The sequence below is a fragment of the Lentibacillus populi genome, assembly GCA_014642895.1.
GTDB classification, from domain to species: domain Bacteria; phylum Bacillota; class Bacilli; order Bacillales; family Amphibacillaceae; genus Lentibacillus_C; species Lentibacillus_C populi.
This window is the reverse complement of the sequence record BMJD01000009.1, coordinates 1-57,671: the sequence shown is the minus strand read 5'-3', so window position 1 is coordinate 57,671 and position 57,671 is coordinate 1. Positions and strand designations below refer to the sequence as shown.

The following is a 57,671-nucleotide window of genomic DNA, read 5'->3' as shown; positions in this document are numbered from 1 at the left end:
ATTATTCTTCATTTCCGCATATACAGGTGAATTTTGTTCAATCCGTACCTTCGTACCTGTTGACAGCGCTGCACCTTCCGCACAAGCCTCAACTTTTTTTACCATTTCTTTTACTTTCTCTTGTGTTAAAGCTCTAACCAAAAATTCAGCCTCAGCGTATTCCGGTATTATGTTTGGAGCGTCGCCACCCTTTGTTATTATTCCATTTAATCTGGAGGTTTCGGGAATATGTTGCCTTAACATGTCAGTTGCTACAAAAAATTGTATCAACGCTGACAAAGCATTTTTTCCTTCTTCCCCATGAGAAGCAGTATGAGCAGATTTACCAAAATATTTTATAGACAAATGTGCATTTGCAGTTAAATGTCTCCACGGAATGGTTATCTGATCATTTGGATGAAACATCAGACACGCATCAACTCCATCAAAGACACCAGCTTCCAGTTCAATAATTTTCCCCCCTGCTCCTTCTTCACCAGGTGTACCTATAGCCAGGACTGTTCCCTCAAATTCTCCATTATCTAAGGCCCTTCCAAGTGCGGTTGAAGCAGCAAGGCCCCCAGTGGCAATTAAGTTATGACCGCATGCATGTCCAATCTGTGGTAATGCATCATATTCAAGTAAAAATGCAATCACAGGTTTTCCAGAACCCTTTTTAGCAACGAATGCGGTATTCAAATCAGCTACTGGTGTCGTAATACTAAATCCTTCATTTTTAAGCCATTTGGTTAAAATACTATGTGCATAATGTTCTTCCATAGCTGTTTCAGGTTTATTATGCAAGTCTAAACTTGTATCAATAATATCCTGTTTTATTTTTGATAGTTCCATTTCAATTTTCTTATGTACTTTTTGGATCTTTTCATTCATAATATTGCCTCCTTAGTGGCGTCATTATTAATAAAGTTAGACACTATCACAATGATTAGTAGATCTGCAAACCTCAAAATTAATAATTCAAATAAAATAAACTAGTTTATTAGCTATTATTTTAATTGGATAGTGATAACGCTTCCCTATATAACGTTATATAACAATATAGCATCTTATGTTAATTGAGTCAATATACTTTTTATATTTTTTTTATCATTTTTTCCATTCCTTGAATTCGGAATATTTTACTTTGGAAGCAATTGAAAGTATACAGGGAATATTAAGGATAATTTAAATCACTTTTTTGGTATTAAGTCTAAATTTTCAAAGTCTTCAAGTGCAATAATGGGTTAAGTGTGTTTTTTAACCTCCGAAGCTTGTATAACATTATAAAAATAATCACCAGAGAAAATTAACTTTTCCCCGGTGATTCCGACACATTAATGTAAACTTTGATAACATAGTAGTTCATATTAATTTTCCATTCCAACCTGACAAATTACCCTGTGGCCTTTTTAAATAAAATTGTTTTAATATTTAATTGCCCTATCAGAATAAGCCTCCATTATCAAACTCTCCATTTCAGACAGAAACCTATCCAGCATTTTCTCACCTTTTTCTTTAGTCGCAAGCGTTGAATCCCCAAATACCCCACTTTGGCTAAGATTCCCCAAAGAAATTGTAGATTTGCCATATAAACCAGGCCTATCTGGATATTCACAAACAGCTTTATTCATTTCAACCATTTCCGGCTTTAAAGCCAACATTAAAGAAGTTTCAAATTCACAAGCATGAATCATATCGTGCCACGTTGAAGAATCACAATATTCATTTCTGATCTCTTCCAAATTAGGATAAAACAAATATATAATCTGCATATCAAGTTCATCCATCAATTCTCTAGTAGCATATTTCATACTTGCATTATTAGAATCATGACCATTTACCAGCACTAATAGCTTCACGCCATAGCGAGATACACTATGTGCCACATCTTTTATAACATTTTCAACATGATGTTGCTGCAATGATATGGTTCCGGGGATATCACGCCAAACCCACGAGTAACCAAAAGGCATCGTTGGAAGCATAAGTGCACCGGTTCGTTCCGATAGTTTTTTAGAAATACCTTCTGATAAAAATATGTCAACTCCCAAAGGTAAATGATGCCCGTGTTGTTCCGTTGCCCCTAATGGTAAAATAGCTACAGGAAAATCTTTGACTGCAGCAGCAACTTCATCACGGTTCATCTTTAATATTTCTCTTGGTGATTTCATTATTAAAACTCCTCTGAAAGTAATTGATTAAAGACCAATGCATTTTCTTTAATTTTTTCCAAATCCGTTTTCGTTGCACCTCTTGGAACTAAATCACTTCCAATCGCAAAATACGAACATCCAACCTGTTTTAATTCCTTTATATTCTTTTTATTAACTCCTCCAACCGCCATTAACTTCATATCCGGGAATGGTCCCCGTATATTTTTTATATAATCTATACCTAGATTTACCACCGGGAATAGCTTCACAGTTCCAATACCGAGCCTAGACGCTTGGCCAATTTCACCGGGTGAGAAAACCCCGGGAAAAATAGGAATTTCCTTTGATAATACATATTTTACTATTTCCTGATCCCAACCAGGCGTTATAATATAATTAGCTCCCGCTACAATGGAGGCATCTACCTGCCGAGTTGTCGTAATAGTACCTACACCTAGATGGATCTGATTGCCAAAAGATTCACTAACCTTTTTAATACATTCCAATCCCTTTTCTTCATCACTTAGAGATACTTCCATCCAGGAAATTCCACTATCCAGTAAACATTTAGTTATATCAACAATATCACCTGAATTTACCCCGCGAATTATAGCGATTAAGGTATCCTTTTTCATCGTTTTGGCCTCCATTAGAACTTCGCCAACCAGTTTGCTGGATTTTCAACAAAAATAGTATCTATATCTTTTTGGCTAATTCCTTCATCTAATAAGCGAGGGATAAACTTTTTAATAATATATTCGAATCCTGGACCGCCGCCATAAGCGTGTAAATAACATTTACGTCCCATATCGGCAGAGATTAACAGTTGTTTTGCATGTCCATTGTCAATCATATTTTTAATCAGTGATACACGGGTGCTATCCGGATAATATTTGATTTTACTTGTACCATCAAATTGTACATAGGCACCCCTCTCAGCCAATTGTAAATGGTAATACGGATCAGCATTTCTATCACTATGGCCGACGCCTACTTTTGTTAAATCAACGCCTTCCTCCTCAAGGATATCTAACATTTCCATCCCCATTGTTCCTGCTTCAGTATGCAGCCAAATTGGGGCTCCGGTTTGAAGTTGCGCCCTTGCAACTGCCCGGGTTACCTTCTCCTCTAATGGATGAATAAGCTGATTCCAGGAACCCGATTTCAAGAATCCTGCTTTTGCATCAGTACCATCCATTCCCATGGTCACATCTCTAACTAATTTTTGCGTTATTTCTTCAATTGTTAGTGCTTCAACCCATTTTGGGAAATAGATGTGCTTATTAAAGCCGGATGTTGCTACTACATTTACTCCGGTTTCTTTTGACATACGTACCAGTTTAGAAGCATCTCGCCCATAATCAAGTGTAGTAGCATCTAAAAGTGCATTTCCACCAGCCCTTTTAAATCTCCATAACTCACTTACACTAGCTTCATAATCAGTTAATTCCAGGTCACGATCTTTTTGTGAACTAGGAGGATTTGTCCATAAATGCTCATGGCTATACGTGAATCCCAATTGTTCCTTTTCAATATCTCCTAACACTGTTCTTACTTTACTCATTTGAAAAACTCCTATCTCTAAGTTGTAGTTTATAAGGGCTTTTAGGCAACTCGCCAAAATAGATTCACGCGATAGAAAGCCCAGGTTTTCACATCAATTACTCAATATGCTTAAATCCCTACTCCAAAAAGTAACCCAATTAATTTGATAAGGATAACAACAATAATTGCATCTGGTGACGCAAACCATAATCCACTAACTCCGTATTGAGATAAATCTACTAACGGGTACGCAATAGCAACTAATAAGGAAAAGGTAAGTCCTAAGAAAAAGCCACTTACTATTGCGCCGCGTAATCCACCCCTGGCATTACCAAATACACCAGCAGCCCCACCCATGAAAAATAATCCAATTACCGAAGGAAGAACTGCAACCGGCAAGAAGCTAGACATAAAGGTCACAATTAACCCGCCAACTAATGCTGCTAAAAAGCCAATTGTGACAGCAACAGGCGCAAAAGAATAAAAAATTGGAACGTCCAGTGCTGGCTTTGCACCTGGTACAATCTTTTCGCCAATTCCTTTAAATGCAGGAACTATTTCTGCTAAAAACATTCGAACACCCATTAATAGAATCAAAATTCCTACCACAAATCCTAATGCCTGGAATATAGCAAATTGATAACGATTTACTCCACCCGATATTTCATTCATTGTTTCTGCATCGACGAAAGTGGCGGTTACTACATAAACTATTACCATTATTATTCCCATTAAGATACTCATATCTTTTAGAAAGTCTAGTGATTTAGGAACCTTGACATCTTCAGCAGATTGTTCCTTATTCCCAAATTTTCCTCCAACCCATCCAGATAGGGAAATCCAGGAACTTCCCCAAAAGCCAAACGCAACATTGTCATTGCCGGTAACTTTTCTAACAGACGATTGTGAAATAGCAGGGAAAATAACCATTGAAATACCTTGTATAATCGATCCTAAAACTATAGTCATTTCACTTGATAAACCCATTTGGCTGAGTACAATTGCCATCGTAGCTGCAAAGGAAAACATCATATGTCCTGTTAAGAAGATATATTTAAATTTGGTAAAACGTGCAATCAGAACATTAATGAGAAAAGAAAAAATTAAAATAAATGCAGTTTCCTTCCCCAATACAGTTTGTACTGCTGCTGCTATTGCATTGTCTTCTGCCACGATACCTGTTAATCCAAAAGCCTCCGTGAACATTGTACTGAATGGTACTAATGAATTTACAATGATGTTGGACCCCTGTTGCAGAATTAAAAATCCAAATAATGTTTTCATCGTACCTTTAATGACATCCGAAGTAGATTTACGAAGCAATATTAAACCTAATCCAGCTATGATGGCTATTATTATCGATGGGTTACTAAGGATGGAAACCAATAAATCGATCACATTTATCCCTCCTTAGATAACTTTTCTATCATTGGAAGTACTTTTTCCTTAATTTCGTTTTTATCTAGTAAATTATCAATTGATATAATTGGGACATCCTCACTAGATAGCTCATTCGCAATTTCACTTGAAGCAACCATAAAGTCGCATGATTTTCCTTTAGCGCTTCCAAGATCAGTAGCCTCTCCATCTACTTTATAACCATTTTCCTTTGCCATTGATTGAATATCCATTAATAACATTAAACTCGTACCAAAACCCATTCCGCAAACACTTAATATATACATGTTTTCCACTCCCCACTCCTATATCGTTATTATTTTTGTTATTTCTTCATAATTTTCTGCTTTTAAAATTTGATCAAGCTTTTCATCATCACCCAGAATGGTAGCAATTTTTTGTAACATTTCAATGTGCCCAGTATTTCCAACTCCAGTAATCGCACAAACTAATTGGACAGGGTCATTTTTTTCATGCTGAAATTCAATTGGCTCCTTTAGTCTTACTAATGAAAACCCTGCGGATAAAGCTCCGTTTTCTGGTCGAGAGTGTGGAATAGCTATCCCGGGTGCTATAACAATATATGGCCCTACATCCCGATACCCCTTTACCATTGCCTCCACGTATTGTTCAGTAGCATAACCAGCTTCAACTAGTAACCTGCCACTTAACCTTATAGCCTCAATTGCATTATCTGCCTCAGCGTCCAAAAGAACTGCCTTTTCTTTTAGTAGCGTCATCACGTTATCCCCCTACCTTATTACTTTATTTTTATCTCTTCCGGAGACTTTTATATGATATTCATACTTGTCAGATCTACTAATCATTTCAACCATCTCGAATGGTGTACCATTTGGTAAATACGTGGTCCTTGTAATCTGCAGGATGGCATCTCCAGGGGAAATACGTAATGCAGACGCTTCCAAATCTGTAGCTAATCTAGCTCTTATTTGTTCATTGGCTTCCTCTAGTATAATGTTGTAATTTTTTTCAAGCTCTTCATACAATGATTCTCTGGTAAATCCTTTTTCTAGAAAACCAGGGATATATTTTTCTCTTAGATAATTAAACATTAAAGCGATTGGTTCTCCGTCGACTAATCGAATTCTTTCTACACAAATGACTTTTTCACTTGAATGAAGATTTAGTTTTTCTTTTATTTTTTTGGATGGTTTTACTTCGAAAATTCTAAGCCTTTCAGTATCTGGCTTTTTCCCTTTTAGATTCATTTCTTCTGTCCAACTAGTTATGGTACTTGCATCTTGTATTATTTTTGTTGACCTAACGATTGTTCCACGGCCCTGAATTTTTTCAACAAAACCTTCTAAAACCAATTCATCAATAGCTTTGCGGATCGTTATTCTGCTAACGTCGTACTTTTTTTCTAAGTCTGTTTCAATGGGTAATAAATCACCTTCTTTCATATTTTGAATTATTTCATTTAGTATTTTCTTCTGGACTTTCTTGTATAAGGGTGTTTTAATTTGCGACATGTTATTGCTATCCCCTCCAAATACATTATGATGTATATTTTATTTTATATAATTCATTATAATGAATATATCATGAAAGTGTTTTCATGTAAAGCGTTTAAATAAAATTATTAAATTTGTATTTCGTTGCAATAACAAAAACCCACAACCATTTTAGGATGTGGGTTATTTGTTCAGTCTCAAACTTCGTACCTTGAAAAATAAGTTTCAAACTTTAGTTCTTGTAAACTTATTAAGTTGTGAAATGTTTCTTGAGTTTTATTGAAATAAGGAGAGGACTGTTCCATTTGAGTTTACTTGGGAATTACCCCTATGTAGGGACAACCGCCCTCTCATAACTAAATCCCAGTTTTCTCTACCATAAATTTCATTCCTTTTTTGCTTTCATATAAAATATGCTCTTCATCCAGCGTTAGTACTTCCCTATTTTTCATGACAATTTTTCCGTCAATAATGCTATCTACAACATCATTCCCATTTACTGCTTCTACAATTGTATTTATCATGTTATAGGTCGGGCTAATATGTGGCTGGTCAATGTCTACGAGAATCAAATCCGCTTTTTTACCTACTTCAATTGTTCCGATTTCATCTCCTAATTGCAAGGCATTAGCACCGCCTGAAGTGATCATTTTCAATAACTCCTTGGCAGGTATCACGACAGGGTCAAAGACAGGCAATCCCCAGAAAGCATGTAATCCGGACCTGAAGACTCGCATTTCATCAAACAGCGACAGACTTGCTCCGGCCGCTCCGTCTGATCCTATCCCAATTGATATTCCTTCTTGTAGCATTCTTGGCGTTTTCGGAAAACCGTGACTAGCAAAATTGTTGCGCGGACAATGCACAACCTTTACTTCCCTGTCACACAATAAATCAATTTCCTGTTCAGATAACGCAACGTTATGGGCAGTCAATAGATTAGGGCCCAACGCACCGTATTCATCTAATAATTCTGCTGGTCTCATTTTGTAATTTTGCAGACAAAAACTGACTTCATCACGATGTTCTGCCAGATGGGCATGTAATCCAGTCTTATATAACGCCGCCTTCTCCGCAGTTTTCTCGATCAATCTCGGGGAACAGGTCATCACCTGTCTCAGCGCAAACCAAATCTGAATTCTGCCATCACCGGTTCCATTGTAGTCTTTGTACAAATTTTCAACATCTGTGATTATCTCATCAGGACTTCCTATCATGACATCCGGAATAAAAGCTCCCATATCCATTGATGATTTCGTTATTGCCGCACGCATGCCTGATTCAATTGTAGCTTCAACCACTCGATCCATATGAAGACCGCCTGAATCTGCAAAACCTGTTGTTCCAGATTTGATCATTTCCAAACAGCTTAATTGTGCGCTCGTATAAACTGTATCACTATCAAGATTGCTTTCAAAAGGAACAAGAATACGGGCCCAAATCATTGGGTATTCATCCATTGTTCTGCCGCGAAGCAATTGCTGGCATGTATGCGTATGGGCGTCAATCAGACCAGGCATTAAAAGTTTTCCTTTTCCATTAAGCGTTTCACTTGATTCGTATATTTCCGCTAGCACTGCTGAATCATCAATTTTAATAATTTTGGAGTCCTTTATATAAACATTCTGATTTTCCTTAACTTCAAATTCCGGTGTTAATACGGAACAACCTTTTATTACTAGATCACATTGCATGATGAAATACCTCACTTTTTGTCTTATTATCGTGATTTAGTTCCTTTATTTTAGATTGCATTTGTCAATTTCAAAACGATTTGAGCAACAATCGCTGATCCGAAAAATGTTCCAGTGAAAACAACAATCCCGATCAGAACCATTTTCCAGCTTTGTTCCTTGAAAGCTTTCAAATCCTTTCCCATGGCGATTCCGGCAAATGCGCCGACTGCTGTAACAGGAGCCATGAATGAAATTTTGCCAGTTTGCTCAATCACAAAATCCGAAACCGGAGAAATTGGGCAGGCGACAATCAATCCAATTAGCGAAACATAGAGTATCATCGGCATTTTTAGCGGAATTACTTTGCTGGCTCCATACCCGATCAGTGTTATAGCGGCTAGGATTAGAACGCCTGGAATCGATTCCATCATGGCAACGTCATATCCTACAAAATTTGAAACTATAATGATAATCGAAACGATGATCAATAAAAATGTCCAATCACGCATTTTCATGTTTCGATTCCTCCTCTGCATTTGGTACCGTACTGGCACTTTTCAAACTGATCTTGCGCATCCTTGGTTCAAGAAATTCATAAAGCTTTGTTGCTAACGGCAAGGCAATAAACAAGCCGACGTACAACCCGGTTACACCTGTCAGCATATCGCTTGCAGCACCAAGAACAAGAATATCCTCTGCCATATCCGGATAAATATTGGCCAATACCCCTGTCGATGCAGCCATCATGCTTCCACTTCCAGCACCTGAAGCCATCGCTAAAGCAAGCGGATGAAATATCTTCATTGAGGCCGCAGCACTAGCTAAAAAGCCGAAATAAATAACGCCAATAATATAGCCGATAACGTAAATAGACAGCGTTCCTCTTGTTTCAGGAGAATCCGGACCATAAACATGCGTGACTAAACCGAGGTTGGATTCCCGGCAAATGGAATGCGTTGCTCCGATAGCTTCCCGCTTCAGACCTAATAGTATTGCTAGTGGTAGCGCTATCAAAATCGTCCCTAAATTGCCAAACTCTTGCAATACCAAGGCAGGTCCCACTTCGACAAGTTTTGGCAAATTTCCGCCCGCCATGACACCAAGTTTTGCCATAAAAGGCGTAATAGCAACTAGAACCAGTGTAGATGCCGCCTTTACTTCTTTGATTTTGAAAAAACCAGTTATTTGCGGTACTAGCAGCACCCCGAGAATAAGTCCATAAAACATCGGGAAAAAAATCATGGCTCCTGGACCGATGCTGAATTCTTTTGTCCCGATCAATTCCGCTATGATGACAATGACTAGAACAGCAAGATAAATCTTGTATTCCGATTGAAATCTATCCCCAATACCACGATAAGATTTAATTGGCATTAAGACCCTCCCTTAGTTGATTAAAAACTGACATTTAATCGTCCCTATATAAGGGACGTTATTTCATCATCTAATTAAAAAAAAGCAGCGATAATAAAATTTAATTTTAAAGCACATGCGATTTTTTGACTGCAGTATATCCCAGTTCTTTTGAGATAGAATTTGCTGCCTCTTTGCAAAAACGAATATACTGATCCAGTTTTTCCTCCATTCTGAATTCCGGTCCTACTAACGAGATAGATGCTGCTACTTCCCCCTTATAATTCCGGACTGGAAATGAAATAGCAAGCGATCCCAAATCCAGTTCTCCATATGTAACGCTATACCCTTTTTTACGAATAGCTTTTAATTGTTTTTTTAATTTATCTGGATCTGTTATCGTATTTTCCGTGAATTTTTTCAAACCTGTTTTTATGACGTTATCAACCTCTGCCTCCGTCAAATGTGCCATTAACACTTTTGTCGGCGCTCCGGCGTATAATGGAACTCGCGCTCCCAACCGGGATGTACATTTCAACCCTTGTTTACTCTCTTTTATCCCGACACATAGACTTTCCTGGTCGCTTACGACCTCTAACAATACCGTTTCTCCGGTTTTCTCCGCTAGATCATTTATGGTCGACTTTGACACATCAAGCAAATTCATTTGTCTGGAAACAATCATGCCAAGTTCAAATAATTTTACTCCTAAGGAATACTTTTTCGTTTCCAGATTTTGCTTTAAAAAATTCCGGTTTTCCAAAGTCACTAGCATCCGATGAATAATACTTTTATTCAGTTCAAGTTCTTTACTAAGTTCGGCCACTCCCCACTCCGGCTTCTCCTCCGTAAAATGTTCCAGAAGTTTAAGAAGCCTGTCCCCTGTTTCCAAAATACTTTTCTTTGTTGTTGACATCTCAAGACTCCTTTAGTCCCTCATATGAGAACAGTATTCCTTGTTATTGATTAATTAGAATAATAATGTATGCATTCATAATTGTCAATACTTTTTAACAGTTTTTATATTTGCTTAATTAGACTAGGTGGGGAACTGTTCCCCAGTGTGAACAGTTCCCCTTAACCATTCCGCAAATGCTAAAAGATCCTCAAAAAAATATTCTCACCTTCATGTTTTTCTGTACTGCGAATGGTTTAGCTCCAGCTTCCTCGCCTCGATATCCGGTTTCCGGTCCTTGAATATCACCATCCATCTGAGCCAGCTTTTCCATATTTTTGAGCCACTATTGCCAAGAAAATTAGCATTATGACATAAGAGAACAACTACCGGAGATAGCGGCGTAACCACAGCGGAGCTGCTTGCCCATGACCGCAATGCCACTTCTTAGGGATCGTTGCCCAATGTCATCAGGCTAAGCTTACAAAATTTGTAATATGATAATCCCATATTCTGAAAAATACGCAGCATAAAAACAAATCGTAAAAACAGGCATAAAGACCCCTGACATCCCTCTGTTTATTCAGCGGACTCACCTCATTGGTTAGGGTCTAAGGAGGTACTCTTTTTTTCGAAGTAAAATCCTGCTTATTTTCAGTGAAAATTGAATTTTTTGCTCACCAATACCTGATTCGGGTTCTTCCCGGCACGACAACCCTCAATCTATTTTTATTTACCTCTTAAGCGTAGGTTCTGTTATTTTGAAAGGTAATAACACTATGAATTCAAATTTAATCACATGCTCTAAAACAAAGACTGTTTACTTTACCCCAAAAATACGGCTCCGTACACTAATGCACCTAAAACTACATATGCTGGGTTAACCCCCTTTTTTTCCAAAAGAAAATAACTAGCAAGCGTTATTAATATTGTATGCCCGATGCCAATTTCAAAATAAGAATTAAAGAAAAAATCATATGTCATTATACCAAGCAACACTGCAATTGTTGGACGCACAACCTTAGTTAATTTCTTTACACCTGGGGAATTCTTATATTTAAGTAACAATCCTAATAGCATAATTAACAGAATTAATGAAGGGAATACAGAGGCAAAGACTCCAACTGTTGAACCCAAAACTCCGCCTTGGTCATAACCAATGTAGGCGGCAAGCTTTGTTGCTATCGGGCCCGGCAGACCATTACCCAAGGCTACCATTTCACTATACTCTTGAGTAGTAAACCACTGATAGCGCCCAACAACCTCATGCTCTAGTAATGGAATAGTTGCAGGACCGCCCCCATAACCTAAAATATTTGCTATAAAATTTGCCAGGAAAATTTCCCAATAAATCATGATCCACCCACCTGATGCTTATGCTCTGTTTTAACCTTTTTTTCTTTTTCCTTTTTTGAAAATAACGCATATAATATAAGGACAGCAATTAATATGGCAGGATGTATCCCTAATAATTCTATAACAATTACACTAATCGCTATAAGAATAACTGTAGAAACCCATCCTAAAAACTTTTTGGACTTTTTTATAAAATCTATAGTTAATACTCCAAGCATTACTGCAGCAACTGGGATAACACCCTTAGCCATCCCTTGAACCCAGGATTTATCTTTAAATTCATTTAACATGGTTAATAATAAAATCATTAATAAAGCAGTTGGCAGAACTGTAGCTATTATACAAGTAAGCAGCCCCCAAAAACCTTTAAGACGCCAGCCTATATAGCCGGAAAGTTTAGTATTGATCGGACCAGGTAATGTATTTGCAAGCGCCAAGATGTCTGAGAACTCGTTATCATCCATCCATTTATAATTGTCAACAACTTCTTTATACATTAAAGGAATAGCGGAAAGCCCACCTCCATAACCGAGCATTCCAGCCCGAAAAAAAGCTATAAATAAATCTTTATACAACTTAACACGTTCATTTTTACCATGAAGCAATTGAACCATCCGTTCTCGATTCCGTTCCACCACAAAGCACACCGGTGTCAGGATCACGCCAAATAATTTGCCCACGTCCAAAGCTGTTCGCTTCCATGGCAATCCGAACATCATGCCCTTTTTCCTCAAGTCCTGCTGCTAAATGATGGGGGAATCTCGACTCCACTTCTACCACTTTATCCCTTAACCATTGCCATCTTGGCGCATCCAGAGCAGCTTGTGGATTCAGCTTAAAATCAATGGTATTCATTAATACCTGAACATGACCCTGCGGCATCATAAAACCTCCCATAACACCAAACGGACCAATCGCTTCATCTCCTTTGGTCAAAAAACCGGGGATAATAGTGTGTAAGGTACGTTTACCACCTTTTAGTGCATTAACATGGTTTGGGTCAAACGAAAAATTATGTCCTCTATTTTGTAAAGCAATACCGGTTTCAGGAACAACCAATCCGGATCCAAATCCCATATAATTACTCTGAATAAAAGAAACCATGTTCCCTTCACCATCAGCAGTTGCTAAATAAACTGTACCACTAGAAACGGATTCCCCGGCCTCTGGCAATGAAGCCTCTTCTTTAATCATTTGTCTGCGTCTCTCTCCATAAGCCTCACTAAGCAATTCCGTAGGTTCAATTTTCATATGGTACTTATCCGTAATATATTGAAAACCATCTGCAAATGCTAATTTAATAGCCTCAATCTGTTTGTGATATGTATTCACTGTGTCTCGCTCAGTAAAATCAAATCCTTTTAAGATATTCATTGCCTGTAATGGAATAATTCCCTGTCCGTTTGGAGGTAGCTCCCATACATTATAATCCCGATAACTAACACTTAGTGGTTCCACCCATTCAGGTTTATAATCCGAGAGATCTTCTAATGTTAAATAGCCACCTGTTTTTGATGAGAAAGTAGCTATTTTTTCAGCCAATTTCCCCCGATAAAATGATTCCGCTCCAGTTTCCGCTATTTCTCGTAATGTATCAGCATGATCCGAAGAAGACCATATTTCACCAACCTTCGGCGCGCGTCCCTTAGGAGCAAACGTTTCAAACCACGATTTGAATGCAGGGTCAGTTAAGCTTCGGCTAAATTTGTTATAGGCCCTTTTCCAATACTTAGCTAACGTTGGTGAGAGCGGAAAACCCTCCACAGCATAGGTGATTGCCGGCTGAAGCACTTTAATTAAGGGAAGTTTTCCAAACCTTTTCGATACTTCTGCCCAAGTTCCAGGAGCACCTGGAATCATCACCGGAATCCACCCATATTTGGGGATTTCATCATATCCGGATCTTTTTAACGCGTCAATTGAAATTGATTTAGGTGAAGGTCCGCTCCCATTAATTCCATATAGCTTTTTGTTCATATAGACAATAGCAAATGCGTCACCACCTATTCCATTGGATGTGGGTTCAACAACTGTCAGACAGGCTGCAGTTGCAATAGCTGCGTCTACCGCGTTTCCGCCTTGTTTAAGAATGTCCAGACCCGCCTGTGAAGCTAGAGGCTGCGATGTTGCTACCATACCATTATTGGCGTAGGTAGCATTTCTAGTAATGGAATATGGATTAATATGTTGATTAAATGAAAACATGAGCTCACTCCTTAATAGATATTAATTTTTAAACTTCGTGACATGCCACAAAGTGTCCCGGTTCCACCTCCCTCCATTCAGGCACCCTCATCTTACAGTGTTCCTGAGCAATAGGGCATCGTGTGTGAAATGGACAGCCACTTGGATAATTGGAAGCACTAGGTAAGTCGCCTTGTAGTTTAATCCGCTCTTTTTTTCTACCAGGAACCGGTCTAGGTATAGCTGAAAGTAAAGAACCGGTATAAGGATGCAAAGCGTTGTTATATATTTGATCCGATGTGCCCAACTCAACCATTGATCCCAAATACATAACAAGAACCCGATCACATAAGTGCCTGACAACACCCAGATCATGGGAAATAAATATATACGTAAGGTCATGAGCAACTTGCAGCTCCTTTAACAGTTTAATAACTTGTGCTTGTACAGATACATCCAATGCAGAAACTGCTTCATCACAGACAATTAGAGAAGGGTTAAGCGCTATTGCTCTAGCAATACCAACACGCTGTCTTTGTCCACCACTTAATTCATGTGGATAACGATGATAATGTTCTTCCTTTAATCCGACTTCTAATAATAGATTTTTTACACTTTGGTCCCTTTCTGCTTTTGATTGTTTCATATGAATCACTAAAATTTCATCTAAAGCACTCCCAATTCTCTGTCTGGGATTTAAAGAGGCAAAGGGATTTTGGAATATCATTTGCATGTCACGCTTATATTTTTTTAACTTACGATCAGATAAATGCTCAATATGTTCACCACGAAATAAAATAGACCCATCTGTTAAATCCTCCAGACCCAAAATTGTTCTTCCAAAAGTCGATTTTCCACATCCGGATTCTCCAACAATCCCCAGCGTTTCTCCTTTATACACCTTGAGTGAAATATTCTGAACCGCCTTAACATGATTCTTGGTTCGCTTTAAAAAACCACCTTTTATTGGATAATATTTTTTTAGTCCTCGTGTTTCAAGTAATGGTTGTTGCGCTTTCATTGACATTCACCTCCTGCAACCAGCATTTACTTTGCCTTCCATCAGATACCCTAAATGCAGGCGGGCTTTTCTTCCGGCATACATCCATCGCATAAGGACATCTTGGATGGAATCTGCACCCGGAAATTTGATCATCTAGATTTGGCATTGAGCCAGGAATGATATTTAATTCATGTTCCTTTTCATCGACATTAGGAACTGCTCCCAATAGCCCCTTCGTATAAGGATGTTGGGGGTTATTAAAGATACTATCGACATCACCAATTTCTGCTATCTCCCCCGCATATATAACCATAACTTGATCAGCAATTTCTGCTACTACGCCCATATCATGGGTGACAAAAACAACCCCCATCCCCATTTGTTTCTTTAAGTCATCAATTAGATCCAAAATCTGAGCCTGTATGGTCACATCAAGTGCAGTTGTTGGTTCATCAGCTAATAAAAGGTTCGGTTCACATGCCAATGCTATAGCAATCATTACTCGTTGTAGCATCCCGCCGCTCAATTCATGCGGAAACTGTTTTAATTTTTTGGCAGGGTCAGGGATACCTACCCTTTTCAATAACGAAATACATTCCTTATTTGCTGTCTCTTCAGATAATTTCCGGTGAATCATCAGGGGTTCACGAAGTTGAAAACCTATTGTAAAAGTCGGGTTTAAGGCAGTCATTGGTTCCTGAAAAATCATCGAGATTTCGTTTCCCCGTATTTTCTGAAATTCCTTTTCAGGTAACCCTACAAGTTCCTGTTTGGATAGTCGGATGGATCCCTTTGTGATTTCTCCATTAGTAGGCAACAATCCTAAAATGGAAAGAGATGTTATACTTTTGCCACTTCCCGATTCCCCGACTATACATAGTGTTTCACCTCTTTTTACGGAAAAGGAAATATCCCGAACAGCTTTAAGTCTCTTTTTTCCTGTTTTGAACTGTACTTCAAGGTTCTTGACTTGTAACAGACCTTCCATCATTAACCCTACTTTCTACTTACGTTATAAAGGGACCATTGCCCATTCGGACTTATCAATAGGCCATCTACTGATTTGCTATATGCAGCGGAGACTGTTCCATGTTCCATAACAATCCAAGGTGCATCCTTAATGGCCATAATATTAGCCTCATTCAATTTTTCCAATCTTTCGTCCTGATCTACATTATTACGAGACTCTTCTACAAGTTTGTCGAATTCAGGGTTACTATATCTCGTATAATTGGACGCGTCGATGGTATCGGAATGTAAATTCGGGTACAGCAACTCACTTCCATCTGCAGTACTATTAGCCCATCCAAGGAATGTCATTTCAAAATTACCCTTACGTGCTGTATCAAGGAAAGTAGCCCACTCCATGGTTTCTATTTTTACATCCAGCCCAATATCCGTTAGTTGTGATTGAACTATCTCTGCCATTTTTTTATAATTATCTCTATTCGCAGCAAGCAGGGTTATTTTTTTACCTTTGTAACCATTCTCTTCTATAATTTGTTTTGCCTTCTCCTTATCAAAAGGATATGCTACATCCTCAGCACCCTCTTTATAACCGAATACTTTTGGACCAATAAGACTTTCATTCATTATCCCTAAACCATTTAACTGGTTAACATACGCCTCTTGATCGATCCCATAAGCAACTGCCTGACGGAATTTCAAATCCGTAAATGGTTCTTCTTCCATGTTAAACCCTAAAAACGATACTCGAGTTCCTTCTGATTTTTGTACTTTTACATCATTTAAAGATTCAATTCTTGGTAATAAATCAGATGGCAAATTATCAATAAATTGAACTTCTCCAGTCTCCAACATCGAGATTGCTGTAGACATTTCCGGAACAATTTTGAACGTTACTGTTTCGAGATCTGCAGAATCACGCCAATAATCCTCATTTCTTCTTAATGTGATATGATCCCCCTCTTCCCATTCTTCAAAAACAAACGGACCGGTTCCAACAGGATCTTTATTAATATCATCCTCTTTATCCGCTGTGGGACTAACAATCGCTGCATTCGTATGACTTAATGCTGCAAGCATCGGTCCATATGGTTTTTTTGTTTTTAATTCAACTATATATTCATCCTTTACCTCGATTGAATCAACTGGCTCCAACAGAGAAGCGCGTGGTGCAGCTCTATCAGGGTCCTTTAATTGATCAAACGTATATTTTACAGCTTCAGCATTAAATGGTGTACCATCATGAAATTTTATTCCCTCACGTAATTTAATTGTCCAAGTATTTTCGTCCGGATTGTCATAGGATTCTGCCAGTAATGGTTTTATTTCCATCGTTTCTGGATCTTGTATAAATAACGTTTCATATACTTGCATCGTAACATTAGAAGAAATTGAATCATTTGTATCAATCGGTGATAACCCAGCAGCATCAGAGGTCGACGCATATGTAATTTCCTGCTTTTTTTCCTTGCTTATTTCTTTACTGCTTTTATTACCACAACCACTTATCAAGACGACGCTAGCAATCAATATAGCAAACATACTGATAACTCTGTTAAGTTTCATTCCATCTATCATCCCTTCATTCATTTAATATTACACATCCAAGTTCATATTTGGATCAAGTGCATCCCGTAGTCCATCACCAACTACATTAAACGCAAATACCACTAACATAATTGCTATCCCCGGTACAATTGACATATGTGGAGCGGTCCACATAAAATCCTGTCCGTCTGCAATCATGGCTCCCCACTCTGGAGTAGGGGGTTGTGCACCTAGACCCAGAAAACTTAAAGCAGACGTTGACAAAATAGTTGTTGCCATTCTCATTGTTGCAAACACAATAATTGGTGCTAAACAGTTAGGTAATATATGCTTTAAAATAATTCTGGAGTTACTTGCGCCAATAGATTTCATTGCTAGAATATATTCCTGCTTTTTTATTGATAATACGCTCCCCCGGACAATCCTTGCACATCCTGGAATTGACCATATACTTATTGCAATAGCTACGTTCACAATACTAGTTCCCAGAATCGCGATGATTAGCATCGCCAGCAGAATTCCCGGAAATGCAAATAATAAATCTACAATACGCATTATGACTCCATCTAACTTTCGATAATAGCCACTTAATAGCCCTAAAGTTAGTCCTCCTATCAACCCTAAGCCAACAGATGAGATCCCAACAATCAAGGAAATCCGTGTCCCGTATACCAGTCTGGACCAAATATCCCTGCCATAATTATCAGTACCTAGCAAATGTTCGGGGGAACCTATTCCTAATTGGGTTTCGGATAAATTTTGCTCATACGGACTATAGTTGACCAATACAGGAGCAAAAACCGCTAATATAACTTGTAATACAATGATAACCAAACCCAATACCGCTAACTTGTTTTTCAGTAAACGTTTAATTGTCTGTATGAGCATTTTCTCTTTCTTTTTTGCTTTAGGTTTTTTCCAGTTTAGTGCAGCGTTATCCTGCATATTTTCCACCTCCCCTAGTCGTAACTTATCCTTGGATCAATTAGGGCATAAATAATATCAACAATCAAATTAACCGTTACGAAAATAGCAGCTACTAATAAAACCGTTCCCTGAACAATTGGAAAATCTCGAGATGCAATCGCATCAATCATCAATCTACCAATACCATTTATTGCAAAGACCTGTTCAGTAATAATTGTACCACCTAGTAAAGAACCAAAGTTTATACCAATTACTGTGATCACTGGAATCATGGCATTTCTTAAAGCATGAACCCAAATAAGCGATTTTTGCTTTACCCCTTTTGCTTTTGCAGTTCGTATGTAGTCTGACTGTATTATTTCTAACATAGATGATCTGCTCATTCTGGCAATTAAAGCTGCAGAAGCTGTACCTAACGTTATTGCAGGTAAAATTAATTGTTTGATTCCGGAAATACTAAAAATGGATTCATTTAATCCTCCAACCGGGAACCATTGCAAATTAACAGAAAATATCAGAATAAGCATGGCTCCTAACCAGAAGTTCGGAATAGAAACTCCAAATAAAGCAATAGTGGTACTTGTGACATCAATCCATGAATTTTGTTTGATTGCCGATATAATTCCTGCCACTATGCCAATGATGGTTGCGACAATCATACTAGCAATGGCAAGCTTCAGTGTATTTGGGAAACGAGTTAAAATTGCATCTGTCACAGTTTGCCCTGTTTGGTAGGAATATCCAAAGTCACCATGCAATATCCCACCTAAGTAGTTAAAATATTGTTCAAGCACTGGTTTATCAAGCCCTAAATTAGTTCTTATTGCCTCAAGGTCCGAAGCAGACGCGGTAGGTCCAGCAATGACCGTAGCTGGATCCCCCGGTGCAATATACATACTCATAAATACAATAAACGATATACCTAAAAGTAAAAGTATTAATTGTAGAATTCTTCTAGCTACTAAACTTATCACGTAGTCACCTCCTAAAAATTATTATACATATTCAGTCTATTTGATAAATTACCAATAATATTACTAAAACGGTCGAAATATGTCAATACAAAAATAAAACAAAAGTGAAAAAATTATTACATTTATATTATTATCTACAAATATTACTTACATATTGTTAAAATAATTCTTATTAATGATTGAAATCAGTTGTTTAATTTGAAATTAATATATATAATGATATAAAAGAGTTTTATTTAAAATATTCCAACATATTAACCTGATACTTCTTATCTCTTATTCTAAAATCGTAATTGGAGGTTGTTTATGAACTATGATGAATTAGATAAAAAGATAATTGAGGAATTGATACAGGATGGGAGATTATCTTATGTTGAACTTGCTGAAAAAGTTGGTATATCAAGAGTTGCAGTTAAAGAAAGAATAGACAATTTAAAAAAAGACGGGGTAATTGAAAAGTTTACTGTTGTCATTAACTCAGAAAAATTCGGTAAAAGTGTTTCTGCGTTCTTTGAAGTAGATGTCGAACCAAAGCAATTACAGGAAGTTGCTAAAAATTTAGCAGATAATCCAACGGTAGCAAGCATATACCAAATGACAGGACCAAGCACACTTCATATGCATGTTCTAGTTGAAGATTTCAAGATGCTCGAAACCTTCATAAATAGTGAGTTATACTCTGTACAAGGGATAACTAGAGTAGAGTGTCACGTACTTTTGAAACGATTCAAGAGCAGAGCAGGGTTTAAATTGTAGGAAACACATATAATGGAATACACTCCAGTCTTTTTATTCTAAACATAAAGACACTATTAAGATTATCTAGAAAATACTTTTTGCGTCTTAAAACTCTAAACAGAAGCTTAGGATTCATGGAGTTGATTAAGTAAGAATCAATACCTCTACAGCAATAAAAGATTTTACTTGCTGTTGGCATACGGTTGAATGAAATTTTATCCAGTCGGTTTAATCAGCCGATACAGAATCAACGGGTGGCAAATACGATTGGTGCTGCTATAGCCAAAGTTAGTAGTCAAATTAAACGCGTCTTTTCCTTAGATGAACTAGAAAGGAAAAACAATTCAATTTCGTTGAAGGCAAAAAAGCGGGATTCGATAAAGACGCTGTCAAACTGTAGATATTCATGATATAAAATGCTACCCATGTTAGTGCTAAAGCAACGGAAGATCTTGCGTTATTAGAACAGGTTGTTAAAGGTTAATTTAGATATACCAAACCCCGTTTCACACAATGTGATACGGGGTTAATATCTTGGCTTTTTACAAAACTAACCGTAGACAAATATCCCCTTTTTAAAAAGATAAATTAAACAAAAAAGAACCAGAAACAAAAATCCTGATTCTACTATATTCTACTTTATTTTTAATATCGGCGTCAGTGGCATCTACTTATACAAGCTCATCATTTTATTCTCGCGCTCAAACATTCCTAATCTCGTCTGGGTTAACCTTTTTCTCTTCTCGTTCTACCAAAGCTGCCACCCCGTTACCACGGCCTGCACTTTCTCCCAAAATGCATTATCCTTCAATTCAATCCCGCTAGAATCCAGAATTGGCAGTTTCATAAAGTTATTATAATTCAATGCGTCCTTTGGCGTTCTTCCTTTATATCATTATAAAATTACTAAATTTCCTTTTAAAAAATTTTTCATCGAATTAATGCAGGCTTCTTTTTGTTGAACTTCCATCCGTTAATCAAATATTGCATAGCCTTCGAATCATCTCGACCATTTAAATTATTTTCTTCATATAGTTTATTGGCTTGTTTGACCTTTTCCATATCAATTTCAATACCTAAACCTGGTTTTTTAGGAACTGAAACTTTCCCATCCCTAATTTTAAATGGCTCTTTTGTTAGCCTTTGACCGTCCTGCCAAATCCAATGTGTATCAATAGCAGTAATGCTTCCGGGTGCTGCTGCTGCAACATGCGTAAACATTGCCAATGAAATATCAAAATGATTATTGGAATGCGAGCCCCAGGTTAACCCCCATTCATGACACATTTGCGCAACGCGTACAGATCCCTGCATTGTCCAAAAATGGGGATCTGCTAATGGAATATCTACAGCGTGTAATAGGATGGCATGCCCCATTTCACGCCAGTCCGTTACAATCATATTAGTGGCAGTCAGTATGCCGGTTGATTTACGAAACTCGGCCATTACTTCCCGTGCAGAAAAACCTTCTTCAGCTCCACACGGATCTTCTGCATATGTTAGAATACCATGACTATCTTTACAAAGCCTTATAGCATCCTTCAGCAACCAACTTCCGTTAGGATCAAGTGTAATTCTTGCGTCAGGGAATTTTTCTTTTAGAGCAGTTATCGCCTCCATTTCTTCTTCCCCACGCAAAACGCCGCCTTTAAGTTTAAAATCTTTAAACCCATAACGTTTATGTGCTGCTTCTGCTAGTTTTACAATTGATGCTGGAGTCAATGCCTTTTCATGCCGAAGTCTTAACCAATCATCTTCCACTTCAGGATTACTATCATACGGAAGTTTTGTTTTCGTTCGGTCACCTACATAAAATAAATAACCCAACGTTTCTACTTCATCTCGTTGTTGTCCATTACCCAATAAGGCTGATACGGGAACACCTAAAAATTTTCCAAGTAAATCTAAGAATGCAGCCTCTAAAGCAGTAACAGCATGTATTGCAATTCTTAAATCGAAAGTTTGGCTACCTCTTCCTGTTTGATCTTTATAGGCGAACTTTCTCCTAATATTACTTAAAATATTTTTAAATAGGCTGATTTTTTTACCAACAACAAAGCCTCTTGTATCTTCTAAAGTATTTTTGATTCTATTGCCACCTGGGACTTCACCAACTCCTATATTTCCTGTACTATCTTTTAATATTACAATATTTCTCGTAAAAAAGGGGCTATGTGCGCCGCTTAGATTTAATAGCATACTATCCTTACCAGCTACAGGAATAACAGACATTTCTGTAACAACAGGTGCATCAAACCTTAAAGTTTTCTCCTCTTTATCCAGTGAATGTGATTCCATAATTGATCCTCCATACAAAATATTTATTTCAAACCAAACATGGCTAAGGTAAGGTGCTTTAAACACCCTACCTTATTAAAAACTATTCAACCATTATTTACTTGAATCATATATTTCTTTATAATTATTCTGGGTTTCTTTAATTAACTTCTCAGCTTCTCCAGGTCCAACATATTCCGGATTTACACCATAACCTTTCAGTTTATCAGCGAATTCCCCATTTTCTTTCACAACTTTTTCCATAGCATCTGAGAACTTATTCACAACATCATCCGGAGTTTCTGGAGGGAATGCCCAGAAAAATATTTTATCAAATACTACGTCGTAACCCTGCTCCTTAAAAGTTGGGACGTCAGGAAATAGTTCAAGACGCTCATCTGACATCACTCCGAGACTTTTCATTTTACCTGAATCAACGTATTCTTGAACAAGTCCCAGGCTGGTAGGAACAACATCAACCTGTCCGCCTAGCAATGCCTTAATCTTGTCTGCTGCACCCCCAGCATCTACTATATTAAACTCTACATCCGCTTCCTCCTGTAATTTTAACAATTGGAGATGTGTAAATGCTCCAGTTTCCGTTGCGACTTTCACCTCTCCCGGATGGTCCTTAGCATATGCAACCATATCCTGCAAATTATCAAATTTTGAATCTCCACTAACCATAAATGTGTTTGCTTTATCTAAGATACCAATACCTGCAACTTCAAAGTCATCAGCAATACTGTAATCTGTAAGGTCTAATACATTATTTATCAAAGCTGCATCATGAAACGCAAGTACAGTATACCCATCTGGATCAGCATCAAGCACCTGTCTAGTTCCCGTACTTCCACCGGCTCCGTTAACATTTTGTACTACCAAACTTACACCAAGTTCATCCTCAAGATTTTTTGCCAATGTTCTTGTGTTACGATCCGTGTCCCCACCGGCCCCTGCAGGTACAACCACAGTAATAGACTTTTCAGGGTAATCATCTGATCCATTTTCTGAGGCTTTTCCGTCCGTAGAATTACTACAGGCAGCAAGTAACAAGAACATTCCGATAAATATTGCAAAAAATAAAAACCTTGGATTAACAAATTTCATTTAAACCCCTCCTAATGATTTCTTTTTTTTATGATTACCCCATGCCTTCAAAACTACTGACCCAATTGCAATAACCCAAAATACCGCTGCAATCGGATGCGTTAAAAAAGGCCAAAAGCTTTCATCAGTTAATTGAAGACCTCTTCGCAAATTAGTTTCAGCAATCGGACCTAAAATGAATCCTAATATTACAGGTGCTATTGGAAATTTAAACTTAATTAATAAATAACCAAGTATACCGAAAAATAACAATGCCCAAATATCAAAAACTCGATTATTTTCGGCAAATGCTCCGACCGCACAAAGTGCAATAATAATTGGCAAAAGGATATGTCTTGGAATGCTTAGAATTCTAATAAAATACCTCATTCCATAAATAAGAAACAATAACATCGCAATATTGGCAATAATTAATGCAGCAAATATACCATAAACAATGTCTGTGTTTTGTGTAAAAAATATCGGACCCGGCTGCAGTCCGTGAATAACCAAACCTCCAAGTAACATTGCCGTTACGGTATCGCCTGGTATTCCAAGCGCCATAAGTGGTACAAGAGCACCCCCGATTGCTGCATTATTTGAAGACTCGGAGGCTACAACACCATCCGCAATACCTTTACCAAACTTTTCAGGGGTTTTAGATTGGTTTTTAGCCGTTGCATATGCAATAATATTAGCTGTCCCACCACCAATACCTGGTAATATACCTATACCTATTCCAATCAAACTCGAACGTAAGAAATTCCATCCTTGGCTTATGAAATCCTTTATTGAAACACCAATTCCTTTTAATTTGGTATTCATTTTTTGGGCCAATGGATTTATTTTCTTTTCGGAGATTATTAATATCTCTCCTACTGCAAAAAGACCAATCAAGGCTGGTAACAAACTGAATCCTGCATCCAGTTGATACATACCAAAAGTAAACCTTGGAAAGGCATCAATTGGAGCGGAGCCAACCATGGCGAGAAACATACCAAGCAATGCACTCAGCATACCTTTTACAATAGAACCCTCTGATAAACTGGAAATCAATGTAAGGGCAAAGATCGTAATAGCAAAATACTCAATCGGTCCAAACTTTAATGCAAATTCAGCTAATGGCGGGGAAATTAAAATCAATACGAATATACTTAATATCCCACCTAAAAATGAACAAATAATCGCAAAACCAAATGCTTTACCTGCCTCCCCTTTTTGTGCCATCGGATAACCGTCAAACGTTGTTGAAATAGATGAAGGGGTCCCTGGTAATTTCAATAATATTGCCGGAATAAGACCACCTGACACCCCTCCTATATACAACCCCATTAGAAGGGCCATACCTGAACTTGGATCCATTACAAATGTAATAGGTAAACATATTGCTACAGCCATTGTTGCAGTAAGGCCTGGAATGGAACCAAACACAAGCCCCATCGCTACACCTGCTATAACTAGAAACATATTGTATAGTTGAAACATAGTGGAAAAACCAGCGATTAAATCTGCTAACATGTGTAAACACCACCTTATCCTAAAATCCCTGCTGGAAGCATTACTTCAAACCCTAAACGAAATACGTAGTAAACAATAACGGATGTCAAAATGGATAAGATAAGAAACAATGGGATATTCCAATACTTTCTTTGACCCAGTAAACAAAATTGGATAAATAAATATACGGCAGTAGTGATTAAAAAGCCTATTATTGGCATAAGTAAAATGTACAATACGATCAGCACCGTCGTAATTAGAACATTTTTATATCGCAACCATCTTGACGCTTTATCCTCAATTAATGTTGCACTAACATGATCTTGCACATCGTTATCATTTTCATAGCCCTTATTACTCTCCATTTCCTTTGCATCTTTTATATAGGAAGCTTTAGCACTTGATACATTTTTGGCAGCCATTATCCAATCCTTTAATGTTTGGAATAAAAGAATCAGACTTAAGATAAAAATTCCGATCGACACGACACGAGGCGCAAAATCCGGACCCACTTGGGAAACTGTTAGAGTCTTCATATTAAAAGTATCCGTATAAATGATGATAGAGATAATCAACAAAGCAATTGCCGCAATTAAATCTTTTGTTTTTAATTTCTCATGTACGTTCATGCTTTACCTCCCCTCAAATTCAACCAATGCTGCAAGTAAAGCCTTAATATAACCAACAGAATAAGCAAAACCAATACTTGAATGTGTCCATCCTATATTTGAATTCGCCCAGTTTTTGTTTAAATTAGGCTTATCTCCTTCCATTAAAGGAACATGATCGGGGTTAAGACAACCTTCATACCCTACCTTCCGAAGTTCCAGAAGGATTTTGAACATATTCATATCCCCGTCATCCAATAGGGCCTCTTCAAATGCCCCTGCTGTAGGAAGACTTCCTTTTACATTTCTAAAATGAACAAGAAATATTCTATTTTTACGGCCATAATGATTGATTTCGTCTAGTACTAGTGGCGTTCCTCCGGCCTCAGCACGTGTTCCAACACAATAGACATAACCTACATTCTTCTGCGGAAATTGATCGATAATCCTATGGTAGCCCAACCCGCCAAATGGAGTGTCCGGCAGTGGAGTGTCAGAAGGATGCATTGCCATTTTCACATTACAATCTTGTGCCAGCAGTACCAGCTGTTTGTATGCAGCACTAAATCGTTCCCACCAGATTTCATGTTCTTCTAATGTTCTGATATCCATGGGTTGCTTATTAAAATTTAGACTTTCTCCCCTAGAATAAGCTCCCCCTCTTTGTGGAGCTCGGTAATCTCTTGTTACATTAGGAAAAGTATCACCGGCAAATCTTTGTCTTACAATGCTGACACCTGCCTCACTAAATACTTTTATAGCGTTAAGAGAGTTTTGAATCTCCCTCTCTCCACCTTCTTTGTTTTCCATATATTCAGAGGTGATATTTGGCAGGGTCACGCGGTTTATATCCAGTCCCCATTCTCTCAATCTATTTCTTAATTTAATCAATTCATCTAGATCGGGATATCCTTGTTCTTTAACCCCTTTGAAGGAATCCCCATTTCCAAAATCAACGTAATCAACTCCTAACTGGCTTAATTGTTTTAAATCAACCTCACTCAAATCGGTGTGGTTCACTGTTATCGACACATCCATTTTCAATCCCCCTCATTTGCAAGCGCTTCCAATATAAGTAATTTTCTCTTGATAAAATCGTTATAATCTCCTTCTAATCCCCATTCACATGGGGATTAGAAGAGAAATTTTAACTATTATTTTATAAAAACCGTCTTTATTGATGTGAAAAATTCAATTGCAGCCCTTCCCTGTTCCCTGGAATGTGAACTCGAATTCTTCATACCGCCAAACGGCGCTTGTAGTTCCACACCCGCGGACTCTGCATTTACTCGAACCAGTCCAGCTTCAATGTCATCGATAAAGGACAGCATGTTTTGAATGTGAGTCGTAAAAATGGATGCACTCAAACCAAATTCTACGTCGTTCGCTAATTTAATGGCTTCTTCTACTGTTTCAACCTTTATTAGAGCAAGTACGGGTCCAAATATTTCTTCTTGGGCAATTGTCATGTCGTTACTTACATTTTCAAATACTGTAGGTTCCACATAATAACCATTACCATGTTCACCATCCGTTAATTGGTTACCGCCCAAAACAAGAGAAGCCCCCTCATCTTTACCTTTTTGAATATAATAAAGGATTTTTTCTAATTGTGATTGACTAATACAAGGGCCCATCCAATTATCCTTCGATAGTCCATTTCCCACGGTTAATTTTTCAATTTCATTTAATAGTTTCTCTTTAAATCGATCATATACCGTTCCTTGTACAATCACACGACTGGTTGCTGTGCATTTTTGTCCAGTTGAGCTTAATCCACCACTGATAATCGCCTTAACAGCTAACTCTAAATCAGCATCTTCCAAAACAATTACTGGGTTTTTCCCACCCATCTCGAGCTGATATTTTGCGCCTCTGACTAAACAGGTTTGCCCTATTTGTTTCCCAACTTGGTTAGAACCTGTAAATGTCACACCATCAACGTCTGGATGTTCAGCAATACCTTGACCGATTACAGAGCCTTGACCAGTAACCATGTTGACAACACCTTCTGGAAGTCCGGCTTCTGCAAAACATTCCATCACTTTTGCACATGTTACAGCCGCTTCAGTAGCCGGTTTTATCACTACAGTATTACCATAAATTAATGCTGGTGCCATTTTCCAAAGTGGTATGGCAACTGGGAAGTTCCAAGGTGTTATTACCCCGACTACACCTAAAGGGGTACGTGTCGTGTACATTAACCCATCACTATCTGTTGAGGGGATTACATCACCAATTTTTCTTAAACCTTCACCGGCATAATACCTTAATATAGCTATACCTCTAGCAGTCTCTCCCTTTGCTTCGGGTAATGTCTTACCCATTTCCCGTGTTAACGATTCGGCAACTTCATCTAACCGGTTCTCTAGAATATCAGCAACTCTGTATAAGTAGTTTCCTCTAGCATTTCCTGATAATTTTCTCCAATTGTGTTTGGCCTCTTTTGCCGCAGCTACGGCTTGATTTAGATCTTCCACAGTAGATTTTTGCAAATAACCGACTACTTCATGTTGCACAGCCGGATTTATGCTTTTCAATTGCTCATTACTACTTGAAGAACTCCAATGTCCATTGATAAAATTTAAATAGCTTTTTTCCTCCGTTTTTAGCATCTTCCCCATCCTTTCTGTAACTTTCAGTGCTTATAAGCTCTTAGTAAAATCTACTGGATATTTATCATGAGCTTTCTTCAATATTTCTTCCAGTTGTTGATAATGTTCTTTTGTAACAGGGGTAACGGGCGGTCTAACGTTACTACTGTTAACAGGCAACCCGACAATCTCCATGCCAGCTTTAATTAATGAAATGGCATAACTTTTCCCTTGACGACGAATTCGATTTATTGGAAGTATTACCTCCTGATAAATATCGTTCACCATTTCCTTGTCATTAGAAAGTAAAGCGTCAAAATATTTCCTGGAAATATGCGGGATATAATTTGAAATTGCTGATGAATATGACTTAAAACCAAGTGGTACATATGCTGGCATGGTTACTTCAGCCATTGGCATTCCGTTCAACCAACTAAATCGATCCCCTAGGGTTTGTGTGAACTCGATATTCAATTCCATACTTCCATACCCATCCTTAAATCCGACTACTTGGGGAGTTCTTGCCAACCTTTCCAGTGTACTGAGTTGCATTACCGCATTATTTCTATGATAGACTATTGCATTTAAATCTGTATGACTAGCAATTGTGTTAAAATATTGAAAAATACCTTCTTGTTCCCCGTGAATCAAGTACGGCGGCATAATCAGGTAACCATCAACTCCATGCCTTTCAGAGACCTCCGCCTTTCTTAACGCATCTGTAATATTCCCACCGACTCCAGTATAAAGCGGTACCTTATCACCTACTACTGACTTGGCAATTTCAACTAAACTTTCATACTCTTGTAATTCCAATGAATGATATTCACCTGCGCCACAGGCAACAAACATTGCTTCTAACCCTGAGTCTAAAAGGAATTCAATATTATGCGTCAAAGCCAACTCATCTACTTGATCCTGATCATCAAGTGGTGTAACTGGAAACCCAAGAATTCCTGTTGGTGCTACTCTATTCATTCAAATTCACCTCTTCATTAGTCACATTTCTTTGTTTTGTTCTAGCTAATTTCATACGCCTTCTCACATTATCCAAGTGTAAATACATTGCTTTATGTGCTTCAAAAGGATCATGATTTTTAAGTGCTTCGTATATCGCTGTATGTTGTTCTATTGTCAATTCAATATTTCGGTCCTTCTCTGAAATGGTGTAGTATGTTTCATAAAAGAAATTCATTAATGGTTCAATGATCCCCGCAGTCACATTATTACTTGCTGATGATGTAATAATTCTATGAAATTCTTTATCTAGTTCATCATAATGACCTAACTGGTTTTTCATTGAATCAATTGTATACTTTAATCCCTCCAATTCTTTATCTGCGATACTTTCTGCTGCAAGTGTTACAAAGCCTAGTTCTTGGGACATTCTTGTTTCAATAAGTGTTTCAATATTTGCTGCTGACGAAGCTAGCATGATTCGGAATGGTCTACTACCGATTTTATTTGTTACATATGTCCCCCCTCTCGTTTTCCTTTTTAATATTCCAATAGTTTCAAGTGAACTTAATGCTTCTCTTAAAACTTGCCGACTAACAGAAAGTCTTTCCATTAATTCAAGCTCTGGGGGCAATTTGTCGCCAACCTTTATTTGACCACTAATTAACAAATTGATAATCTCATCCATCACAAGTTCTGAAAGCGTATTCTTTTTTATGGATTTTAATTTAATGTCACCGCGCAATTTATTTATAGTTTTCTCCTCCTTGGCTGGTTAGTTATCATACATTGTACAATTTTCACCCAATTCCGTCAAGAGGATTTTCCATTTGTCCGACAAATGAACAATTTAATTTTAAATTGTACTTATGTGGAGGATAATATAAATAATCAACCCTATAAAAATTGTCGTCAGGACATAACATCTATTCCATCTAAAACCCACTTGCCACCACGTAACTTTCAACATATTACTTACTAACAAATTGGACGCACTTATTGGTGATAGTGCAACCGATACACACCAGGACAATGTAAAAAATAATCACTTCTTTTTTGCGTTTAGCTACTCTTTGGAATCAGAGGTTCGATCCTGAAGTTGATGCACGGTTACTTCCCCCCAACTCAAATCCGGAACTCGATACTTTTCTAATAATACGTCATCAATCTCTACACCTAGACCTTTAATGCTTTTATCGGGAGCGTGTAAATAACCATCTTTATAAATTATTTTGTTTTTTACTACATCCCCGGTATAAAGTTCTGGACCTGTCGGGTCTGAGGTGTAATGAATATTTGTTAATGAACAACCTAAATGAGCCATTGCAGCTGTTCCAATCGAAAGTTCCTGTGTGGTACCTAATACACATTCCTTATTTACTACCTCTGCTGCATAAGCTGCTTTCTTGGCAGATGTAAGCCCGCCGATAAATATTGGAGAAATATTAAAGATATCTACTGCATCTTTTTTAATCATTTCATGTTGTTGTTTGAAACTCCATACATGCTCACTGATCGGGTAATCTGTCTTCAGTCTTATTTGGTATAAGCCTTCAAAGTCATTTCTAGGTGCCGGACTCTCAATCATTTCCAACCCTAAGTCATATCTTGAAAGTCTTTTAACCGCCCGCAAAGCATCCTTCCAATTTAAAAGATGACTAAAATCATAGGATTTGATTTTCACCCTTGATCCGAACTCCTCTTTAACCTTCGCTAAAAATGCTTCATCCGCGTCTAAATTTTTTCCTGCATATAAACGGAAAACATCAAAGCCCTGTTCATACCTCTTACGTACTACATCCATGTTCTCCTCTACTTCTTCCATGAAACGATGTCTAAAAATTGGATAACAAACCTTTAGCTTGTCTCTAACTCTCCCGCCTAACAAGTCAGAAACAGAAACATTCAGGTACTTAGCACATAAATCATGTAATGCATTGTCAATTCCATTTCGAATAAAGCTCCCTTTTTCATAGTAATACATAGCCTCTGGGAAGTTGTCGAGAAGGTCTTGGTTGATTTTCATTAAATTAAACGGATCCTTACCAACTAAAACTGACTTTAATCCCTTCCCTAAATCATTTAAGTCAATCGAATAACGAGGTAGATGAGAGAAATCAGACATTTCACCGATTCCTACTGTTCCCTCATCAGAATGAATCCTCACAATAACGTGCTTATTAACAAAACCTGTATGCCGCGGAACACCAACAGCATGTAATTCGATATCTGTTATTTTCATACTACTTCTCCCCCTATGACTTTATTTTATGACTATAGGATAAACAGGCGTTTCACCCTTCATAACGGCAATAATATCCCCGGCAGTTGTCAAGGCCATTTCTTTAAACGCTTCAAACGTTAGCGCTCCCAAGTGAGGAGTCACAATCACATTATCTAATTGAAATAATGGATGCTCCATTACTGGTGGCTCGTTTTCAAAAACGTCAATGCAAGCTCCCCTTATTTCATTTTTTCGCAGGACATCTGCTAACGCATCCTCATCAACAACCCCGCCCCTTGACGCATTGATTAACAAGGCATCTTTTTTCATTAGTTTTATAGATTTACGGTTAATCAAATGATGTGTATCTCGCGAATATGGAACATGTAGTGTCACGACATCCGAATGTGACAACAGGTTTTCCAACTTATTAGTTACTTCCATATTTGATGGTACATTTTCCCTGGATATATATGGATCGTAAATAAGAATATTCATCCCAAGTCCATCATTACTTTTGTCTGCAATCAAACGGCCAATATTTCCAAATCCAATAATTCCTAAAGTTTTTCCCCTTAGCTCATAACCAAACAATCGATTTCTGATCTCAAAATCTCCACACCTAACTGCCTTGTCAGCATTCAATAAATTCCGCATACCAGAAAGCATAAAACCCAGTACCAATTCAGCTACGGCATTGATATTTGCGGTGGGTGCATTTGTAATTAAAATGCCACGCTCGTTTGCTGCCTTAACATCGATATTATCAACCCCAATGCCATGTCTAGCAATAATTTTTAGTCTATACGCGTTTTCCAGTACTTTTTGACTGTACCTTTCTGTCCTTGCTAAAATCGCATCTACATCCTGCACATACGTCAATAAGGTTTCTTCATCATAACTTGGTGGATCAATTATTGTAGCTCCCGCTTTCTGCAGCAATTTGACGCCCTCAGAATCAATTTGTTGTGGAATTAATACCTTAAAATGCATTTACACCACTCCCTAGGCTTGCGTTTTGCTGATTTTAGACCATTTATTCAAGATAGTGAACAGTTCCTTTTTATCGTTCTCATGTAAAGGCCCTACTGGTTCTCGAGTTATTCCCGCTGTCAAACCTAACTGTTCCATGGCCTCTTTAATAACAACAACATTGTTTCCATCGTTATATTTTGCACGAAGGTTTTCGAATGGCAGGATTTCTTCCCAAATATCCCATACTAGCTGTTGGTCCCCTTCCTGTAATGCATCAAACAAGACCAATGATTTTTCGGGATTCACGTTAACCAGTCCGGAAGTAAATCCCACTGTTCCAGAATGATGAAAGAAGGGGGCCCACTTTTCAGCTGTTCCACAAATCCAGGCAATGTTACTGCTTTTCGGGGTCTGTCGAATAGCTTTTGTTAGTCTTTGCAAATCATTTATAGCATATTTGACACCTGCAAATTTTTCTAAAGGGGCTAATCTATGAATCACATCATCACTTAAGTTTGGATTTTTAAAATAAATGACAGATGGTATATCTAATTCATTAATAATATTTTTAAAATAATCGACAGCTCCATCTTCTGTAATGTATGGATGAATTGGCTGATGAATCATTACACCGTCAGCACCATCCCTTTGTGCAGCCTTCCCCAATTCAATTGCAGTACCCACTGAATATCCAATCCCCGCTATCACTGTAGCCCTACCATCTACAATTTCCACTACTTTTTTTGTTACTTCTTTAGCTTCCGCAAGGGGCAATCCATAAAACTCGCCTGTGTTGCCATTCGATACAATTACCTTAAGCCCGTGCTTAATTAAAAAGTTAATATTTTCTTCTAATCCTTCCCAATTAATATCTTTTGTTTCACAATGAAATGGAACTATATTAATCGCCGAAACTGCGGCCAATTTCTCACTGAAACTTGCATAATCCATAACTAACCCTCACTTTTAACTATATTTTTACTTGTACTGTTAAAGTAACAACCAGCCCTTATCATTAATTATTTCACTCATTAATGTTCACCTCCTTACAACTGATATCTGATATATCATAGTATATAAAAATTAATTTTCTTTTTTGTTAAGAGCAATTTTTAACGAACGATTAATATGGTTTCGGATTACTTCTTCAGCACCATCCGGATCTTGCTCCTTTATTTTTGCGTAAATTAAATAATGATCTTTGAAGGCTCGATCGTGTTCACTGACATCTGATAAAGCTTTTTTTCTGACAAATTGATCATACGAACGTACCGCTTCCACTTGATTTGCGATATAATCATTTTTGGCAATTTGGCAAATCAAGTGATGAAATTCGCTATTGTAATCACGTAGTTTTTGCGTATTATTCTCTCCTGTAAATTGTTCCATTCTTTTAATAATTGAATCCAACTTTTTCAAGTCTTCATCTGTTCGCTTAATTGCCGCTAAACGGGCAGCAACACCCTCCAGAGCAGCTCTTGCCCATGTAATTTCCTCAACTGAACTCATTACACTTTTAGAGACAAAAGTCCCCTTCCTTGGCTGTGTAACCACCAATCCCTCCTTGCCAAGCTGTCTTAAAGCTTCTTTAATCGGTGTTGTGCTTACTTGAAATTGTTTTGACAACTCTCTCTCTCTTAAATGAAATCCGGGTTCATATGTACCGTTCAATATAGCCTCTTTTAGTCCCTCATATATTAAATCTCGGACCGAACGTGATTGTTGACTAATTCTTTTGTTAATTTCACTTTCCATGATGTAATTCTCCTTTTCTATTTCGCCCCTGATTTTATGAGTACCTCTTGGTTTATAAGCGAAGGTGGTACTTCTCCACTAATTCCTTTGATTAAATTTTCCACGGCAAGTTTTGCCATTTCATATCTTGTTTCATACGTTGCAGAACCTATGTGTGGCAATGTTACTACATTGTTCATCTGCAACAATGGATTATCTTTATTTACTGGTTCTTCACAATAAGTATCCAAACCGGCTGCCAATATCTCGTTATTGTTTAAGGCTTTGATTAATTCCCTTTCATCGACTAATTCACCACGTGACCCGTTAATAAATATAGCTGAATTCTTCATTAATTTAAATTCGCTTTCCCCAATCAAATGAACCGTTTCGGGACGTAACGGAACCAACAGGCAAATAAAATCTGAGTCCTTAATAATTGTTCAAAATTAACATGTGTAGCATTTAATTCCTTTTCTGCTTTTTGATTGTTGGAACGATTATGATATAGAATGTTCATTTTAAAACCATGACGTGCCCTTTCGGCAATGGCGGTACCAATTCGTCCCATACCAATAATACCTAATGTTTTATGATGAACATCGATTCCAAACAATTCCTCGCCAATATTCTCGTTCCATTTACCTGACTTCACGTAATCATTTAATTCAGGAATTCTTCTGGAAGTGGATAATAACAATCCGAATATTGCATCTGCAACTGTATCGGTAAGAACATCGGGCGTATTTGTTGCCATAATTCCCCTATTGGTCAGTTCTGTTAAATCCAAATTGTCATAGCCCACAGATATATTCACTACTACTTTTAAATTGGGAGCCTTTTTTAATAACGTACGGTTTATCTTCATTTTCGATCCAATAATACCTTTAGCCTTAATCAAGTCTTCATAAAAACTAGCATTCATTTTTGTATCCAATTTGTGATAACGCACGATAAAATGTTCTTTTAATTGTTCCAAAAGCTCATTTGGTATCAGGTTATACAATATAATCTCTGGCTTCATGGTTTCCTTCCTTTACATGATATATGATATATCAGAATCTTTTAAAGGTCAATAACATTCGATAATAAATTTCAAAATTATTGTAGGCAAATGTTTAGGAAGAGGAATTAATGCCCCTGTTTACCCTATGCTATTAACCCACGGCAGTTACGCTGGTTATTGGACGGATTACCAATCGAACAAAGCAGGCACATAGTGAAATAAAAGCGCGTACCATCCTATAAATAAAGTGAAATATGGAAAAGTGGGAATTCGACTAGGCGAGCCGGGTTCCTACCCTTATACTTAAAGTATGGAATATACGGCGCAATCTCTACTACAAAGAGCGTGTTGAAAATCTACAATTGGAAAGGGGATTTTCCTCACGCCTCATCTACAATGCGAAACCTCCCGAACTTCCTCGATCTTTCTTGATCCTTAATCTTGACTCTCCATCAACAACAACAAATTCTCACTAAAATCATCATAATCTTTAGATTGACTTAAAATTCCAATATTCTTTTCTTCTGAAAGAATGTTGATAAAGTTTTCAAGAATGTCTCCAAAAATATGACTGTCTTCTTTATTCACAGCAATAAGCACAATGATAGAAACATATTTTTCATCCCACTGCACAGGTTCTTCTTGGATTAGTATTGAAATACCTGTTCTTATAGCGTTTCTTTTCATAGAATGCGGCATTGCAACACCATGATTAAAAACCGTTGAGGACATATGCTCACGTTCCTTTACTTCTAAAGTAAAAGACTTATTCGTATAACCTTTTTCCACTAAATTATCTGATAAGAAATCAATAATTTCATATTTATCATCTACAGAAATATTACGAAAGAATAATTCTGGACGGAAAAATTTCTTTAAATATCGAGACATATTTTCCATTTTTTGCTCTCTTTTTATTAAGCCAATTTTTTCTCTAATATTCTTAATATCCTGATCTGTTATAAATGGATGTACGACTATGATATGATTTGTTTTTTCACTAGTAATCATTGTTGTTGAAATAATCAAGTCGGCCTGAATCTGCTCTATATGTTGATTTAACTCTGTAACTAACATTGTTATAGACAGAGAATCATTAAAGTTTTCTTCCAATTTATTCAAAATATCCTTATGAATATCATAATACTGCGGACAAATCACTACACATTTTATTCTATTATTACTACTCTTTGAATCAATATATGAACCAATATGAAGTGCAATATATGAAATTTCATCATCATTAATCTTTATTCCAGCTTTTTCAGCTATCATACTCGAAATAAATACTGAAATATCATAAATTAGAGGATAAGATGTTTTTATTTCCTCTCCAAGAGGATTCCTTGATAAGTCACTAAAGTTTGCACGATTGATTAGATTATGGATGTGTATAATGAGTTTAATAACAAATTCCTTATCGTACATTTCAATAAAGTAAGTTTTTTCTACTTGTTCTAAAATTGACTTTACCATTGTTATAACTGGCTCGCCAACATAATCTTTAAGCTCTTCAAGGGTTAAAGTATTATAATTGGAAAGCGTTGTTTTTCCGATTATGGGAAGTGTTAGATTATAGATTTCATCATTACTAAAGTTTATCCCATAATCCTTCTCAATTATCCCTGTAATTTCTTTAGTGATTTCATATTCACTGGTTTTCTCAACCGATTGATTACGAGGATTGTCTTGAATAATATTATTTTCATAAATCCTTTGAATAGTAACCGCAAAATGAAGTAAAATATTCTCCATTACATAGTTATTAATAATAAAGTTGTGTTTCAACAACGTATCTGTAATTATCTTTTGTAAATCATTAATATCAATTTCCTTTAGTATCGCTTGTATACTCCTTCTTAGGTTAACAGGATTTTTGGACTCTTCAAATACTAGAAAGCGCATTGCCTTCCGCTTATCTGGTTCTTCGCCCTCAATAGTGAAATTATCACCTTTTACAGAAACCTTTAAATCAAACTTATTTAAAAACTTTCGAATTTCCTTAATATCATTTCTTATTGTTTCTTCAGATACAAATAGTTCTTCACTCAAATCATATACATTCAATTTTATCTTCATCTTTATTAGTTTGTTAATAATATAATTCACACGATCTTTTTTAGTTGCAGGGAGATAATTATTTTTATTCTTACCTTCTAGAGCCTTTTGATAGGCAATAATATTAAGCTTATAACCATGTTTACTTGAAATTATTACGTTAGAATCTAATTTATTATTCCATTCTGCCACGCATTTTCTTATCGTTCGATCCGTAACTTGTAGGTTTTGAGCAATAACTGAAGCTGTTTGCCAATTACTTTGATGTAACAAATAGTTTATTAGTCTTTCTGATGTCTTCTCTTTCACTTTTTACTTCACCTCCGATTTTACAAAAATTTGCAAGAAGAAGCCATCCGGAATTCAGATAGCTTCTTAATCACATTATAGAACTTCCCCATTTGACTCAATTACCTTCTTATACCAATCAAAACTTGCCTTCTTAATTCGCTTTCCCGTTCCTCTTCCCCAATTATCTAGATCTACATAAATGAAGCCGTAACGTTTTTCCATTTCTGCGGAAGAGCAACTAACAATATCAATTGGCCCCCAGGCACAGTATGCAATAACTTCAACTCCATCTTTAATGGCTTCTTTCATTTGAGCGATATGAGCCGATAAATAAGCAATTCGATAATCATCATTTATTTTTCCGTTTTCTTCAATTTTATCATACATACCAAATCCATTTTCAGCAATCACTAATGGGACACCATAACGATCATAATATTGACTTAAAGTGTTATAAAATCCTTTTGGATCGATAGCCCACCCCCATGGATTTGCCTCTAAATTTGGATTTTTTATTCTATCAGTTGGATCCATTGAGTTTCTATCTGCTGATACAGTCTGTGAATAATAATATGATAGTGCTAAGAAGTCCATTGTATTATTCGCAAGTAGTTCTGCATCCCCTGGTTGTTCTTTAATATTAATTCCGTTTTCTTCAAAGTAGCGTCTCATATACTTTGGATAAGAACCGCGTAGTTGGACATCAGTATAATAATACTGTAGTCTATTACGTTTCATTGCAAGTACGACGTCATCTGGTTTACAAGAAAATGGATATGCTGTGGAATCAGCTACCATTGTCCCAATTTGAGAATCGGGGCTAATTTCCCTTGCTTTTTTAACAATTTTCGCACTTGCAACAAACTGATTGTGTATAGCCTGAAATTTTGCTTCTTCCATATTCTCAACTTGGTCAATACAAATACCTGTAGAGTTAAATGATTCGAAGTGGACTAAATTAATTTGGTTAATAGTAATCCAATATTTAACCTTACCTTTATAACGATTTAACAATACTTCACCATAAGTTGAAAATAAATCAACAACTTTTCGATTATGCCATCCGCCGTACTTTAGAGTAATCGCAAGTGGCGTTTCATAATGAAGCATTGTAATAATTGGCTCCATTCCGAGTTTTAAACACTCATCAATTAAATTATCATAGAATTTTAGACCAGCCTCGTTTGGTTCGGTATCATCACCATTTGGAAAAATACGTGACCAATCAATCGAGGTACGAAAGGTTTTAAATCCCATTTCTTGAAGTAGTTTTAAATCTTCTTTGTAAGTATGGTAGAAATTAATACCGTGCCTTTTAGGATAGAACCCTTCTTCATCAAGCATATTTGCCTTTACCTGTTCTAATGTCATATCAGAATCTAGGGTTACTTTTTTAATATCTATATCTTTATTGTATAAATGAACGTCTGCGAGGCTTAGCCCTTTTCCATCCAAACCAAAACTACCTTCACATTGATTTGCAGCAACTGCTCCACCCCATAGAAAGTTTTCTGGAAATCCCTTTACGACCATTTGATCTACCCCTCTCTTTTTGATTGAATTCTTTTAATGATTGAAATGAAACGCTCAGATAATAAGAGTTCACTCTTTGTTGTCATTAATGTATCTTGCGCATGGCTAAAAAGTGTGGAATAACGGATCTGTTCCCCTTCTGCTTCTTTTTGCAATGTCGAAGTTTGCAGGCGATGTGCTGTTACTATCTCTTGATTAGCAAGTTCTAATAGTTCTTCTGCCTTTGAGTGATTTTCCGTTTCTACTTCAACCAGAGCATCCATTACATGCTTACGCGCATTACCAGCGTGAAGAATAATATTCATTGATAATTCCGTTAATTCATCAACATGCTGATTATTATTGTCATTTGGCATAACTAAACCTCTTTCTAATTAATTTTGTTCACTTTTTTCCTCCTTTAACTCCTGTAAATCATAGGCTTTAAAGAATGGAAAGTAAATTAAGAATGTTACTGCGAATATAACAATAGCCCAAATGATTGCCATCCAATCTTGTGTTGCTAAGTAAGATGACAGTGGATAAGGAGCATACCAAAGCAGAAATGTTTTAGCAGGTATCGCTACTAACCCAAATTTCATTATAAAATATACGATTGATGGAACAACAATGGAAGAAATCCATACTGGAACCATTAAAAATGGGTTAAATACAACCGGACCTCCAAACATCAATGGTTCATTGATATTAAATACTGATGGCACAATTGTTGCTCGTCCAATTGCTTTTAACCGGTTTGATCTACTAGCAATAAGCATCATAATTGCTAATGCGAGGGTTGTTCCTACACCCCCCATACTTGTAAATGCGTAGACAGTCTCCTGTACAGCAATATTAGTTGGTTCAAGACCTTGTTCAACACGTTGTGCATTTTCCGCAATTGCCGATAGATAAACTGGATATATAACCGGCATTATTGCCCAAGGACTTATACCAAATGTATAAAAGAAGGCCGGTATGAAAATAGATAATACAAAACCAGGATATGTTTGAACGATATCTGTTAATGGACTAAATACCTTTAGAATGACATCAAAAAAGTCAATGTTCATTGGTACTGAAATAAACCATCCAATTAACATTAGTACAGTTATCGGAATAAGGGAGTCAAACCAAGTCTTCACAAAGTCTGGCATCACACTGTCTTCAGAGAAAAATGATTTTTTTGAAGCAATATTCATTACTGCCGCTACCACTAAACCTATAACAATAGATAGAAACATCCCTGTAGCACCAAAACGATCAAAAATAAAAGTAATATTACCATCTTCCGTTACAACAGGTGATAGAAGCATAAGGTATAGTGCAAGTGATGTAGCTCCGAAAATAACCTTTCTATTGTTAATACCTTTTCTCTCCAAAACATAATAAGGTATTAAAAATGCAACTAATAATCCAATTAGTCCAAATGAAAAGCTATTTATTAAAGAGAAATCGGGTAAATTAGGAAATAAGTTATTTAATAAAGATACAACAGTTACAAGTGAACCTACTAAAATCAGAGGCAATATGGTCATTACTGCATCCTGAACTGCTGAAATCCATGGGTTTTTAGTAATTTTATTTACGATAGGTGTAAATTTATCAGTCATAAACTGCATTATTTTATCCATGACAATCCTCCTAATTACTCACCTATAATTAAATCGAGTGCTTTATTGCCATCTAACGCTCCATAAATAGCCTGTGGGATAACTGCTACTTTAATATTTTTATTTTTGGTTTGTTCTTTTAAGCTTTCTTCTTTATAGGCTAAATGTGGCCCAATTAACAAAATATCAATCTCATTTATATATTCTTCTAATTCTGTTTCACTTCTAGCTTTTACTGAAATCTCATATTTTCTTTTTTTTGCAGCCTTTCGTATTGACCCCGCCATAAAACCACTTGAAGCCCCAGCTCCACAAATTAATAATACTTTTTTCATTTTTTTATACCCCCTATATTCTTTATAATTCAAGACTATCTATCTTTGAAAATGAAAACAAACAGAAAAAGTTCCTCCTAGGAGGAACTTTCTTAACATTCTATCTGATAACATTGTAAATAAAGCATGTTTTTGCTACACCGCATCGATCGTAACGCCCTTCTTGCTCAGTGATTTTCTTCAAGGACATCCCGTCGATGATGTAATAATTTACCCATTTTTACTGTACTCGCCTGATCGGAGTAATGTCTACCTACTTTAACTTACCAAAACTTCCACTCTTAAATATATAAACAATATACAGGACCCCCGGATCCGAGACAATGGCTTCACAAGAACAGGAATATTGTCCCGTGTTTCTAGACCCCATGGTTATTTATGGTTCTTTATCCCCATGTTCCTTCACACCCCGTTATGATAGTTTTAACTATAGTGTGAAAAAAGCGAAAGGAATGTTGACAGTAAAATGAAAAAAGTGCATTATTTATTTATTTTTACAGCCTTTATATTGATAGTTCTTGCAGGATGTGGAGAAAACAGTGACTCCACAGAAGTAGGGAAAGATAAAAAGTCTGGTAAAGATGATCAAGCAAGTTATAAAGAATTGGAGACAATCGATTTAGAAGGAACGGTTTCCAAGCTTAACTTTTCCCTCGATGAGGATGGAAATACATTGTTATGGGGAGAAAATGATGGTGGACTGGGAGATGACAAACGACGTTACGTCTGGGTAGATGGAGATGTGAAAGAACTTAATATTGAGAAATTTGACCAATTCTCCATATTGTCCGGATCCGGTAATATCATTAATGGTAAGACGGATTGGGATGCAGAAGTAAACAAGAGACATTCTATTTTAGAATATAATCCTGCTACAGACAAAACAGAAGAATTCGTAGCTGAAAATGACCGTGACGATATCTTATTGCCTAGCCATGGTGTCTATTTGCAGGAGCCGAGAACCTATATACATACCGTAACAAATACGGATTTAGAAGACGCCGAGACCTACATCTGGAACATAGACAACAATGAATTTACTGATTTGAATTTCATTCATGATATTAAACTTGAAGTGGGAGAAGAATTAAAATCCTACCCCCATTTCTTTTTATCAGCGGATGCATCCATGGTTTATGCCTCAGTTTTAGATGGGGGAATCTTCGCCTATGATATAGAAGCACAAAAAACGGAAACCTTGCTTTCATCAAATAATGTGCTGCCAGCGGACGGATATACGACAATGCTAACCTCCGATGGGAAATACATTACATACGGCGTTAATGATTCCGATGATGAAAATATCATTGTTACATACCACGCTCTCGATGTGGATACGAAAGAATCGATCGAAATTGGAAAAGGAAATGCATTATTTACACTCTCAGACGGAAATGTCATTATCGTTGATGAAAATGACATAAAACTTTTCGATTTTGAAACAGAAGAACTAAAAACCATTCATACAATCAAACTAGAAGAAAATGAGGAGATTGATAATGTAACGGTTAGTCTAGACGGAAGCACCATCGCCTATGGCTACACGACAAAGGATGAAGATGACGAGGAGAGTACTTCGCATATTAAAATTTTGCAGAATAAATAGGTTAATTGTTTTACCTTTTTAGAAGTTTTGATGATTACGGGGACAGAAATATTGGGCCATTTCCTCCAGGTGGACCAGGTTCTTGTCCCCGTAGTTCTACTAATGTACAGATTTTTTATCACGATTACCTATAGCAGTGATGTCCATTGCCATTTTACGTAATTCCTATTTTCGATTATGTACAAACACACAGCATACTAATCTGATAACTTCTTTTGTATCATTGATTGATCCACACTGAAAATTAAATACTTTTTTCTGAAACTTCAGTTTTACACTGAACTACTTACCTAAGTAATACTTTCAAAACTTTACTTAATTCTCGTTTTTCCAACCCTACGTTAACAAGTTTTTTATCAAACTGACATGGTTCTCTTTGGGACATGGTCGCCGTCTCTCTTTCTCACACTATCAGCTATATCAACTGCAGCTGCATATCCAAACACCATAGATGAACCAATCGTTGCACCCGGTCCAGGATATGTTTCTCCCATTACAGAAGCAGTACAATTTCCAGTAGCATATAAACCTTTAATTGGCTTACCGTCTTTCGTAATAACCCTTGCTGATTCATCGATGACAAGCCCACCTTTTGTTCCGATATCGCCTGGATAAATTGGAATGGCATAGTAAGGAGCTTTGTTCAGTGGTGCAAGATTGGGATTCTCCAATGTTGGATCACCATAATACCTATCATAAGCACTTTCTCCACGATGAAAATCTTCATCTACCCCATTAACTGCAAATGTATTAAATCTGGCAATTGTTTTAGCCAGTTTCTCAGGAGGTACATTGATTTTCTCAGCCAATCCCTCTGGGGTTTCTGCTTTTTTCGCATATCCCGTCTCAAACCATTCTTTAGGAATAGGCTGAAATGGCATAATTCCAAATACAAGATAACGATTCTTAACTCGTTTATCAAAAATCATCCAAGACGGTATGGTGGAGTCCTCTTCATTATTATTTCCATACATTTGGTCCACAAATTCATGATAAGGAACCGATTCGTTGATATAGCGTTCCCCATAACTATTCACGATTATCAAGCCAGGTGTTGCTCGCTCAGCGACAGGCATAAATGCCGGGGCTCCAGGCGGTGCTGATGTAGGAGTTCCCCACAATTTATCCATCAAATCCAATTGCCCACCTAATTTCACACCTGCTGCAATAACATCCCCTACTTGTCCCTCAGCTGACAGTGTCCATTCCGTATTGGTAGGCTGTGGCAAATACTTTTCCCGTAGCTCCTTACTATGAGAAAAGCCACCAGAGGCAAAAACAACACCTTGACGAGCTTGAATTTTGATTTCCTTTCCATCTCTTTTGGCGATAACACCTGTCACTCGATCATTTTCATAAATCAAATCTTCAAATGGAATCTGGAGCCAAACTTCGCCACCAGCTTCCTTGAGACAAGTATACAAGCGAGCAATAGCAGCTTCTCCCAATGTAGAAGGTTTGTACCCAGAAATTAGTGTGCGGATAAGACGCATTCCCACTTTCATTGCTTTCATTTTTCCAATCCATGTCCTCATGATCATGTTCACTTTGTGAAATTCACTTGATTTTAGCACCATACCTTTCGTCGGTAAGCCTGAGGTACGTAAATACTTAATGTCATCTCCCAATTTCCGAAGATCAAAAAGCTGAGCTTCAACAGCTCTGCCTGATGCCAAGCCTCCTGCTGATTCAGGGTAATAATCGGAATAATTAGGTGTATATTCCCATCTAAAATGTTCTGTATTCTCATGCAAGTATTTTACCATTTCAGGCCCTTTTCTCAGATAAGCCTTTTTTAACGACTCTGGAACACGGTCTCCGACGGTAGAATCCAGATAAGTTTTTGCCTGCTCATACGTATCCTTAACACCAGCCTCTTTCAAATAAAGATTATTGGGAATCCAGATCGTTCCACCTGATTTTGATGTTGAACCACCAAAAAGCTCTGTCTTTTCAATGACAATCACCGATAACCCACGTAAGCATGCTGTTAGAGCAGCTGTTAATCCCCCAGCACCTGAACCAACCACGACTACATCATATAGTTCATTCCACTGTTTATCCAATGTTTGACCCCTCCTTTTTTTCGAAATATGTTAGACTAATAGTGTGAATTAACCTTAGTATAAATTGAAATGGAAGGGCTTTCAATCTGTAATATCTTAAGATCTGTACACATAAACAACAGATTACTGCAATGCGTATAAAATAAAAAAGAGATTTGGGTGATTTTAAATGGTTAACAAGGATTTGATAACGGACAGACGGGTGCGTAGAACGAAAAAGTTATTGAAGCAAGCATTTATTGAATTGATGTATGAAAAGAGCTATGAGCAAATAACGGTTACAGATATCGTGGATCTTGCTGATTATAATCGCGCAACTTTTTATCGGCATTACAATCAGAAGGAAGATATAGTGAAGGAAATTATCGCTGACCAAACGAATGGACTTATTAAAGCATTTAAAATTCCTTATAAAAAGAATAACTATATTCATTTAAAGGCATTAGCCCCTTCAGAGATTATTATTTTTAATTATATTCTTGAAAACAAGTACTTTTATGAGCTATGGAGGGAATTTGAGACCATACCTTGGTTCTATGATACCTATTTGAATTCGATCACGCGGTTTATCAAGCTAGAAATTTCCCTTATCACTCCATATCAAGATGGGTTAGATAACAATATGTATGCCTCATTTTATGCTTATGGAATTTTAGGAATTATTCTAGATTGGATTAAAAATGACTTTGTTCAATCACCTGATTATATGGCAGAACAGCTTTGCAAAATATTAAATTACTATCCTGCAGAATCATTTATTATGAGTAACTCTTGATTAGATAGACTTACAGTTGAATAACGTCATGAAGGTGCAGATTCACGACGTTAAGGATTTTGAAAGATAAAAAAGCTATTCCCTCCTTATTTTTAGCGAGAATTTAGGCTTATAATCTTCAACAATACCGCCAGATAGTTGAAGGTTATAATTTTGAAGAGTCATTTTTTAGGATAGTGTGTATTTTCACCCTATTACAATGGCTCTTTTTTTTTTGTAACCACATCAATAGAAGATGGATTTCAAGAATTCAGTTTAATTCCAGTTGTGGTTTGACCTAATTTACTGGTTTGTAAGGTAAAATAAAAGCAGAAAATAAAGAGGCATTTTGTAACATCTTCTTAACTATTAGTATAATTAAGTAGCACAATTTTCAGCACATACAAAACTCTTCGATCCGTTATTTTTCCAGGCTTGACGACTGCTCTGCGACAAGCTCTTACACACTACAACTCCCGCTTCAAAGCTTCTATCTCTTTCTTGCTCAGCTTGGTTACTTCACTAATAAAATTGACTGCCGCACCCTTTCGCAGCATCTCCATAGCAACCTGCCTGATGCCTTCTTCTCTTCCTATTTCCTTGCCTTTTTCTTTCCCTCTCTCTTCATATGAAATTGGAATCTCCATGATCCTGTCAGCATCATCCATATGCTTGATTTCTTCCATCAGTTGTTCCTCCTTGTATATTATGTTTGAACCTAATTTTTAGGTTTTTAAAAGATTCAATTGTACCTTGAGAATTAAATATTTGCTCACCCTTCATTTGATAGATGTTGGCGGGCGTAGCTTCGTAATGAGCGTGTGCTTGCGGAGCAAGCTTAACGCGAATTAGAAGGAAGCAAGCGCAAGCGCGGTAGCTATTCTAATTTTTTTGCAAAAAGGTGTTTACGATGCTGAGCTGTCTTTGGGAAAATAGCCATAGGTAGTGTCCTACCAAGGGAATGTTCCGGTTCCTCCTGTTGCCCCAAAACTTTTGGGTGTCTTCCGAATTGAGAGTGTTCCCCTGGTCCTATGATATAGACCTACACGTTGACTGTTTCCCGGCTAGTTGGCCCTCCTGCAAAGCAGAGGGAGGCTCGTGCACTGTCAATCCCCGGTGTATTCCAATAGCTTGCAAGGCTGTCGTTCATAGGTTTCCCAGGGACATCTCAGCATCGTAGGCGCTACAATCCTCAATCAAAGGAGGTGATCACAATGACTTCACCCTTGTTCGTCGGAATTGATGTAAGCAGTAAGAATAACGTTGTCTGTTGCTTAACCCGTGATGAAGCGAAACGACCGCTCAGCCGGTTTACCATTACCAATAATCGTCCGGGCATCAAGGAGTTTCAAGACCGTATCACCAAGCTTGTGAAAAAGCATGGATTTGAACAAATTCTGTTTGGGCTAGAGCATACAGGAAGCTATTCGACTCACACTGCCATGTACTTGCACCGTCATTTGGATTTTGGCGTTCCAGAAAAAAATGTTTATGTTTTTAATCCCAGTCTGATTAAGGAATTCAAGAAATCCAACTATCTGGATGCTCCCAAAAATGATCGGGCAGATGCCTGGTTCATTGCCGCCAAGCTTCGTGCCGGAAATCTTCCGCATCCTTTTACATGGAGCGAGCCGCAAATGGCCTTACAACGGCTGACACGTACTCGTTACCATTTGATGCGGGATTTAACACGGGAAAGCAACTTCCTCATGACCAACTTGTATTTGAAGTTCAGCGATTATGCGGTCTCTGGACCCTTCAAGCGAAACAAGCTGGGGGCCACATCACTGGCTGTCATGGAGGAATTTGAATCCGTTGAAGACCTGGTCGGTATGCCCATGGACAAGCTCGTTGAATTTCTTGTCCTGCACGGCAAAAATCGATTTGACGACCCGGAAGCAGTTGCCCGTTCGTTAAAAAAGGCTGCGCGTGCTTCCTACCGCTTGCCAGAATCCATGGCAGACTCTGTTAACTTGGCCATGGCTTCCAGCATTCGCGTCATCCGGGCGGTACAGGAACAACTGAAAGTCCTGAAAAAGGCGATTACAGACCATTTGGAAACCATTCCTCAAACCCTGGACACCGTTCCCGGGATTGGACCTGTATTCGCATCCGGTATCCTCGCAGAAGTGAATATACCGGAGTTTCAAAACCAGCAACAATTGGCTAAATTCAGCGGTTTGGCCTGGAACAAGAGTCAATCCGGTGATTTTACTGCCAAACGAACCAGGCTGATTCAATCTGGCAACCGCTATCTCAAATATTACCTTATAGAGGCCGCAAACAGTGTCCGGGTGCACGACCCTGTTTATGCCGAGTATTATGCTAAAAAACGAGCGGAGCCAAAAGAATTTGCCGAAAAACGTGCCCTTGCGCTTACAGCTCGTAAACTTGTGCGGTTGATCTTTTACCTGCTGAAGAACAACCAAATTTACCACCAAGAAGGAGGGATTCGACAACAAAATAGTTGAATCTATTATGTCGAATGAATCCACCTATTAATTGGTTTTAGTGGATTTTTTTGTAATCCAATTAGGGTGGGCCTAGTTCAGTAATGACTTTTTTAGCTACACCACCTTCAAAGCAGCAAGGTTTTTAGAATTTTACTCTTGACATAATACCGCTGCTCTTGTTTTTTTAACGTTTTTTCTTTTCATTTATATTCCAAGTAGTTATTGGGATTTGTCCGTTTTCATCTCTCCAAGTCAGTAATACAATACGTCAAAAAAAGTAGTTTTTACTTTTCACGTTCATACAATTATTGTTGTTATAAAGTTCTTAACTCCTATTCCACAGAAGCACCTGATTACGGAAGAAAAACATTTTTAGTATTTCTTTGTAAAATAATGCTTGGAAAACGCTCTTACTAGTAATTGTCCAATTAAAAACACAATAGCGGTAAGTATGACAGCAACATTTCGGCCTACCGGTGCAAACCATGCATTGTCAGGGAGGAAATTTAAAGCTAATACTACCGATAATATTGCTACTAAAATATTAACCAAGACAACGTAACGATTTCTTATTAGACCGGACAAAAAACCAACGATCAAAACAAATAATACGGAAGTCAAAGTCAGAAATGGAGCATCTTTACGCTTAACGTATTGACCGTATTCATAAAAGTGAAACAAGAACGGTGCCGGTATTAGAGTCATAATCAACCATAAAATCCCTAAATAGGGTTTCGCCAATTACATCACTCCTTTTCCTCACGTTGAATAATTCTGTAGTAAATTTTAATATCCTGATTCAACTAAATGGCCCTTATATGCATTACTGGCGGTAACCCTTATTAGGAAAAGCGTCCAATAATTTAATAATCCAATTGACGCAGGTACAAGAGAATCTCGTTTTCATTCAACTTTTTTACGTTGTATTTACGGATCTTGCTGTCAATTTTCTTTTGCTGTTTACTTCCTTTACTAGATGCATTGATAATTTGAAAAAATATTTCGCTCCAAATACCTGCTGTGCCACCGAATCCCAGTTGAAATCCTATTTCTTCTGTTTCCGTAAGCGGCAGCTGTGTATTTTCCTCAAATTCTTTTTTAAAGTCATCCTGAATGATAATGTAAGACTCTTTATTTTTTAAGGCGTAAAGCAATTCTTCAGCGTTATTCGCTTTATAATAATCCTCTCTCTCTTTCAATCCCATCAAATTAACCTCCCTTAAGAAATAATATATCCTGATTCAATTTTAGCACAATTCATTCAACAAATGGCGCTCTTTTGTTTAGCGTTGGCGCTAATTCTTATTCCGGATTAGCGGCCGATTGCAATATAGTCAATTCAAGGTTCTTCAAATATTTATACGATATTCCAGTTGAATGGTTTCATTTTCCTTATTAAACTATCCTTAAGTATCTTTTTTTCAATCTCTTCAGCATCGCTCTACAAACTGATCCTAAAACAAAAAAGACGCGTTCCTAAATAAACGCGCCCGGTTGCTTTAACGGGGGGGTGGGTTTCCTCGCCCCCCATCCCTGGTGGCCTCAGAATAGAAAGTGATCACTTTACCCTAATTTAATATGAATTTTATCCGATTACTGTAACTTACCAATATAATCCAATTTTTCAATATCAGTAGAATCGACTGCGCCGTCCAGGATTTTTCTTACATCATGTAAAGTGTCTTGAAGATTGACGGATTTTCCAGTGACACCTGTAAACGCCTCCGCTACGTAAAATGGCTGGGTCAAATAGGCTTCCAACCGTTCTCCACGGTTATAGGTTTCAGTCTCGGAAGCAGGTAAGCCGTTTGTTCCACGCACATTGACCAATGAGCGCAGTTCTCGATAACGACGCAACAGTTTTTGGGCCTGTTGTTGCGTCCTAAGATGCGTTTGATCAAGATGTGATCCTTCCAGTACAGAAGATGTTGAATGGATCGGATTGACCGCAGGAAATTTCCGTCGAGCGGCAAGGTCTGCATCAAATTGCCATAACGTTTCAAGAGGACCGTACGGCAAATCTTCATCAACGACTTCTCCTTTAAGATCGACAAGGAACGTGGTTACCGAATCAACCCCAATATTTTGAAGGCGTTCTTGCAGGTGATAAATTTCACCGCTCACTACATGAGAACGGTCGGCAGCAAACAAGATTTCCTTGGTCTTGCTTAATTTCGCTATTTCCTCATAAGTCTTATCAATCGTATCAGTAACAATGTCTGCATAATCAACGATGTCCTTGAATTCCGGGTGTTCATCTTCTGGCTTGAGCAATACCGTGATATAACCTTCTTTCTTCAGGCGATCAAATAACTCGGATAGAATAACCAACTGCCCCATTCCAGGACGGGCGACCAATCCAACTGTTCCTCCTTTGGCCAAAGGAGCAAACAAATCCAACGTTTTCACCCCGGTTTCAATCATTTCGACACTCTCCCCTCTGATAATCAATTCGTCCAGACTACATTCCGCAAGTTCTGCAAGCGCAACCAATGTTCTGACCTCAGAACGACCGACAGAAATTTTTCCTGTACATAAATTGGAAACGGTAGCCGGACGTAATCCGACCGAACGAGCAACACTGGTCAGGTTAGGTACCTTTCGTCGTAATAAAGAGACATTTAACCGTAATTTTTCCACATTATCCACCTCCTTACTCTAGATAGTAATATAAATTACTCCATAATACAATATTTTATTGTATTAAAACGTAAATATTATTACCCTCAAAAAAAGATAAGTCTTTTGGTTATTATGGATACCTTGGGAGCAGATCTGAGAAACATTTTAAAAATGGAACCATTTAGCAAAGGATTTCATAATTAAATGGAGCTATAAAAGACAAATAACCCGGAAAAGCCATGAAGCCCGGGTTATTTGATACTAATTAGGACATCTTTTCTATTTTGTGTTACTGTACAAAGGCTCCCTGTTTCCAGTATAACCATCACATTCAGACAATCTGATGTATGATCTTTAACAAAGAACCTCGAAATAAATTCCATTAAATACGGATCACCCTTTATTCCACTAACTGGCCAAATAAATGAATATGTTATTCGGTTAAAGTTAGCAATAGGTAAGCCTTTGAGGTTATCTCCAGCTTTCACTTGCTCCGCACAGTGCGTGCTAGTTTCCCAGCACCCTGCGTTCCATTTACCGAGATGTACTGTGATGATAAGTTCCTCGTTACCTTCAAGCGAGAAGGTTGACACCGGAAGGCCTCTTGCCTAAAAGCTCGCACTTTGGAAAATCCCACGTTCCTACCCTATCGGTGCGATGAGCGCTTGAAAAACCTTCCTCCGTTGTAAAGTTGGAATTTCATTCTTAAAAAATACCCGCACTTCATGCCTCAGAGCATTTATAGCGGAACTTGTCGCGCTCGCCCAATTCTTGAATAGTCTTTTCTGATATTAGCTGGATAATTGAAGATCGGTATTCTAGTTGTTAAATAGGTGCCATCCATTAGCTGTTGATAAATGTATAATTTTTAAATTTAACCTTTAATGATCAACATGTTTGAGTCATCAAATTCCCAGTTTGAGCCGTACGCGACTTCCCAGTAATAACCATCAGGGTCAATGAAATAACCTCCGTATCCACCCCATGATAATGTTTGCGGCTCTTTAACAACTTGGGCACCAACTTTTTTGACTGATTGAAGAATATCATCAACTTCAGTTTCAGATTTTGCATTATAAGCGAGAGTGACACCCGAGAACCCCCCTTTTGACAATTCAGGAGGATTTTCTTCGTTGATATCCTTTGCCAATTCTTCAAGTGGAAATAACTCAAGCTTTGATCCTTCATTCTTAAAAAAAACAATGACAGGTTTTTCTTCGTCTCCTGTGACCGATGCTTCAAAACCGATTTTGCGGTAAAATTTAAGCGATTTCCCAATATCTCTTACACCTAAAGTAATGAGATTAATTCTGTTCATACAGACATCAACTCCTTTATATATGTTCTTTAAGAGAAATTCGACAAACTAATAAACTTTCCTCTTTTAAGAGACTAACTTTCTTTTATATTGATAACGTTATTCTGTTAAATGGCCTACTTATTCAATAATGGCTCCCCGTATATTGAATAATTAACTTACTTAAACAAGTTACCCCTAAAATGACGATATCCTACTTAATCTTTTATCTTATCTTTTTTCGACCGACAAGCGAATCGTTCCGGATGTACCTCGTACAAGTCATTAATTTCTTTTTTCTTGCTAATAAGTTCTTCTACAATCATATTACAAAGCTTAAAGAGAAAAACAACGGTTCCTCGATCGTCCTGCATGTCAATTTTTGCTGTATGTATTCCTTTATTTCCGTAATTTTAAGCTGTCCTGTCCTTTTTGAATATGAATTGGAATATCTCTTCAACAAGCTTATCAATCAGGTTACATTCCTTGTCTCTTGTAATTGGGTAATCAGGCTCTGGAACCAAGGTTTCAATCGCTAAACGAAGCATGCAGCTGAAGCTCTCGGTGAGTATTGAAGCCCAGTATCAAGAAAGAGGTTCTCCATTAAACTGGAGAATAGCAGTTGTATCTTTAGAGTAGCCTTTCCTGATTGCAGCGATGACTTCTTCCTTCCTTTCCTCGGACTCCTTCTGTGTAAGACAAAGCTCGACATCATCAATATCATACGGACCGATTCGCCAATGACCAAGTACTGCTCCCTTAAAGTCTCCATCGATCAAAAGATATTGCAGAACTTCCCGTCCTTTGAAAATCTGTTTTAATTCGCTCATATTTGCCCTAACCAGGAAATCCGATTTATCAAGCATAAAAATCGATGGCCTGATTTTCCCGACGCTTAAATTCAAGTCTTCCTTGCGCATGAACCCTGTACCGAGACCATTGATTTCCATTTTAATAATCTCTCCACTCTCGATTAGAAGATCCAAGGCACTTTGTATCATTTTGAGTTTTAACTGCGACCAGTTTCTGATTTGACTCAAGGTGGCAAAGACAAAAACATCAAGAAAACGTATCAGCATTTCGGAAACTGAAGACGACGTGTTTTGATGTAGTTCAATCCCAGGCCATTCCGTCTTGAAGTCAAACCAGCCCGTGTTCCAGTCAGTATCGATTTGGGATTCATATACCAAAAACGCTTCTTGCATCCTTTTCAGCACAGCAGTGATTTCTCTGGCTTTAAAAGGCAAATGTTCTTTCAACTGGTCCTTTGACATGCCACCGGAATGTTGAATCATGGATAGAACTTCTTCGTGAAGAGGAGATACTTTTTGAATCGGTTTTTGAAAAATACTGGCATACAGACCCAAATCGTCCTCCAAAACATAACCGATTCGACCGCCTTGGAAACGCCCTTTAACCAATTTATGTTTTTCACGCAAGTTCTCCGCCAACAACGAGTCATCAAAGGTTGTCCGGTGTACCAGCTGTGGGGGATTGCCGGGACGACTATTAAAAATGGGTGCGACAGGCTGCAATAATCGAAACAACTGTTTATAGGCTTCTGTGTCCCTGCTGTCATTTAATGGTTCCGTCAATTTTTGCCTTTTAAGACGTTCGCTAATGATAATTTCCTTATTCACCACACACTACCCCTTCAACTGCTATTTTTTCATTAAACATAAAGGTCGAACATGTTTACATCGTAGCCAAGCTGCTTCAGGTAGTTATAAAATTGGCCACGGTGATGAAAAAAGTGGGAAATTTCTTCAACGAGCCAATGCGCTTGAACAGCTCCTTTCTCAAGATAAAAGGGCTTTGTCTTTTTTGTTAAAAAATCTTGGTCGGACAAAGAAAGCATAAACGTTTTATAACTACCAAATCCATTCTTCATGGCTTTAATCATGGCTTCGGATGATTCCAATTTATCGTACGATGCTTCCAGGTTCTGAATCGTTTCCTGATCTTTTTCCTGCCAGAGATGAAGATCCACCTCGGGTATGGCAGAGATGTGTCTAGCAAGTTCTTTAAGACTTCGCATGTTGTCGGCCGGCCGGTATCTCCAATCCGTCGCTTTCACCTTTCTTAGCAAACCTTCCATCGAACGGATGCCGATTTCAAGTTCTTCAACAGTTCATTTCTTACAATGTCAACGGCGTTCATTGCTCTCATCCTTCCCTTTGTAATTTCCTTTTCAATCTATCATGGAATAGTGACAAATCAAGTCACCATTTATATGGATTTTTTCAAAAATGGATTAACGGTATTTGTCTGCCAACGTTTTTAATTTTTGCTTCATGTATGTGATGGACTCTGGGGTTCCTTTTTGAAGGCTTCATTACCAAAATTCCCATCCATAATATCCGACCGTGTGATCGTAATGAAAAAGATAAGCATGAAACTGGTCATCACCCATCCCAGCCCACCCCCTGCATGGGCTTTCTCGTTCGGAAAATCTATAACTAAACCAGGTATTCAGCTATCCCGTGTAGGGAAGTGTCAGAACTAAAAGGCTCTTTCACAACCGGAAACAGATTATTGTGCAACACGAGGACTATTTTATTATTGACTAAACGTTTAGTCAATAATAAAATAGGTGTTAGATGATTATTAATTTCTCAAAAAATGGATGGAGGGATTGCAATGGATTTGTATTACGAGGTTAAAGGTAATGGTCATCCCGTCGTTCTTCTTCACAGTGGTGGTGCTGATATGCGGGACTGGACATTTGTCGCACCTCATTTAGCCAGTTACTATAAGGTAGTTACTTTTGACGGACGTGGCGCTGGAAATTCGCCATCTCCCAAAGGAAAGGTTAATTATGTCGATGATTTGCTGTCGCTGCTTGATTATTTGGATCTTGACAAGGCAACAATTATAGGTCATTCCATAGGCGGTCAGATTGCAACAGAATTTGCTCTTAATTATCCTGAAAGAGTTTCGAATCTTGTCCTGGTTGCCCCTGCGTTGTCTGGGTTCAACTATTCACAGGAATTTAAAGCCTATATGAATTGGATAAATGCGGCTGCTCCGGATATAGATAAAATGATTAAGCGATCGCTTAGTGCTTCACTGTATAGTGTTGTAACAACCAGTTCGAGCCGGGATTTGATGATGCAAATGCACAGGCATTATATGGAGCGGATAATTCAATGGCCCGAGTTTGAAATGATTTGGCCACAGCCGCCTGCCATCGAAAGGTTAGAGGAATTGACTGTTAAAACGTTATTTATTATAGGTGAGAAAGATTTTCCTGATAATCATCGTGTAGCGGATTACTTTCTCCAAAACCAGAATATCCGTTTTGTTGAAATCACAGGCGGGGATCATATGTTAACGCTAACCCACCCCGAAGAACTGTATAATAATATTATAAAATTTATGGAGGATTGAGATCTGACATGCCACGAACAAAAAAAGAGAACGCACGTATTCGTCAGATGACTAAGGAAAAAATTCGCACAGCTGCAATGGAGTTCTTCATTAAACGGGGTTACCATGCTACATCCATCAGTGAAATAGCTAAACATGCAGGCATATCCAAAGGTCTCCTTTACAATTATTATAAAGGTAAAGAACAGCTTCTTGCTGCTATGGTCGAAATTAGAATTGGCGAAGTGGTTGAAGTAATGGAAACTGCAAAGGGTATTGAGAAACCAAACGAGCAACTCAAACATATTGTAGAAGGCGCTATTGAAAATGTCTTTCAACGACCAGAAATATTCCGTTTTTATTTGCATCTGCAAACACAACCTGAAGCAGATCAGGAATTGATCAAATACAGTAATTTGCTGATTAAAGAAAATGCCAGACAGTTCGAGTTTCAATGTGAAATATTTGAAAAACTGAATGTGAAGGAGCCGAGAAAAAGGTCGCTATATTTTTCATCTATGCTCCAAGGTACCATGTTGATGATATCTACTTATCCAGAGCAGTTTCCCAAAGAAGAAATAAAAAAGCAGATTTTAAGTGAGTTTTGTGACTCTACCGTTTAAGAAACTTTTTTGAATAGATTTTCTCGAAAACTAAAAAAAGCTAGGACAGGTCCCATTTATCTCCTGTCCCACACGTGTCAGTTTCTTACAAATTCTGCTTCAACGCCTCTATTTCTTTTTTGCTTAACTTGGTTACTTCTAGCAATAAAATCAATTGCCGTACCTTTTCGGAGCATCTCCAGAGCAACACGCCTGATACCTTCTTCTCTTCCTTTTTCTTTGCCTTTCTCTTCATACGAAATCGGAATTTCCATGATTCTGTCAGCCTCGTCCATATGCTTGATTTCTTCCATCAGTTGCTCCTCCTCTTCTTCATTTAATTTCAAATAGCTTTCGAAAAACCCGTATATCAGGCGTTCTTTGGCTGGATCCGGTTGCATGTTTACTATCATCCGCAAAAATTCCTTCTTCACTTGCACCCGTTCTTCTTCCTTGTAATTCATTTTGCTTAACAGTGCTGCAGCGGCAGGGTTGTCGGAAGTGATATAATCCCGCCAGTTTTTCTTGTGCAAATGCAGCGTCAGATAGTTAAATGTCAATACCTGAAAAAACGGAAATGCCATGATATATTGGTTCTTTTCCCAGTTTTCCTTATAACTAAAAACAGCAATTGGGATAATTGGCTTGCGGTGCCTTTGGTAGAGCATGCTTAAATATTGATACATCCGTTCATGAAAATGCGATTGCTGTGTGCTTTGCGGTTCCACATGCACAATCATAACAGCATCCGTACTTTTCAATTTTGTTTCCACAACAACATCACCTTCCAATAGGTCCGTAAATACTTCTTCGGACAGGAAAGAAATTTCTTGAAAATTAATCAGCGGGTGGATTTTCGGAAAAAAGGATTCCAGAAATTCCTCAAAAAACGTTTGGATCAGTTCTTTGAATAAGTGGTCATGGCGCGTGTAGAGAGGTGACTTTTCCATAACCAACTGTGCGTGAGGCATAAGAGCACATCCTTTGCGGTTTTTTTAATGGGGAGATCAATCGTGGTGTGTTGTCTTTCACCATTGTATCAGAAAATATCGATAAGTAAAGTATTAAAAATAGGACGAAAGCCTCAAACCGATTCCTTATCCGCCAGCTACCAAAGCAACAAACAAATAGGGGACGAGGGATCAGGTCCCGAATAAAAAAGGGAATAAATTGGCAACAGTGAACCTTTACCCACGGCTCTTTTCTATGTTGAAAGGCTGGAATGGAACACAAAACAATAGTTCTCTAACTCTCCCAGTTAACCTTCCCTCACCCCAAAAACAGCTTCAGCATCCTATAGTTTCCGTATCCCTTTACTATGTTAAACGCTGTTCCTCCAATTGCTTCCACAATGCCACGGCCCCACGTCCGCCAGGCTATTACAAAAGCGAACTGATTCGGTAAACGTCTAAAGGTGTCAGGGGTACCAAAAACTTCCAAATTTTTCTTATTCGGAGTTTTGTACGCTATGATTAACGCGGCTACTAGTTAGTAATTTTCGCTTTACGAGACAACTTGGCACATGCAACCCCTATTTTATTTTGTTAAATATGCTTGAATTGAGTTAGGTAGTAGTTGAAAGAATCGCCCTTTATATTTGATATCTGCAAGACCAGCAATGAAAATAATTGTAACGACAACTACTAAAATAGGGTTCCAATTTTTTTTAAAAATCCTGTTCATAAGTTAACCTCCACTCTTTTATATGGTGTGTCAGTCTGTATATAGTTTACCACTGGAAATTCGTATCTTACATCGATTTACATTTTTAACACCAAGGCTTTTATCGGACTTATGGATAACAAATTTTCAAGTATATGCATTGGATTCACGTGGCAAAGTCATTGCTCATAAGCCCCTAAATGAACTTGGACACTAAGAGTGGAATGTATTATACTACTTAATGTGTTAGGGAGGCTTACAACATGAAACGCACAAGACATTCAAAAGAATTTAAAATAC

At 37.6% G+C, this 57,671-nt stretch carries 56 protein-coding genes and 1 pseudogene (1 of these 57 running past the window's edge); 6 read left to right on the top strand and 51 right to left on the bottom strand.

Annotated features, from left to right (window positions below; all coding sequences use genetic code 11):
- The 21 genes from IEX12_RS07990 to nikB all read right to left on the bottom strand — a co-directional run.
- Positions 1–870 carry the 5' portion of a M20 family metallopeptidase gene (locus IEX12_RS07990; protein WP_188724919.1) on the bottom strand. Its footprint begins 333 nt before the window's first position, so only the first 870 of its 1,203 coding nucleotides appear in the window; it begins with the start codon at positions 868–870; the stop codon falls past the left edge of the window.
- Between the two features lie 533 nt (positions 871–1,403).
- Positions 1,404–2,153 carry a creatininase family protein gene (locus tag IEX12_RS07985; protein WP_308777527.1) on the bottom strand — a complete coding sequence of 250 codons (750 nt, stop codon included), beginning with the start codon at positions 2,151–2,153 and terminating at the stop codon, positions 1,404–1,406.
- Positions 2,153–2,767 (bottom strand): bifunctional 4-hydroxy-2-oxoglutarate aldolase/2-dehydro-3-deoxy-phosphogluconate aldolase, encoded by a 615-nt coding sequence (locus IEX12_RS07980; protein WP_188724917.1) that lies wholly within the window; start codon positions 2,765–2,767, stop codon positions 2,153–2,155. The genes IEX12_RS07985 and IEX12_RS07980 overlap by 1 nt, the downstream gene beginning before the upstream one ends.
- A gap of 14 nt (positions 2,768–2,781) precedes the next feature.
- The gene (locus IEX12_RS07975) at positions 2,782–3,696 is read right to left on the bottom strand and encodes a phosphotriesterase family protein (protein ID WP_155554664.1); all 915 of its coding nucleotides are present in this window, start codon (positions 3,694–3,696) and stop codon (positions 2,782–2,784) included.
- Between the two features lie 110 nt (positions 3,697–3,806).
- Complete coding sequence (ulaA, locus tag IEX12_RS07970; RefSeq protein ID WP_188724916.1) at positions 3,807–5,075, bottom strand: PTS ascorbate transporter subunit IIC; 1,269 nt, start codon at positions 5,073–5,075, stop codon at positions 3,807–3,809.
- Between the two features lie 2 nt (positions 5,076–5,077).
- The gene (locus IEX12_RS07965; RefSeq protein ID WP_188724938.1) at positions 5,078–5,362 is read right to left on the bottom strand and encodes a PTS sugar transporter subunit IIB; all 285 of its coding nucleotides are present in this window, start codon (positions 5,360–5,362) and stop codon (positions 5,078–5,080) included.
- An 18-nt stretch (positions 5,363–5,380) separates the two neighbouring features.
- Positions 5,381–5,815, bottom strand: coding sequence for a PTS sugar transporter subunit IIA (locus tag IEX12_RS07960; protein ID WP_188724915.1), 435 nt, complete (start codon positions 5,813–5,815; stop codon positions 5,381–5,383).
- Positions 5,816–5,827: 12 nt separating this feature from the next.
- Positions 5,828–6,568, bottom strand: coding sequence for a GntR family transcriptional regulator (locus IEX12_RS07955; protein WP_188724914.1), 741 nt, complete (start codon positions 6,566–6,568; stop codon positions 5,828–5,830).
- 338 nt (positions 6,569–6,906) lie between these two features.
- Positions 6,907–8,244 (bottom strand): amidohydrolase family protein, encoded by a 1,338-nt coding sequence (locus tag IEX12_RS07950; RefSeq protein WP_188724913.1) that lies wholly within the window; start codon positions 8,242–8,244, stop codon positions 6,907–6,909.
- 50 nt (positions 8,245–8,294) lie between these two features.
- Positions 8,295–8,741, bottom strand: coding sequence for a hypothetical protein (locus tag IEX12_RS07945; RefSeq protein WP_188724912.1), 447 nt, complete (start codon positions 8,739–8,741; stop codon positions 8,295–8,297).
- Positions 8,728–9,600 carry a DUF3100 domain-containing protein gene (locus IEX12_RS07940; protein WP_188724911.1) on the bottom strand — a complete coding sequence of 291 codons (873 nt, stop codon included), beginning with the start codon at positions 9,598–9,600 and terminating at the stop codon, positions 8,728–8,730. The genes IEX12_RS07945 and IEX12_RS07940 overlap by 14 nt, the downstream gene beginning before the upstream one ends.
- 106 nt (positions 9,601–9,706) lie before the next feature.
- The gene (locus IEX12_RS07935; RefSeq protein WP_188724910.1) at positions 9,707–10,495 is read right to left on the bottom strand and encodes an IclR family transcriptional regulator; all 789 of its coding nucleotides are present in this window, start codon (positions 10,493–10,495) and stop codon (positions 9,707–9,709) included.
- Between the two features lie 190 nt (positions 10,496–10,685).
- The gene (locus IEX12_RS23350; RefSeq protein ID WP_286171013.1) at positions 10,686–10,808 is read right to left on the bottom strand and encodes a hypothetical protein; all 123 of its coding nucleotides are present in this window, start codon (positions 10,806–10,808) and stop codon (positions 10,686–10,688) included.
- Between the two features lie 491 nt (positions 10,809–11,299).
- Positions 11,300–11,830, bottom strand: a complete 531-nt coding sequence (locus IEX12_RS07930; RefSeq protein ID WP_188724909.1) for a chromate transporter — start codon at positions 11,828–11,830, stop codon at positions 11,300–11,302.
- A complete protein-coding gene (locus tag IEX12_RS07925; RefSeq protein WP_286171012.1) occupies positions 11,827–12,435 on the bottom strand; it encodes a chromate transporter in 609 nt (202 codons plus the stop codon). Before IEX12_RS07925 ends, IEX12_RS07930 begins: the two co-directional genes overlap by 4 nt.
- Positions 12,422–14,035 carry a gamma-glutamyltransferase family protein gene (locus tag IEX12_RS07920; protein WP_188724907.1) on the bottom strand — a complete coding sequence of 538 codons (1,614 nt, stop codon included), beginning with the start codon at positions 14,033–14,035 and terminating at the stop codon, positions 12,422–12,424. The genes IEX12_RS07925 and IEX12_RS07920 overlap by 14 nt, the downstream gene beginning before the upstream one ends.
- Positions 14,036–14,063: 28 nt before the next feature.
- Positions 14,064–15,041 (bottom strand): ABC transporter ATP-binding protein, encoded by a 978-nt coding sequence (locus IEX12_RS07915; RefSeq protein WP_188724906.1) that lies wholly within the window; start codon positions 15,039–15,041, stop codon positions 14,064–14,066.
- Positions 15,010–16,008, bottom strand: coding sequence for an ABC transporter ATP-binding protein (locus IEX12_RS07910; protein ID WP_188724905.1), 999 nt, complete (start codon positions 16,006–16,008; stop codon positions 15,010–15,012). The genes IEX12_RS07915 and IEX12_RS07910 overlap by 32 nt, the downstream gene beginning before the upstream one ends.
- Positions 16,009–16,013: 5 nt before the next feature.
- The gene (locus tag IEX12_RS07905) at positions 16,014–17,549 is read right to left on the bottom strand and encodes a glutathione ABC transporter substrate-binding protein (protein WP_188724904.1); all 1,536 of its coding nucleotides are present in this window, start codon (positions 17,547–17,549) and stop codon (positions 16,014–16,016) included.
- Between the two features lie 30 nt (positions 17,550–17,579).
- On the bottom strand, positions 17,580–18,476 hold the full coding sequence (locus IEX12_RS07900; RefSeq protein ID WP_188724903.1) for an ABC transporter permease: 897 nt from the start codon (positions 18,474–18,476) through the stop codon (positions 17,580–17,582).
- 14 nt (positions 18,477–18,490) lie between these two features.
- Positions 18,491–19,432: a nickel ABC transporter permease gene (gene nikB, locus IEX12_RS07895; RefSeq protein ID WP_188724902.1), complete on the bottom strand. Its 942-nt coding sequence runs from the start codon at positions 19,430–19,432 to the stop codon at positions 18,491–18,493.
- A gap of 306 nt (positions 19,433–19,738) precedes the next feature.
- Here nikB and IEX12_RS07890 point away from each other — a divergent pair, with 306 nt between their 5' ends.
- Positions 19,739–20,188, top strand: coding sequence for an Lrp/AsnC family transcriptional regulator (locus IEX12_RS07890; protein ID WP_188724901.1), 450 nt, complete (start codon positions 19,739–19,741; stop codon positions 20,186–20,188).
- 912 nt (positions 20,189–21,100) lie between these two features.
- Here IEX12_RS07890 and IEX12_RS07885 read toward each other — a convergent pair.
- From IEX12_RS07885 to IEX12_RS07800, 18 genes and pseudogenes are all read right to left on the bottom strand, one after another.
- Positions 21,101–22,468 (bottom strand): enolase C-terminal domain-like protein, encoded by a 1,368-nt coding sequence (locus IEX12_RS07885; RefSeq protein ID WP_188724900.1) that lies wholly within the window; start codon positions 22,466–22,468, stop codon positions 21,101–21,103.
- 93 nt (positions 22,469–22,561) lie between these two features.
- Positions 22,562–23,557 carry a tripartite tricarboxylate transporter substrate binding protein gene (locus IEX12_RS07880; protein ID WP_188724899.1) on the bottom strand — a complete coding sequence of 332 codons (996 nt, stop codon included), beginning with the start codon at positions 23,555–23,557 and terminating at the stop codon, positions 22,562–22,564.
- A complete protein-coding gene (locus IEX12_RS07875) occupies positions 23,558–25,054 on the bottom strand; it encodes a tripartite tricarboxylate transporter permease (protein WP_188724898.1) in 1,497 nt (498 codons plus the stop codon).
- A 14-nt stretch (positions 25,055–25,068) separates the two neighbouring features.
- Positions 25,069–25,662 carry a tripartite tricarboxylate transporter TctB family protein gene (locus tag IEX12_RS07870; protein WP_188724897.1) on the bottom strand — a complete coding sequence of 198 codons (594 nt, stop codon included), beginning with the start codon at positions 25,660–25,662 and terminating at the stop codon, positions 25,069–25,071.
- A gap of 3 nt (positions 25,663–25,665) precedes the next feature.
- Positions 25,666–26,679: a mannonate dehydratase gene (locus IEX12_RS07865; RefSeq protein ID WP_188724896.1), complete on the bottom strand. Its 1,014-nt coding sequence runs from the start codon at positions 26,677–26,679 to the stop codon at positions 25,666–25,668.
- Positions 26,680–26,795: 116 nt separating this feature from the next.
- Positions 26,796–28,256: an alpha-ketoglutaric semialdehyde dehydrogenase GucD gene (gene gucD, locus IEX12_RS07860; protein WP_371871283.1), complete on the bottom strand. Its 1,461-nt coding sequence runs from the start codon at positions 28,254–28,256 to the stop codon at positions 26,796–26,798.
- A gap of 30 nt (positions 28,257–28,286) precedes the next feature.
- Positions 28,287–29,213: a 5-dehydro-4-deoxyglucarate dehydratase gene (kdgD, locus tag IEX12_RS07855; RefSeq protein WP_188724894.1), complete on the bottom strand. Its 927-nt coding sequence runs from the start codon at positions 29,211–29,213 to the stop codon at positions 28,287–28,289.
- Positions 29,206–29,937 carry a FadR/GntR family transcriptional regulator gene (locus tag IEX12_RS07850; RefSeq protein ID WP_188724893.1) on the bottom strand — a complete coding sequence of 244 codons (732 nt, stop codon included), beginning with the start codon at positions 29,935–29,937 and terminating at the stop codon, positions 29,206–29,208. Before IEX12_RS07850 ends, kdgD begins: the two co-directional genes overlap by 8 nt.
- Before the next feature lie 321 nt (positions 29,938–30,258).
- A complete protein-coding gene (locus tag IEX12_RS07845; protein WP_188724892.1) occupies positions 30,259–31,434 on the bottom strand; it encodes a mandelate racemase/muconate lactonizing enzyme family protein in 1,176 nt (391 codons plus the stop codon).
- A 21-nt stretch (positions 31,435–31,455) separates the two neighbouring features.
- Positions 31,456–32,409: a hydroxyacid dehydrogenase gene (locus tag IEX12_RS07840; RefSeq protein ID WP_188724891.1), complete on the bottom strand. Its 954-nt coding sequence runs from the start codon at positions 32,407–32,409 to the stop codon at positions 31,456–31,458.
- Between the two features lie 12 nt (positions 32,410–32,421).
- A complete protein-coding gene (locus tag IEX12_RS07835; RefSeq protein WP_188724890.1) occupies positions 32,422–33,342 on the bottom strand; it encodes a dihydrodipicolinate synthase family protein in 921 nt (306 codons plus the stop codon).
- 132 nt (positions 33,343–33,474) lie between these two features.
- Positions 33,475–34,146, bottom strand: coding sequence for a GntR family transcriptional regulator (locus IEX12_RS07830; RefSeq protein ID WP_188724889.1), 672 nt, complete (start codon positions 34,144–34,146; stop codon positions 33,475–33,477).
- A 17-nt stretch (positions 34,147–34,163) separates the two neighbouring features.
- Positions 34,164–35,149 (bottom strand): annotated as a pseudogene (locus IEX12_RS07825) (2-hydroxyacid dehydrogenase).
- 417 nt (positions 35,150–35,566) lie between these two features.
- The gene (locus IEX12_RS07820; RefSeq protein ID WP_188724888.1) at positions 35,567–37,498 is read right to left on the bottom strand and encodes a BglG family transcription antiterminator; all 1,932 of its coding nucleotides are present in this window, start codon (positions 37,496–37,498) and stop codon (positions 35,567–35,569) included.
- Positions 37,499–37,573: 75 nt separating this feature from the next.
- Entirely contained in the window at positions 37,574–39,013 is a 1,440-nt protein-coding gene (locus tag IEX12_RS07815; protein WP_188724887.1) for a glycoside hydrolase family 1 protein, read from the bottom strand.
- Between the two features lie 5 nt (positions 39,014–39,018).
- Complete coding sequence (locus IEX12_RS07810; RefSeq protein WP_188724886.1) at positions 39,019–39,369, bottom strand: PTS sugar transporter subunit IIA; 351 nt, start codon at positions 39,367–39,369, stop codon at positions 39,019–39,021.
- An 18-nt stretch (positions 39,370–39,387) separates the two neighbouring features.
- Positions 39,388–40,626, bottom strand: a complete 1,239-nt coding sequence (locus tag IEX12_RS07805; protein WP_188724885.1) for a PTS sugar transporter subunit IIC — start codon at positions 40,624–40,626, stop codon at positions 39,388–39,390.
- A gap of 14 nt (positions 40,627–40,640) precedes the next feature.
- Complete coding sequence (locus tag IEX12_RS07800; protein WP_188724884.1) at positions 40,641–40,940, bottom strand: PTS sugar transporter subunit IIB; 300 nt, start codon at positions 40,938–40,940, stop codon at positions 40,641–40,643.
- 466 nt (positions 40,941–41,406) lie between these two features.
- Between IEX12_RS07800 and IEX12_RS07795 the strand changes: the two genes are divergently transcribed.
- A complete protein-coding gene (locus IEX12_RS07795) occupies positions 41,407–42,546 on the top strand; it encodes a hypothetical protein (RefSeq protein WP_188724883.1) in 1,140 nt (379 codons plus the stop codon).
- 356 nt (positions 42,547–42,902) lie between these two features.
- On the opposite strand, the gene IEX12_RS07790 is transcribed toward IEX12_RS07795, so the two are convergent.
- Positions 42,903–44,612, bottom strand: coding sequence for an FAD-dependent oxidoreductase (locus tag IEX12_RS07790; protein WP_102415643.1), 1,710 nt, complete (start codon positions 44,610–44,612; stop codon positions 42,903–42,905).
- Positions 44,613–44,781: 169 nt separating this feature from the next.
- Here IEX12_RS07790 and IEX12_RS07785 point away from each other — a divergent pair, with 169 nt between their 5' ends.
- On the top strand, positions 44,782–45,387 hold the full coding sequence (locus IEX12_RS07785) for a TetR/AcrR family transcriptional regulator (protein ID WP_102415644.1): 606 nt from the start codon (positions 44,782–44,784) through the stop codon (positions 45,385–45,387).
- Positions 45,388–45,833: 446 nt separating this feature from the next.
- Here the strand turns inward: IEX12_RS07785 and IEX12_RS07780 are convergent, their stop codons facing one another.
- Positions 45,834–46,052, bottom strand: coding sequence for an RpnC/YadD family protein (locus IEX12_RS07780; RefSeq protein WP_188724882.1), 219 nt, complete (start codon positions 46,050–46,052; stop codon positions 45,834–45,836).
- A gap of 528 nt (positions 46,053–46,580) precedes the next feature.
- On the opposite strand from IEX12_RS07780, the gene IEX12_RS07775 reads away from it, so the two are divergent.
- Positions 46,581–47,837, top strand: coding sequence for an IS110 family RNA-guided transposase (locus tag IEX12_RS07775; protein ID WP_188724881.1), 1,257 nt, complete (start codon positions 46,581–46,583; stop codon positions 47,835–47,837).
- A 354-nt stretch (positions 47,838–48,191) separates the two neighbouring features.
- Here IEX12_RS07775 and IEX12_RS07770 read toward each other — a convergent pair whose 3' ends face one another.
- From IEX12_RS07770 to IEX12_RS07735, 8 genes are all read right to left on the bottom strand, one after another.
- Positions 48,192–48,560 carry a hypothetical protein gene (locus IEX12_RS07770; protein WP_188724880.1) on the bottom strand — a complete coding sequence of 123 codons (369 nt, stop codon included), beginning with the start codon at positions 48,558–48,560 and terminating at the stop codon, positions 48,192–48,194.
- A 122-nt stretch (positions 48,561–48,682) separates the two neighbouring features.
- A complete protein-coding gene (locus IEX12_RS07765) occupies positions 48,683–49,024 on the bottom strand; it encodes a hypothetical protein (protein WP_188724879.1) in 342 nt (113 codons plus the stop codon).
- 388 nt (positions 49,025–49,412) lie between these two features.
- Entirely contained in the window at positions 49,413–50,459 is a 1,047-nt protein-coding gene (locus IEX12_RS07760) for an ATP synthase beta subunit C-terminal domain-containing protein (protein ID WP_088049412.1), read from the bottom strand.
- Positions 50,460–50,692: 233 nt separating this feature from the next.
- On the bottom strand, positions 50,693–51,034 hold the full coding sequence (locus IEX12_RS07755) for a hypothetical protein (protein ID WP_155555261.1): 342 nt from the start codon (positions 51,032–51,034) through the stop codon (positions 50,693–50,695).
- A gap of 281 nt (positions 51,035–51,315) precedes the next feature.
- Positions 51,316–51,759 carry a VOC family protein gene (locus tag IEX12_RS07750; RefSeq protein ID WP_088049411.1) on the bottom strand — a complete coding sequence of 148 codons (444 nt, stop codon included), beginning with the start codon at positions 51,757–51,759 and terminating at the stop codon, positions 51,316–51,318.
- Between the two features lie 197 nt (positions 51,760–51,956).
- The gene (locus IEX12_RS07745; RefSeq protein ID WP_188724878.1) at positions 51,957–52,112 is read right to left on the bottom strand and encodes a hypothetical protein; all 156 of its coding nucleotides are present in this window, start codon (positions 52,110–52,112) and stop codon (positions 51,957–51,959) included.
- A 210-nt stretch (positions 52,113–52,322) separates the two neighbouring features.
- The gene (locus tag IEX12_RS07740) at positions 52,323–53,378 is read right to left on the bottom strand and encodes a hypothetical protein (protein WP_088049410.1); all 1,056 of its coding nucleotides are present in this window, start codon (positions 53,376–53,378) and stop codon (positions 52,323–52,325) included.
- Between the two features lie 32 nt (positions 53,379–53,410).
- Positions 53,411–53,776 (bottom strand): DinB family protein, encoded by a 366-nt coding sequence (locus tag IEX12_RS07735; RefSeq protein ID WP_250889596.1) that lies wholly within the window; start codon positions 53,774–53,776, stop codon positions 53,411–53,413.
- Positions 53,777–54,378: 602 nt separating this feature from the next.
- Between IEX12_RS07735 and IEX12_RS07730 the strand changes: the two genes are divergently transcribed.
- On the top strand, positions 54,379–55,128 hold the full coding sequence (locus IEX12_RS07730; RefSeq protein WP_088049408.1) for an alpha/beta fold hydrolase: 750 nt from the start codon (positions 54,379–54,381) through the stop codon (positions 55,126–55,128).
- Between the two features lie 8 nt (positions 55,129–55,136).
- Positions 55,137–55,730, top strand: a complete 594-nt coding sequence (locus tag IEX12_RS07725; RefSeq protein WP_102415660.1) for a TetR/AcrR family transcriptional regulator — start codon at positions 55,137–55,139, stop codon at positions 55,728–55,730.
- Positions 55,731–55,807: 77 nt separating this feature from the next.
- Here IEX12_RS07725 and IEX12_RS07720 read toward each other — a convergent pair whose 3' ends face one another.
- Both IEX12_RS07720 and IEX12_RS07715 read right to left on the bottom strand, forming a co-directional pair.
- Positions 55,808–56,680: an RpnC/YadD family protein gene (locus IEX12_RS07720; protein WP_102415661.1), complete on the bottom strand. Its 873-nt coding sequence runs from the start codon at positions 56,678–56,680 to the stop codon at positions 55,808–55,810.
- A gap of 565 nt (positions 56,681–57,245) precedes the next feature.
- Positions 57,246–57,392: a hypothetical protein gene (locus IEX12_RS07715; protein ID WP_188724877.1), complete on the bottom strand. Its 147-nt coding sequence runs from the start codon at positions 57,390–57,392 to the stop codon at positions 57,246–57,248.
- Between the last annotated feature and the right edge of the window lie 279 nt (positions 57,393–57,671).

Coding starts and splice junctions, on each gene's coding strand:
- IEX12_RS07845 (WP_188724892.1), bottom strand. CDS start 31,434: ATGAAAATAACAGATATCGAATTACATGCTGTTGGTGTTCCGCGGCAT.
- IEX12_RS07765 (WP_188724879.1), bottom strand. CDS start 49,024: ATGGGATTGAAAGAGAGAGAGGATTATTATAAAGCGAATAACGCTGAA.
- IEX12_RS07910 (WP_188724905.1), bottom strand. CDS start 16,008: ATGATGGAAGGTCTGTTACAAGTCAAGAACCTTGAAGTACAGTTCAAA.
- IEX12_RS07940 (WP_188724911.1), bottom strand. CDS start 9,600: ATGCCAATTAAATCTTATCGTGGTATTGGGGATAGATTTCAATCGGAA.
- IEX12_RS07920 (WP_188724907.1), bottom strand. CDS start 14,035: ATGTTTTCATTTAATCAACATATTAATCCATATTCCATTACTAGAAAT.
- IEX12_RS07750 (WP_088049411.1), bottom strand. CDS start 51,759: ATGAACAGAATTAATCTCATTACTTTAGGTGTAAGAGATATTGGGAAA.
- IEX12_RS07960 (WP_188724915.1), bottom strand. CDS start 5,815: ATGACGCTACTAAAAGAAAAGGCAGTTCTTTTGGACGCTGAGGCAGAT.
- IEX12_RS07880 (WP_188724899.1), bottom strand. CDS start 23,557: ATGAAATTTGTTAATCCAAGGTTTTTATTTTTTGCAATATTTATCGGA.
- IEX12_RS07955 (WP_188724914.1), bottom strand. CDS start 6,568: ATGTCGCAAATTAAAACACCCTTATACAAGAAAGTCCAGAAGAAAATA.
- IEX12_RS07735 (WP_250889596.1), bottom strand. CDS start 53,776: ATGCGAAGTCTTAAAGAACTTGCTAGACACATCTCTGCCATACCCGAG.
- IEX12_RS07830 (WP_188724889.1), bottom strand. CDS start 34,146: ATGGAAAGTGAAATTAACAAAAGAATTAGTCAACAATCACGTTCGGTC.
- IEX12_RS07935 (WP_188724910.1), bottom strand. CDS start 10,495: ATGTCAACAACAAAGAAAAGTATTTTGGAAACAGGGGACAGGCTTCTT.
- IEX12_RS07900 (WP_188724903.1), bottom strand. CDS start 18,476: ATGCAGGATAACGCTGCACTAAACTGGAAAAAACCTAAAGCAAAAAAG.
- IEX12_RS07980 (WP_188724917.1), bottom strand. CDS start 2,767: ATGAAAAAGGATACCTTAATCGCTATAATTCGCGGGGTAAATTCAGGT.
- IEX12_RS07835 (WP_188724890.1), bottom strand. CDS start 33,342: ATGGATTATGCAAGTTTCAGTGAGAAATTGGCCGCAGTTTCGGCGATT.
- IEX12_RS07975 (WP_155554664.1), bottom strand. CDS start 3,696: ATGAGTAAAGTAAGAACAGTGTTAGGAGATATTGAAAAGGAACAATTG.
- IEX12_RS07885 (WP_188724900.1), bottom strand. CDS start 22,468: ATGGAATCACATTCACTGGATAAAGAGGAGAAAACTTTAAGGTTTGAT.
- kdgD (WP_188724894.1), bottom strand. CDS start 29,213: ATGAATAGAGTAGCACCAACAGGAATTCTTGGGTTTCCAGTTACACCA.
- IEX12_RS07840 (WP_188724891.1), bottom strand. CDS start 32,409: ATGCATTTTAAGGTATTAATTCCACAACAAATTGATTCTGAGGGCGTC.
- IEX12_RS07775 (WP_188724881.1), top strand. CDS start 46,581: ATGACTTCACCCTTGTTCGTCGGAATTGATGTAAGCAGTAAGAATAAC.
- IEX12_RS07715 (WP_188724877.1), bottom strand. CDS start 57,392: ATGAACAGGATTTTTAAAAAAAATTGGAACCCTATTTTAGTAGTTGTC.
- IEX12_RS07945 (WP_188724912.1), bottom strand. CDS start 8,741: ATGAAAATGCGTGATTGGACATTTTTATTGATCATCGTTTCGATTATC.
- IEX12_RS07720 (WP_102415661.1), bottom strand. CDS start 56,680: ATGCCTCACGCACAGTTGGTTATGGAAAAGTCACCTCTCTACACGCGC.
- IEX12_RS07785 (WP_102415644.1), top strand. CDS start 44,782: ATGGTTAACAAGGATTTGATAACGGACAGACGGGTGCGTAGAACGAAA.
- IEX12_RS07780 (WP_188724882.1), bottom strand. CDS start 46,052: ATGGAAGAAATCAAGCATATGGATGATGCTGACAGGATCATGGAGATT.
- IEX12_RS07725 (WP_102415660.1), top strand. CDS start 55,137: ATGCCACGAACAAAAAAAGAGAACGCACGTATTCGTCAGATGACTAAG.
- IEX12_RS07730 (WP_088049408.1), top strand. CDS start 54,379: ATGGATTTGTATTACGAGGTTAAAGGTAATGGTCATCCCGTCGTTCTT.
- IEX12_RS07870 (WP_188724897.1), bottom strand. CDS start 25,662: ATGAACGTACATGAGAAATTAAAAACAAAAGATTTAATTGCGGCAATT.
- IEX12_RS07745 (WP_188724878.1), bottom strand. CDS start 52,112: ATGCAGGACGATCGAGGAACCGTTGTTTTTCTCTTTAAGCTTTGTAAT.
- IEX12_RS07800 (WP_188724884.1), bottom strand. CDS start 40,940: ATGAAAAAAGTATTATTAATTTGTGGAGCTGGGGCTTCAAGTGGTTTT.
- IEX12_RS07815 (WP_188724887.1), bottom strand. CDS start 39,013: ATGGTCGTAAAGGGATTTCCAGAAAACTTTCTATGGGGTGGAGCAGTT.
- IEX12_RS07865 (WP_188724896.1), bottom strand. CDS start 26,679: ATGGATGTGTCGATAACAGTGAACCACACCGATTTGAGTGAGGTTGAT.
- IEX12_RS07890 (WP_188724901.1), top strand. CDS start 19,739: ATGAACTATGATGAATTAGATAAAAAGATAATTGAGGAATTGATACAG.
- IEX12_RS07950 (WP_188724913.1), bottom strand. CDS start 8,244: ATGCAATGTGATCTAGTAATAAAAGGTTGTTCCGTATTAACACCGGAA.
- IEX12_RS07965 (WP_188724938.1), bottom strand. CDS start 5,362: ATGTATATATTAAGTGTTTGCGGAATGGGTTTTGGTACGAGTTTAATG.
- IEX12_RS07905 (WP_188724904.1), bottom strand. CDS start 17,549: ATGAAACTTAACAGAGTTATCAGTATGTTTGCTATATTGATTGCTAGC.
- IEX12_RS07810 (WP_188724886.1), bottom strand. CDS start 39,369: ATGCCAAATGACAATAATAATCAGCATGTTGATGAATTAACGGAATTA.
- gucD (WP_371871283.1), bottom strand. CDS start 28,256: ATGCTAAAAACGGAGGAAAAAAGCTATTTAAATTTTATCAATGGACAT.
- IEX12_RS07875 (WP_188724898.1), bottom strand. CDS start 25,054: ATGTTAGCAGATTTAATCGCTGGTTTTTCCACTATGTTTCAACTATAC.
- IEX12_RS07930 (WP_188724909.1), bottom strand. CDS start 11,830: ATGATTTATTGGGAAATTTTCCTGGCAAATTTTATAGCAAATATTTTA.
- IEX12_RS23350 (WP_286171013.1), bottom strand. CDS start 10,808: ATGGAAAAGCTGGCTCAGATGGATGGTGATATTCAAGGACCGGAAACC.
- IEX12_RS07915 (WP_188724906.1), bottom strand. CDS start 15,041: ATGTCAATGAAAGCGCAACAACCATTACTTGAAACACGAGGACTAAAA.
- IEX12_RS07805 (WP_188724885.1), bottom strand. CDS start 40,626: ATGGATAAAATAATGCAGTTTATGACTGATAAATTTACACCTATCGTA.
- IEX12_RS07795 (WP_188724883.1), top strand. CDS start 41,407: ATGAAAAAAGTGCATTATTTATTTATTTTTACAGCCTTTATATTGATA.